Below are 57309 nucleotides of genomic sequence, written 5' to 3'. Positions count from 1 at the left end.
CGATCGCTTCCAGGTGGAAGCTGCCCGTGTCGATGCGCACCGCGGCCAGTACGCGCTCGACCCAGCGCCGGGCCGTGTCGCTCAGCGCGAAATGGAACGAGCCGAGCGGCTGGCCCGCCGCATAGCCGAGGCAGGTGCCCACATAGCGGCTCGCGGTGACCGCGCGTGGCGTGCCGTCCGCGACGACGCCGTCGAAATGCAGAATCGGGCCGTCGACGAATTCCTCCAGCTGAAAATCCTCGATACCCGGTGCGTCCGAATCGAGCGCGGCGACGCCCGTGCGACGCGCCGCCAACGCATCGAACAGCGCGGCGGGCGTATCGAACACGACGACGTCGGCACTCGACGCGCCGCTGTGCGGCTTCAGCACCGTCTTGCCGTGCCACGGCGTGTGCCCCTGCGCGTCGATCCATGCGCGCAACGGCAGGAAGCGCGGCACGCGCACACCGGCGTCGTGCACCGCCGCCTTCATTTTCACCTTGTCGCGCACCAGCATCACGTCTTCGACCGATTTGCCGGCGATGCCGAATCGTGCCCGCAGCTTTGCCGCGTCGATCAATTCGTACTCCGACAAGGAAATCACGGCGTCGAATCGTTGCGGACGGGCTTCGAGCCACGCACTCGCCTCATCGAACGCGGAGGCGAGGCCGGCCCGCTCGACACGCGAGCAGCGCAGCTCCGCCGGAATCGTGTCGAGAATGTCGCGCTTGCCGAAATACGTGACGTCATGCCGATCGTGATCGATACCGCGCGCATAGTCGATGCGCAGATAGGGCACGCGGTGCAATACGAGAATGTTCATCGCGGTCTCCGGACCAATGGATTGACGGTGGCGTCACGCCGCCGCGCGCACTTCGCAGGCCGCATCGAGCGCAGCCGGCCAGCGCGCGCGCAGCGTCGCGACGACGTCGCGAATATCGGCGTCACCCGGTTCGAGCGTGATGCAGGCGAGCGCGACGAAATCGGCGTTGTCGCGCGCGATCGCGTGAACGAAGCGCCGGTCCGCATGCAGCCATTCGAAGCCCTGTGATTGCAGCGCGCCGTCGCGCAAGCCGAGCGTGCGCACGGTGTCGGCGATTGCGTCGCCGAGCGGGTCCGCGTCGGCTCGCACGTCCTGCGGCGAAAACTGCCGGTCGTATGCGACCCCCAGCATCACCGCGGCCGCGAAGCGCGCGGGCGCCGGGAGCGTCACGGGCGGCGCGACGCCCCAGACCGTGTCGATCCACGCGTGGAACAGGTCGACGCCATAAGCCCAGCGCGCGAGCCACCAGATCTTCATGCCCGCCGGGCGCCGGTTCGGTTCGACGACGGCGGCCTGCAACCCGTCGTCGCTGAGCTTGATCTCGTTGTGAAACGGGCCGTCGCGTTGCCCGACCAGCAGATTGGCGAGGCGGCCCGCGCGCGTGAGCGTGTCCGCTTCGTGATCGGCGAGCCGCGACGGCAGGATCTGCGCGACCTCGACCGGATAGCGGCCTGTCGCGCTGACCTTCTCGGTCGTAAACGCCAGCGCACCCAGGCCGTCGAACGAGAATTCGCGCGCGAACGGAATGAACGCTTCGCAGATCACGCCGCGCGACACGTACGGCGCGACCTCGCTGAACGCGGCTTCCAGGCTGTCGCCGTCACGCACGACCACCACGCCGCGGTTATTGCCCTCGCACGACGGCTTGACGACGAAGCCGCCCGGATGCGCGGCGGCGAAGCGTCGCAGATCGTCGACCGACGCTGCCTCCGCATAGTCCGGCACCATCACGCGCTGCGCTTCGAGCAGGGCGCGCACGCGGTGTTCCGCGACCCGATACGCGTGCTTGCTGAACGCACCGGCCGCCAGCGACGCGGAATCGACCGCCAGGCCGAGCCGTTCCAGCAGCGCGGCGCCCTGCTGGACTGCGTTGTCCGAAAACACGATACCCGCCCGCAGGTCGCCCGCGATACCCGCGAGCTGCGCAACGGCGGCGTCGACGAAGCCGTCCGCGAGCGGGTCGAGATCGATCACGTCGTCGCAGATACGCCAGTCACGTTCGCTCGGGCCCGAACGGATCAGCACCGTCCGGGCGCCGTAGCGCTCGCGCGCGTAGCGCGCCAGGTGCGCGACGTCTTCCACCCGGCTCAGGTTGTAGTCGACGATCAACAGCGTCGATGCGGAACGAGCAGTCATGATCAGGCTCCCAGCGCGGGTTCGGCGACCCGGTAGTGCACAGTGATGGCATCCGCGGAAGCCGCGAGCAGCGTGTCGAGTTCGGCGTCGCGTTCCGCGCGGCTCATCGACCACAACAGCTGACCGAGAAAGACTTCGCGTGATGCCGGATCGACTTCGTCACCGGACTTCAGCAGCACCTGCGTCACCACGGGTGCGCGCGGCAGCGGATTGAGTTCGATCGACTCGATCCGGCCCGGTGACGCAAAGTAGACGCGGAAGACCGTCGCGTTCGGCCCCGGTGCCCGGCCGTCGGCGCCATAGGCGAGGTGCGCGAGCGACGCGCGCGCGGCATCGGCATCCAGCAGCAGCACCGCAAGCCACATGTCGAGCAGGTTCGCCGCGCCCGTAAGCGCCTTCACGCTCGGCGAAATCAGGCTGCCGCCCACGCGCGGATTGATCTCGATCAGATCCCAGCGTGCACCGTCGAAACGGGCCTCGACATGGAAGCAGCCCCAGTCGAGCGCAAGGTGCGCGAACACCTTGCCGAGCCACGCGATGCCGGCCGCGCATTCGTGCGCGGCGATCGAGACGGGCGGGCTGGTGCAGCTGTCTTCCAGCACGGTGCCGTTCGCTTCGGTCAGCTCGCATTTCTCGTGGATCGCGACCACATGCAGACGTCCGTCGACCACCAGCACCTCGAAGCTGCACTCGGTCCCGCTCACGTACTCTTCCGCGATGAACCGGACACCGTCGCCGAGCACCGACGCATAGACCGTGTCCGCCCGCGCTTCGGCCGCGATCGCCTCGAGCGTCGCCCAGCTCGTGTCGTGCGTGAGCCGGAAGGCGCCGTACGACGCGATGCCCTGCACCGGCTTCACGAAATAGTCGCCGCCCGTCGCCTGCAGCGCGCGCAGCACGTCCGGCGTGAGCGTGTGCGCGATTCGGCTGGAGAGGCCCACCGCATGCAGCGCGTTGCGGACCTGGAGCTTGTCGCGCAGCGATTCGACCTGCGCCGGTGCGAGATCCGCGACACCCAGGCGCGCATTCGCATGAGCCATCAGCCCGCGGTAGCCTTCCCACACCGAAATGCAGGCGCGTACCCGCACGCCGCGCGCCTGTAACGCGTCGAGCGTGCGGTCGACATCCTCCTCCGACAGCTCGTGCGCGTCGCCCGCATGGACGCCGGCCGCCAGCGCGCGCAGCGCGTCGAGGCGCCCCGCGTGCTCCGGCAGCGGCCGGGAAGACAGGACGTATGCGTGCAATTGCCGCTGGCCGATCGCCGCGACCAGATCCTCGACGAACGAATAACCGCAGTGACTCAGAATCAGAACGCCATCAGCCAGCATGTCGGCTCTCCCGTCAGGCTGCCGCCTTCAGCGTCGACGCGATCTTGTCGTCGTACAGTTCCTTGAAATACAGCGCGAGAACCGTCTGGTGTTCGCCCAGATAGCGCTTCAGCGCCGCGATGTCATCGTCGTCGCGCAGCAGGTAGCGGATCGCCGCCCACACTTCGCCCGGATGGTCGTCGTTGATGTCGGTGTGCGAATGCGCGATCTGCCCGCCGATGTTCTGCTCGCCGACCGAATCCTTCAGCGCCTCGATCTTGCGCGGCTCGAGTTTCACGTTCACGTACTCGACCAGATACGAGTACGCGACGACGCCGAGCGGGCCTTCGTGATCGAGCAGATACGAGAAATAGCCGGTCAGCAGCTTCGTCGACAGGTACGGCTCCGTCGCAAGAAACGCGTCGCGCGTGACGCCGGCGCGCTCGAGATCCTGGATGAACAGGTCGTCGTGCAGCATTTCCTCGCGCTCGTAGTTCGCCCAGATCTGCGCCGCTTCCGGGCTGCGCTTCGCGATCTCGGCGAGCGCCTTCGATTCGGACACGCGCAGCAGCCGGATACGCCACGCCGTTTCGATCAGGTGGCGACGGTAGTACTCGCTGTCGACGGTCTTGCCTTCGAGGTGCGCGGCGTACGGCACGGTGTCGTACCACGTGTCGATCTGACGATCGATCAGTGCATCGATCTCGCCGCGCAACTGTGCGGATGCGGCTGCATTCAGGAACGGCGTACGGTGCTCGAGACCGGCGTTTTTCACACGATTACTCATAAGAAATCCTATATAAATGACGTGGAGACAGGCATGGAACGCAACGTTGATGGATTCAGCCGTCTGACGTGACGACCTGCACGGTCGCCGCGCCGGTCAGCCGGCATTGACACGCGAGCCTGAAGCGCTCGTCCGGATATCCGAGCCTGCGGAGAAAGGCCGTTTCCTCCACCTGCCGGCTGCCGAGATTGGGCAGGCCGTCCAGCACTTCGATGACACAGGCACCGCACGCACCCGCCCGGCAGCCGAACGGAATCGATTCCTGTCCGTGCAGCTCGAAGTCGAGCTCCGTCAACGCAGCGCGATCCGGAAGCCACACTTCGATACCCTGCGGCAGCAACGTCAGTCTGTGCATCGCTTCATCCTCCGTGTCCATCCGGGCCGCCGTCACCTGCGAACGCAGCAGCGAGCCCGGTGCACGTAATGTATGAAAAGCGCGGCCGTCACCGTTAGCGTTTTTGTCCCAACAAACCGACGATTCGTTTCTGTGCATCCGCCCGCACCGAATGCCGTGCGGGATGGGACGCACTGTCAATCCATTGAGACGCGCCGGCTAACCGCCGCGCATCGCGTTCAGTACATTTCCCATCATCGTCGGCTTCGCAGCGCGGCCCTGGCGCCGGTATCCGCCATCAGCGGAGTCGTATGGTCCGCAATCCCTCCCATCCCGAGACTGGAGCGACAAGCATGTCAACGCAAGCGATTCAAGCAGCAGCACATCACCTGATCCACGCGGCACACGGCCCCGAAACGGCCGACGTTCCGCGCTGCAATACGCTGGACGCACAGAAGCGCCTGAACGCGTTCTACCTGCGCGAACTCGCGCCGCCGAGTGCATACGACACGATTCCGCAACCGGCGGAATACGACGAGATCCTGGCGCTGGAAAGCGAGTGGAATCTCCACGAGGAATCGCGCCTCGACCTGTCCGGGCTGCCCGAGAACGCCGAACAACTCGAGGAGTGGTACTACACGCTGCGTCGCACGAATCGCGAAGCCGTCGCGCCGTTCTTCCGCTTTCTCGCAGAGGAAGCGTCGCTCGAGCAGCTCGCGTTCTACGTCTGCCTCGAAGCCCAGGTCGACGGACGCTTCGACGACACGATCGCGCTGTCGCAGATCGGCATGCTGGGCGACATGAAGCTCGCGGTCGCAGAGAACTTCTGGGACGAAATGGGGCTCGGCGAGCTGGAAGGCATGCACACGCTGCTGTTCGGAAAGGCCGAGCCGCATTTCCGGCAGTACCTGCAGCGCTTCGACCCGTCGATCCTGTCGTCGGCCCTCGCGCTGAAGAACGGCAACCTGCTGTCGATGTACGCGCTGCGTCGCTGGTACGTGGTCCGCCTGCTCGGCACGCTGACGCTGCTCGAGGACACGGTGCCGTACCGCTTCTCGAAGATGGTGAAGGGCATGCGCCGCCACCAGGTGCCCGAGGAAGTCATCGCCTACCACGTGCTGCACACGAAGATCGACGTGGTGCACGGCAATAGCCTGGTGAAGCGCGTGCTGCTGCCGCTCGCGACACAAAACCCGGCCGCGATCCGGGACATCTGCATCGGTTGCCTGATCCGCTTCAACGTCGAGAAGGATTACTACGCAGGCGCGGGCCAGGTGATGGAGAACATGCGCCAGTCGCTGCAGTAACGCGGCGGCGCGGGCTACCCCACGCGCCGAGCCGTTTCCCGGGGCGGTCCGCGCAACCCGCGTGCGCCGCCCGCCTGCTTTCTTCATGCCGGTTCGCACCCCGTCACCATCATGAGCCTCGAACAACTGTCTCCGCTACCGCGCGCCCCGCAAGCCCACGCGGCGCCCGCCCATGCCACGCTGACGCGCCCTGTCACGCTGCTGTTCGCGACGACGGCGGGATTCGCCGTCGCCAACGTCTACTATGCGCAGCCGTTGCTCGACACGCTCGCGCACCAGTTCGACATCTCGCGCGCCGCCATCGGCAGCATCATGACGATCACGAGCATCTGCTACGGGCTCGGCCTCCTGCTCCTCGTTCCGCTCGGCGATCTGTGGGATCGGCGCCGGATGATCCTGATCCAGTCGGTCGTCTGCGCGCTCGCGCTGCTGTCGATCGCCACCGCCACGCGCGCCTCCGTGCTGTTCGCCGGCATGGCGCTGATCGGCTTCCTGAGCGTCGTCACCCAGGTGCTCGTGTCGTTCGCGGCGGGGCTCGCCGAACCGGCGGAACGCGGGCAGGTGGTCGGCACCGTGACGAGCGGCATCGTGCTCGGCATCCTGCTCGCGCGCACGTTCTCGGGCGCGATCGCCGACCTTGCGGGATGGCGCGCGGTGTATTTCACGTCGGCCAGCGTCATGCTGCTGCTCGCCGTCGTGCTGTCGCGTGTCCTCCCGCACCATCGCCTTCCGGGTGTCGCCGAACCGTATCCGCGCCTGATCGCGTCGGTATTCGCCCTCTTCGCGCAGGAGCGCGTGCTGCGCGTGCGCGCATTCATCGCCTTCCTGCATTTCGCGGCCGCGATGACGCTGTGGACGCCGATGGTGCTGCCGCTCAGCGCGCCGCCGCTGTCGCTGTCGCATACGGAAATCGGGCTGTTCGGGCTCGCGGGCGCGGCGGGCGCGCTCGGCGCCGCACGCGCCGGCCGTCTCGCCGATCGCGGCCTGGCGCAATGGACGTCCGGCATCGGGCTCGCGCTGATGCTCGTGTCATGGCTGCCCACCGCGCTCATGACGCATTCGCTCGGGGCGCTCGTCGTGGGCGTCGTCGCATTCGACCTCGGCCTGCAGGCGGTGCACGTGACCAACCAGAGCCTGATCTACGGCGTGCGCCCCGACGCACGCAGCCGCCTGACGGCCGGCTACATGTTGCTCTACGCCGCCGGCTGCGCGTCCGGCTCGATCGCGTCGACCTACGTGTATGCGCGCTTCGGCTGGGACGGCGTCTGTACGCTCGGCGCCGCGTTCAGCGCGCTCGCGCTGCTGTTCTGGTATGCGACGCTGCGCCCGCGTGCGTGACGTCCGTCTCTTTCCTCCACCCACCTCCACTGACAGCATGGACGCCAAACTCTCACACGACCTCGTCGGCATCGAAGCGGTTCTGCAGCGTACCCTCGATCACGCGCTCGACGTGCTGGACCGCATCGACGAGCGCCCGGCCGCGCTCGCGCCGCCCGCTGCCGTGCCGCACCCGCTACCGGCCCAGGGCCCCGGCTTCGACGCGGCACTGGACGATTTCCTGGCGCGCTGGGCACCCGGCTTCTCCGGGAGCGCCGGCGCGCGCTACCTCGGCTTCGTGACAGGGGGCGCCACGCCCGCCGCGCTCGCCGGCGACTGGCTGACCAGCGTGTATGACCAGAACCCGACGGCGGGCATCGACAGCTCGGCCCCCGATCTCGAGCGCGAAACCGTCGCACGGCTGCGCGAGCTGTTCGGATTGTCGGATGCGCAGCAGGGTGTGCTCGTCAGCGGCGCGACGATGTCGAACCTGGTCGGGCTCGCCATCGGCCGCGAATGGCTGGGCGAACGATGCCCGGAGCATGTCGACATCGCGGAGGATGGCGTGGGCATGCTGCCGCCGATCCGCGTGCTGTCCGGCACCCCGCACTCGAGCATCTACAAGGCGCTCTCCGTGCTCGGCATCGGGCGTCGCGCGGTACAGAAGATCCCGACGCTGAAGGACCGCGAGGCGATCGACGTCGACGCGCTCGAGGCCGCGCTGCAGCGTTTCGCGGGCGAGCCGGTGATCGTCGTCGCGAACGCCGGCACCGTCAATACCGTCGACTACGACGCGTTGCAGGCGATCGCCGCGCTCCGGTCGCGCTATCCGTTTTGGCTGCACGTCGACGCGGCGTTCGGCGCGTTCGCCGCGCTGTCGCCCGACCACGCCGCGCTCGTGCGTGGCCTCGACGACGCCGATTCGATCTGCATCGACCTGCACAAGTGGCTGAACGTGCCGTACGACGCCGCGGTGCAGTTCAGCCGCCGGCGCGACCTGCAGGTGCGGGTCTTCCAGAACAGCTCCGCGTACCTGGGCGTGCCGACCGACAATCCGGACTTCGTCCACCTCACGCCGGAGAATTCGCGCCGGCTGCGCGCACTGTCGACCTGGTTCGCGCTTGCCGCGTACGGCCGCGACGGCCATGCGGAAATCGTCCGGCGCAACATCGCGCTCGCGCATCGGCTCGGCAGGCAGATCGCCGAGCAGCCGGGCCTGGCGTTGCTGGCGCCGACCCGCGTCAACGTCGTCTGCTTCACGCTCGCCGAGCAGCCCGACGAGGCACGCGTCAACGCATACATGCGCGCGGTGCGCGATCTCGGCGACGTCTTCATCACGACGACGGTCCATGCGGGCACGTGGGGCTTGCGCGCCGCGTTCTGCAACTGGCGGACCGACACGCGCGATGTCGACCGCGTGTTCGAGTCGCTCGTCAGCGCACTCGGAGCCGTGCGATGAGCGCCCCGATCGACGCCACGTGCGCGGAACGGTGGACGCTGCTGGCAATCGGCGCAGGCAGCCTCGCGCTCGTCGCCGGCGCACTGTGGATCCAGCTGGCGTGGCAGGAGGATCCGTGCCCGCTGTGCATCATCCAGCGCTATCTGTTCCTGCTGATCGCACTGTTCGCGCTCGTAGGGGCAGCAGGCGGGCGCCGCGTTGCGTTGCTGCGCGGACTCTCGCTGGCCTCCGCACTGGCCGGCGCGGCGGTCGCCATACGGCACATCTACGTGCAGGCTCACCCGGGATTCAGTTGCGGCTTCGATGCATTGCAGCCGGTGGTCGACGGCCTGCCGCCGGCACACTGGCTGCCGTTGGTCTTCAAGGTCGGCGGGTTGTGCGAAACGTTGTATCCGCCGATTCTCGGGCTGTCGTTGCCGATGTGGGCGCTGGCGGGGTTCGCCGCGATTGCGGCAGCGCTCGGCTGGCGGATCCGCGCGCAAGCGGTCGTCCGCACCGCCTGATACCTTCTTCTGACGTGCGGACGCGCGGTTTGATCGGGCGACACCGGTGTCCGCACACCGCCGTCAAACACACCATGACATTCAAAGTCGCACTGACGCAAAGCGGCCGGCAATTCCAGGTCGAGTCGGATGAAACCGTGCTGGCGGCCGCGCTGCGCCAGAACGTCCATCTGCCGTACGGCTGCAAGAACGGCGCGTGCGGCTCCTGCAAGGGCCAGATCGTGTCGGGCCAGATCGAACAGGGCCCGCACGCCGCGTCGGCGCTGTCCAACGACGAGCGCACGCGCGGCCTCGCGCTGCTGTGCTGCTCGAAGGCGCAGTGCGACCTCGAAATCGACGTGCGTGAAATCGCCGGCGTCGACGGCGTGCAGGTCAAGAAGCTACCGTGCCGCATCGCCGCGCTCGAGCGCAAGGCCGACGACGTGATGGTCGTGAAGCTCCAGTTGCCTGCCAACGAACGCCTGCAGTATCTCGCGGGCCAGTACGTCGAGTTCATCCTGAAGGACGGCTCGCGCCGCAGCTACTCGATGGCGAACGCGCCGCACGAGGAAGGCCCGATCGAGCTGCACATCCGCCACATGCCGGGCGGCAAGTTCACCGACCACGTGTTCGGCGCGATGAAGGAGCGCGACATCCTGCGCTTCGAAGGCCCGCTCGGCACGTTCTTCCTGCGTGAAGATTCCGACAAGCCGATCGTGCTGCTCGCATCGGGCACCGGCTTCGCGCCGATCAAGGCGATCATCGAGCACGTGAAGCACACGGGCATCACGCGCCCGACGACGCTCTACTGGGGCGCGCGCCGCAAGAAGGACATCTACCTCGGCGAACTCGCCGAGCAGTGGGCACGCGAGATCCCGAACTTCAAGTACGTGCCGGTGCTCTCCGAGCCGGACGCCGGCGATCAATGGACGGGCCGCACCGGCTTCGTCCATCGCGCGGTGATCGAGGATCTGCCCGACCTGTCGGGCCACCAGGTGTATGCATGCGGCGCGCCGGTGATGGTCGAATCCGCGCAGCGCGACTTCATTCGGCACCATCGACTGGCGGACGGCGAGTTTCTGGCGGATGCGTTCACGACGTCGATGCCGATGTAAGAGCTTGGCTTCTATGGACGTTTTTGTGCGGTTTGATGGAGAAACAATGGAGTCTGGATAAAAAAGCAGCGATGCCGAAGGGGCTTTCCAGGTGCACACAATCTGTTACGACAATGGCGATCCGGGTTTGAATGGGAGTGCTATCTTTCGCCGGCCTTTCGTTGAAAACACGCGTTGAAACGAATCGGTAGAAACGCAAGAAACCGGACTTCAGATTGAGCACAAGGAAGAGCATTCGCATGTTGAAGAGGATCGCCTCCGCATTCATCGTCACCGCGGCTGCGGTGATTTCACTGCCGGCCGCGGCAGACAACTGGGACAACGCGCTCGGTGGTGCGCTGGGCGGTATCGCCGGCGCAACCGTCGGCGATGCACTGGGCGGCCGCACCGGCGCGGTGGTGGGCGGCGCGATCGGTGGTGGCGCCGGCGGCGCGATCGCGGCGAATCGCGACGAGCGCGACGGCGCGATCATTGGCGGCGCACTCGGCGGCGGCGCGGGCACCGCGGCCGGCCATGCGATGGGCGGCCGCAACGGCGGGCTCCTCGGTGCGGCGCTCGGCGGTGGCGGCGGCGCGGCGCTGGGGGGCAACCTCGGCCGCAACGCGCGGGAGCGCGACGATGCACGGGACCGCGACAACATGCGCAGGATGCGTCGCAACAAACATCGATACGACGACGCGTACTACGACTGAAACGCTGACTGAGCCGTTCGTTGACGCCTGGCGAACGCGCATGCGATGAATTAAGTGCGCATTCCGCCCGTCATGTCACACGGTGCAATTTCGCTGTCGGCGCGCCCGCCGAGGTCGCGCTGACAGCATCACCATTCATGTCGTGTCTTGCACGGGGAGATGATCATTGTGCAAGGGAACCATCCGGTCGACGCGGCCGCACTTCGCGGTAACCGTTGGCGTTGCGGGATCCGTACTATTTCCAAACGGGATATGCACATCCCGAGGCTTTGAGGCCGGTATCGCGCTCAATTGTCTCTACGGCGAGTGCGGTTAGTAATCGCACATTGCGGGCACCATGTTCCCGCACTTATATTAATCGGCCGAGACTCCCAGACGTGGCCGCGATGGCATTGCCAAGTCAATTTGGTCCGCCGCCCCTGATACTCTTTCGATAAACACAGTCCACCACGAGCGGTCGCAAGCGCCCGCATGTCATCAATTGTCTGACGCAATTTGAGGCCGGCACATTGCCGACACCAGTGTCCGAGCCAAATCTGACTCGCTATCGCCATCCATTCGTGTCCCGCCGCGCAACGAAAAGGGTATTTTTCGGCTGAGCCCACATAAGCATCTGCCAAACAAACGCCTCCCTTTTTGCGGGCGGCCGCCTGCAGACGTGCCAATCCATTGGGATCAACCAGCCCGGAGGAGGTTAGCTTTGCGCAACGACCACACCAGGTTCCCCGGAAAATATCGTTTGCCCTGGCTTCCCAACGATGCCCCTTTGCACATTCGAATCGATATAGACGACTTTCGATCGTATAGTGAGCCGAAAGACATTTTCCGTCTCTCTCCTTTGCTTTAGCGTGAAGCCGGGCCAAACCATCCGAACAACCGCTTCGCCGCGTCGCGTCACTATGCGCGCAGTTCGGACACCAACGGCCCTCACTGATCTTCCTTCCCTCCACGCTCCACTCGTGTCCCGCTGCGCAACGAATTTGGTAACGCGCAAATAATCCAACGAATGGACCACTCAGCAGCGTCCCTCCTCGCTCTGCCAATTTCGCCAACCATCTATCACGAATATCTTCCTGCTGACAGGATGTGCATACCGGTGCACCGCCGTTTCGATAGAGCAAGGTCAATGCCACACGCTCAAAAACATGCCCACGAGCGCAAGCGAACCGATGACGTGAATTGACACCCCTCCACTCGCTCGCCAAACATTGCCAACCATATTGGGCAGCGCACTGTCTCAACCTCTCAAGCATGCTCCCTCACTTCGCCGTCACATTCCCGCCAAAATCGAAATCGACAATTCTCCATCGTTTCGCAATACTGATGATTTTCCAGACTCGAATTCAGACATCAAAAAAAAGCGCCCGAAGGCGCTTTTTCGGAACCGACTAGCCAGCCGTCACGCTTAGAAGCGGTGACGCAGGCCGACCGTTGCGGCGGTTTGGCTGACCTTCGAGCTCGGGAACGCGTTGATGTCGCCGTTGTAGATCGATGCGCCCAAACCGGCGCCCTTCGTACCACGCTGGTACACCGCCTGAGCGTAGACGTCCGTACGCTTCGACAGGAAGTAATCAGCTTGCACGCCGAACTGATTCCAGTGCGTGCTGTTGCCGTTCTGCTTCGCGTTCGTGTACGTATAGGCAGCGCCCAAGCCGAGAGCCGGCGTCAGGTTGTACTTCGCGTTGACTTCGTAGTTGTCCGCGCGCAGCGTACCCAGGCCGTTCGTCTGATTGTCGAGACGCGATTGCGTCCATGCCGCGCCGACTTGAGCCGGACCGAATGCATAGGCTGCGGCAATACCATACGTACGCGTGCGGCCCTGAATGCCGAATGCGTTGCCGTTCGTATCGACAGTCGGGTTCACCGCGCCCGACGTGGACAGGCCCGCGTTGTTCGCTTGCGAGTACGCTGCGCCCAGCTTCAGGCCTTCAAACTGGTACGACAGGCCGGCGCTGTATGCACGGTTGTTGGCAAAGTTCGTGCTGTTCGAGAACGAGTACGTGCCACCGAATTGCAGGCCGGCGTAGTTTGCGCTCGTGAACTTGATCGTGTTGTTCAGCGCGACGTCGCCGTTCGTGCTCAGGCGGTCATTGTTCAGCGGGTGCGCGAAGTACGTGCCGCCCCACGAGCCCGTTGCCGTCAGCGGTGCCAGGTAGTCTTGCGTTGCGTCGTACTGCTTACCCAGCGTGACCGTGCCGTACTGGCTCGACAGGCCGACGAAAGCCTGGCGGTTGAACATGCCGCCGTTGCCGTTCGCGAACTTGCCGTTACCGATGTTGAAGCCGCTTTCCAACGTGAAGATTGCCTTCAGGCCGCCGCCGAGATCTTCCGCGCCGCGCAGGCCGAAACGGCTCTGGTCAATGCCCGAACCCATCGAAAAGCGCGACTTGCCTTCGCCCGATGCAGTCTGGACGTTGCTTTGGTAGGTGATGCCTGCGTCCAGCACGCCGTACAGCGTCACGCTGCTTTGCGCGTGAGCGACGGTAGCGAACGATGCCGCAGCGGCAGAAACGATCAGGGTCTTGTTCATTCGTGGTGCTCCCTTCTAAAAAGAGGCAGGTCTCGCGACCTTGTTCATAAACGGTCTGCAACCGCCCGGAGGACCTTGTTTCGTTGGTCACTCCCGGATAGATGCCCGTTTGGGAATCGCGAGTGTAAGAGCGGTGAAAGTAACGAGACCCACGACTAAATAGAAATTGTGTATTTCTCTTTTCGCAACGAAAAACTCATACAAATACACAAACCGCTGTTATTAAATGATTTTTTTGCTTGACGCCGTGAATACTCACACGGCACCTTTGCCGCGATTTTCTTATGCACATGCCTTGACAGTAGCCAAAAAACTACGCCACACAATCTCAACAATTCCCTGAGCACGCCAAATCGCTTGTCCGCGCCCAGCTTGATCGACTTCATCCTGACGTACTCCCTCGGCAACGGTTGATCCATAGTCTCGATAGTGCTGACCTCCTCGGCGGGACCGGGAACGGGAGAACTCTGCTTGTTAGCTGCGTCGCGATCACAAGGCAGTGTCGCTGCCAGGGAACACCGCGACGGACTATGTTGGCCACCCAGGCAACCCACAAAAATGTAGATAAACTACATTGCGCCTATCCAGATCCACTCCCTAATACCTCCAAGGCAGATATACAGAATCACCGTAAATTCCCGGTATCCCGCCCTTGACCAGCCGCGCCGTCAGCGGTTAATGTTGAAAAACTACATGATTTAGCCGGCTATTCTGATACGGGCACTGGCTTGCTTTTTCGTGGTTTCGCTTCCGCTGTGACAACCTGGGGTCTGCAGAAGCGTCCGCTTACTGAGGCTCGATACGCTCATTCCGGGAGGCCCCGGAGTACCGGACCTCCCGGCAACGTCCGCAGGAGCGCGCGTGCATCGCGTGCTCCGTGCAAAAGAAAGGTGACTGTTCGTGCGCGCCCAGCATCAAGCCTTTTTCCATTCGCTTTTCCTTGCCCGCCTCGCCGACCAAATTCTGTTGTTTCTCGTGCCGCTGGTCATCTTTCAGATGACAGGACGCGTGTCCTGGTCGGGCATCGCGTTTTCGCTCGAAACACTGCCGAGATACCTGTGCTTCCCGTTTCTAGGCGCGCTTTGCGACCGGTATTCGCCTACGAAACTGATACGCGTCAGTCAGGTTCTCCGCGCGGCGGTATGCATCGCGGGCGTCGCCGCCTACGACCTCGTCGGCGGCATCGGATGGCTGATCGCGCTGTCCGCGTTGTGCGGCATGCTGACGAGTCAGGGCATCGTTGCGCGCGAAGTGATGCTGCCGCAGATATTCAGCAACCATCGCTTCGAAAAGGTATTGTCGTATTCGCAATTGGCCGACCAGCTTGGTCTGGTGCTCGGCCCCATGCTCGCGGCGATCCTGCTGTCGTGGTGGCGCTGGGAATTCGTCGTGGTGGCCGCGGCCGTGCTGTTTGTCACGGCCGACGTCGCGCTTGCCTATTGGCAAAAGGCCAGCGCGTTCGAATTCGTGATGCCGGAAGGCACGCACGGCACCTGGTTCACACCGATCAAGACGGCCTTGTCTCACGTCATCCATCTCCCGGGCCTCAAGTCCGTCATCATGTTGGCTGCCGCGGAGAACCTCGTGATCGGCGTCACGCTCGCGACATCCGCCGCGATGGTCACCGGCTTTCATCACGAAAGCGGACGCTATTACGCAGGACTGCAAACGGCTGGCGCGTGCGTGACGATCGCGATTCTGCTGATGACGGCGAGGTTGCATGTCCCGAGGCGCGTCCTCGGCCTCGTCGGCTTCGGGTCGATCTGTGTCGGCGGCGTTATCGCGGCAGCCAGCCCGGGAATTGCGGGGTACGTTTTCGGCTTCCTGCTGATCGTCGGATTCGACAAGATGTTCAACGTGTACATCCGGAGCACGCGGCAGAAGATCATCCCCACGCGCGACTACGGCAAGACGACGGGAGTCGTCATCCTCCTCAACAACATGACACAGCCGCTCGCGGGCGTCGCGGTAGGCGCGTTCTCGACGCGTTTCGGACCAGACACGGTGATCATGGTGCTGTCCGTGTGCATGGGTTGCCTCGGGTTGCTGGTCTCGCTCGCACCCCGCATTCGAAAAGGCCACAGCCCCTCGTCGGCCTCGGTGTCCTCGCATGAGGGCTGATGCCATGATTGAACGATTCCCGCAATACTTCGAGCGCAGCGCGCGCATCCGGCCCAGTTCGTCCATGCAAGTGCAACTGCCGATCTTGAACACCATCTCAAGCATCCGCTCACCGCACCGACACGATGCGGACTCACGACATCCTTCGGCCCATAGAATGATGCGTTCGATTGCTTCTCTCATAATTGTTAGAGTTACTGATCAAGTTATGTTTGAAAATCGATTCGATGAATTCTCAAGGTGTCATCAATCCGCCTGCAATAGCAGGAAACGGCCCCGTCGTCGAATCAGAACACCCGCGTCGCTGACGGAACGCGCGCATGCTGCTTGACGTATGCGAGCGCATCGTTGATCGTCAGAACGTGCTGCTCCCCGTCCCTCATTCGTAACGACACCTCTCCGGCCAGCGCCTCCTTGCGTCCTGCAATTGCGACGATCGGCGCGGCCAGTTCCCTTGCATCGAAGATCTTGCGCGGCAGGCGCTCGGCGCGGAAATCCCTCAGCACCCGACAGCCGGCGTCTTCGAAAGCGAACGCCGCGTTGTCGGCAAATGCGCGTTCATCTTTCCCAATGTTCGCAACGACGATCTGGTCTGGTGCCAGCCAGGTCGGCAACCATCCCTCGTAGTGTTCGAGAAGAATACCGATGAACCGTTCGAGGCTGCCCAGGATCGCGTGGTGCAACATGACGGGCGTTGCCTTCGCACCGTCCTCTGCGACATATGACGCACCGAGCCGTTCCGGCAATACGAAATCGAGCTGGATCGTCCCGCACTGCCACTTTCGTCCTTGGCGGTCGAGCAGATGAAATTCGAGCTTGGGACCATAAAATGCCCCCTCTCCCGCCTGGATCGCGAAATCGAGACCTGCCGCGCGTGCAGCGGATGCCAGCATCGCTTCCGAGCGATCCCAGACCGCATCGTCACCCGCGCGGACCGCCGGCCTCGTCGACAAAGCCACATCAAATTCGCCAAATCCGAAGTCTGCATAGATCGTCTTCAGCAACACACAGAATCGTGCGACTTCAACCTCGACCTGATCCTGCATGCAAAGCACGTGAGCGTCGTCCTGCGTGAACGCACGGGCACGCATGAGGCCATGCAACGCCCCGGACGGTTCGGCCCGGTGGACCGCCCCAAATTCGGAATATCGGATTGGGAGATCGCGGTAAGACCGACTGCCTTTTTTGAAAACCTGCGCATGGCACGGACAACTCATCGGTTTGAGACAGTACGGATTGTTGTCACTCTCGAGTGAAAACATGTTTCGCCCGAATTTCTCCCAATGACCGCTCTGTTCCCAAAGATCGCGCGAGACGATCTGAGGCGTCCGCACTTCAGAAAAGCCCGCCTGACGCATCCGGACGCGGATATATTCCTCGACAACCCGATAAAGAACCATGCCGCGCGGATGCCAGAAGACGGCACCCGGACTTTCATCCTGCTGATGAAACAGATCGAGTTTGTTGCCGAGCACTCGGTGATCGAATTCGTCCATCGTATTCTCCATTGACTTGATACCGGTCGACGGAGCACAAAAAAGCCCCGTCCGTTTCCGGCGGGGCTTAGGGATGGTTGAGGCACTGACTTACGACGTGCAACCTCCCCCCGGCCCGCCGTTGGCGGTCGTGGTAGTGGTCGCGGTAGTCGTAACGAAAAGTGCGTTCATGGGGCTAATCTAGTCAACCTGCCAACGTCTGTCAACAAACATTCGAGTCCAAATTCAGCGCCAAATTTTATGATTCGTTAAAAATCCTCAAACGGAAAATAAATGAAATTCACAGAAAGCATAATGAAATGCATTTTAAAGTAAACAAATGACGGTTTTATTCACGGACTGGAAGTTGCGGGCTATCAGAAAAGGCGATCGCCAGCAGGCCGTTCCCGAGATCAAGGAAAAGCAAGCCGATGCGAGGCGAGGACGGTTATAACGAATCGTTGCACAGTCTGGTGGTCAATGTGCAAGCCGGGGCAAATGGCCGAGCCGAACGCGACGTTGCCGCGGAGTTGTTGCAGGACGTCGCGCGACCAGATCGACGCATCACAAAACAAGTGTGGGCTCTCAGAAAAGTTGTCTTTGGCACCCTATACGAATCAAGGACTTGGACATCTTTTCTGAGACGACTGCATGGCGCTCGTCTCAGAAAAAAGTGTCCTTGGGCACGGGAATTCTCAGAAAAGTCGTCTTCGGGATGTTGCCCGCTTCCGACCACGTGTCTCGGCGGCGCTTGGCAACAAGCATCGGCGCAGAAGTGCGCATCAGAATCCAACCAGACTGATCAGCATGTGCCATAAATGTGCATATAGTGTGCGTTGAGCAATCTGCTATGGATCCAAACGTCGACTAAGACCCAACGCCATCCGGTGGTTTCGACCAGTTCATGGAGTTGTTGAGGGACCGTGATAGCGGCGCGCCGATCGTCTCAGCTCGCCGGTTCGCGGCCGCCTTGTATATCGATATGCAAACGCTCTCACGGCTGGCCCATGTCCATCGCAATACCGTGAGCCGACTGGCGGGCTCTGAACGCGTGCAGAAGTTCCTTCGGGACGCACTTCGGATCATCCGAGCGGCTACCGATATCTCCGGCGACGTTCAGAGGGCGCTCTTCTGGTATCGCAATGAACCGTTGCCGACCTTTGATTGCAAGACTGCTGAGCAGCTCGTTTCAGAAGGGCGTACTGAAGACCTGCTGCGTTACGTTACATCGCTCGAGACCGGCGCGGCCGGATAGGGTCGGGTACATCCGTTGCGGATCTGCAAAATAGCGGCTACTTTCACGTCATGGCCAACCTATGTTCGGTAAAAGAAAACAGGGAGCGGGGCTTACCGGCTTGGACGTGGTTCCGCGGCATGTTCTCGCCCCACCTCCTCAAATGCCCGCTTGATGAGCGGGCATTTTCTTTTTCGCTCCCATTCGTCCGTATGTCCGCGCGAAAGTGTGTATTTCGCACCGGCTCGCACACAACGAACGGTAGTTTGCGGACCTCAACATCGGGTGACGGCGTCGCGAACGGCGTCTGTATCGGGCAGATGCGCATGCTGCGCTGCCAGGCTCGCCGCCTTGGCTTCGAGCGCTTCACGCAATGAGTACAGTTCTATAATCACTTGATGTGTGAGCCGCGTGACGGTCAGGCCTCACCGCGGCTCGTACGTCAACAGGATTTCCGCCTCGACGCCTGACGCATGGCGACAGATATCTCGGATTCGACTGAGCATGCGCCCCTATCGCCCGGGCGACCTGAGAGCGGCGATCCGTTCTGGATGTCGGCGGCGTCGAAGCTATCGGATGGCGCCTGTTGGCCCGGCGGCTGATCAACCGCAGCCTCTCGCAAGACGCATGAGCGCGCGCTTGCCGACATCCTGGTGGCGAGACAGCAGAAGTTCGCTTTCCGACGCGACCATTTTCCGGTGTATGACCTGCTTAATCGCTTGCGCCCCAGATCCTTGGAGATGGGGCGCAAGCGATCAGGCGGAGGTCGAGCGTACTTTCCCCAGGATCGTGCATGTGGAGGCGGTTCGTCCACGCGGCGTGGCGCAGGACTTGTGAATCCTTCCCCCAAGACGCCTAGAATTCAGTCATGGCTGCATTCCACAAGGAGGCTGTCATGACTCAGTCGATGATTGGTTGGGTGGTTGGTTTTGCGGTGGTCGCGGTGGTTGCAGTCGCGTTGGCGCGCCGTTACCGGAGCGAGCATTCAAGTATGGAAGTCGTTCAGTGGTTGGATTCCCATCACTTGGGGTGGATGCACCGCAAACATTGACTTCTCCGCGCTGCCGGCGATAGCCCCGCCTCACTGAAGTTTGCCGGGGACCAAACGCGCCGATGCAGGCGAGCGGATGAAGTCGGCTATGTCGTTGTCTCGCCAGGGGGCTTGGCAAGGAAGGCATCATGGATGATGAAGTGTGTACAACCCACACGCACGTGGCACGCCTTCGCGTGATGAAGACGATGTGTGGGCGCTATCGCGGAATCGTCCACTTGCACCACATCGGAGAGGATCCAGGCTCCTCTGAGCAACACGATACCGAAGAGGATTTTGCGACAGACGTGGAAGCGCGCGACGCCGCTCGAGCGCTCGCGCGCACTTTGCTAGAAGAACAAATCCAGGGGCACGAAAAGACGCAAGGAACCGATTGAACCTGCGTCGGCGGCTTGGTCGTTACGCAGCGTCGCTTGGCAACACGACGCCCATTAGCGCGTAGCGCGGCAGTTGCATAATGCGGCCGCTCACCCGCTGATCTGCTTTGAGAGCGCTGGACAGAAAGGAATGTTGGTTTTTCGTCGCGAGTTTTCCGTTGACCGGCAGCATGGCGTCGGCTTGCCCAATTTCAGTTCGGGACGCGCATCTCCGATTGTCGCGTGCTCCCATGCATTGCTGCACATCAGAGATCCGCATCAACGTACTGCGTCGAGCATCCAATGTTCACCTTGGTTCTGGTCGATGATGTCTTCTGCATAACGTTGCGAAGCCCGACGTGCGTCACCGGCACTGACAAACGGCGAACCGTCGACAAGCTTGAAGGTCTGGCTCCGGGTCAGCGTGGTGTCAGTGCCGCGAAGGCAAACCTTGACCGGCGCGTCGAAACGAGCTTCGTAGTTGTGCGTGCGGACAGCGCCTGCTTGAAAGTGAGGGTACCGTCAGGGCACCATCTCCCCGCGTATCGGCGATTGTTCACACGCGGCTGAGCCGGTCGGTCCCGCGCCCAATCGGGGCGGCATGCCATGCGGCGGTTCGCGCAGAACTTTCGCTGTACAAGTTCGCCAATGGGCGTAGGATGGATTTGTTGACTGACTCGCTACCGATTCCCGCGCCACTCAAGGCGCCCCCCTCCGAACGTGATCGGGCCTCTCATCGAAACCGCGCAATGCGGACGAGCGCGCCGCATATCGGCTGCGTATGCGAATCGCCTGATCGATGCATGTCTACAGGACACGAGCGTGTTGGATAACGCGTCCTGATCTCTTCCTCGGTCCATCCTGTTTCTGCGTCCGCGGCGCCGCCAAAGACTCAAACACGCCTCGCGCATGGCGCACCGGCAACGTCGGGAGGCTGGATATGAACAGAAAAGACTTGTTGAAATGGATTCGACGCGATGGTTCTGGTGTCATCGAACAGTTCCTGCCGTATGACGCTCGTGCCGAGATGGACGGCGTCATTCTCGATCGTCGTCATGAAATCGATGAGGATGCCTTCCTGATGTTTTTCTCGATTCGCGCGCTGTTGCGCAAAGGCGGAATGGCGAGCTGCGAATCGGACCAGGAAGCAGGCCAGATCATGGCACTCCTCAAGCTTTGACTGTTCTGGTCGCGACGATACACTTCGCGGTGGCCACGGGCCCCGCAGCAACTGAAGGAGGAAGGAAAATGCAAGTCGACCCAACCCGATTCCATGTCGACCCGACACCGCGCAGGGCCGACGGGGAATACATGGCACACGTGCGGATCAGCATCGATCGTGCAGACGGCAGTGAGTGCGACGTTCAACTGAGCGGAGATCTGGCTGGCTTCGACGTTCGCGAGGATGCGATTGCCTTTGCGAAAAACTGGGCGCTCGAATGGCTCGACGCGCATTTGGCCGACGATCTCCCCGCGTCGATGAATTGAAATTCGGGTGGCACGCCAGCCGCCCGAGCGATCAGGGCGTCGCCGGGATCGAGGCCGACGGCAATACATGCTGCTGCCAAAGCAGGCTGACGCGGTGTCGAAGGTCGGTCGAGAGGATGGCCATCCTTGGAGGGCCACAGACCAAGGCAGCAAGCACGCCCTCTAACGGGCTCATCATCGCCAGATCGGGCCGCATGCGTTCCGCATCCTCGAAGTCCGCGACTCTCGTGTGCCGAACTTCCTCCCGAGTGCGGCGCGTCGCGTCGGGATATCAATCCAGTCGATCGAAGGCACCCGCTTCAAGATCTTTCCTGAAATGCTGTAGCCAGTCGCTTTCGTCGCCGATCACGTATTCCTTCGTAATCTGCGTCGAGAGCCTGGTGATGGTGACATAGCCTTGTAGACCGAGGTTCTCATCACCCTTCGGGTCGGTCGTATCCGTTTCCTGAAGATCGAAATCGCCCTCTGCCAAGCCACGGCGCTCCAAGGTCGCCAGAAAGTCCCTGTGTTCATCCGATTCGATCAGCCGCATATCCGGCCCCCTCGTGTTCAGCGGAGATGTCGCGCGGCTCGATGTCACGGGGCCGACGGCACGCGTTCGAGCGTTGAAATCATGCACACCGAACTCACGCGGAATACCTCACGATCCCCCTCATACGGCGCTACCGGGAAGCAAGCGTCATCGCCTGCGGTTTTATCGTCTGGGTCCTTTCATGCTTTCCGACTCCATGGCCGCATTCCGCTCCTCGCTCGCCTCGACAGGGTCCATCGCTTCGTCAACCGACGCCGTTGCGCGCTCGGCGGCCGCTTTAGTTTCGTCTTCCAGGGAGTCGACATCGCTGTTGCCGTCACCCGGGGGTAGCAGCATGTCCTTGAGCATCGCGCTCAGCTCCGGCGTGTCCCATGGCAGGCCACGCCTGGTTCGGACCTTTATGTAGTGTTTCACTTCCGCGTCCTGCTCCGCGGTTAACGGCAGCCCCTGGAAGGTACTTTGGGGGTCAGAGTTTGTCATCGCTGTCTCCTCCTGCTATAGCGTCCTCAGTGTAGTCCCGTTGCGACCATGAGAGTCGTGACCGAAGCGCTCATTCGTCGAATCAAATGCCGTGCGTCGCTGCGGCAGGCAACAGCTGGCCATCAGCAGTCGTTGGCTGCCTACGTCACCATGACATTCGATCGGCCGATTCCGCAGCACGTTTCCGACATTCCGTATCCGGTGTGCAGACCTCGATGCCGCGCGCGAGCGCCGCCCGTGCCTCGCGTTGCGCAACGCGCAACAGTCCTTCCGGCAACGGCGAGCCGCCGACGATCACTTTCCACGACGACAGGTCCGTCGCAGCCGACGCCCGGCTGTCGAGAATCATCGCGAGCAGCGTCGGCACGCAGTGCGAATACGTCACCGCTTCGCGCGCGATCAGCGCGAGCAAGCCTTCCGGCGAATAGCGCCCCGGATAGACCTGCTTGAGGCCGAGCGCAGTCGCGATATACGGCATGCCCCACGCGTGCACGTGGAACATCGGCGTGATCGGCATGTAGACGTCGTCGCGATGCACGCGCCCGCGATCGCGAGCGCTCGACAACGCGGCCATGCCGGCCAGCGTGTGCAGCACCAGCTGGCGATGCGTGAACGCGACCGCCTTCGGTAGCCCGGTGGTGCCCGTCGTATAGAACGTCGTCACGCGGGTCTGCTCGTCGAAATCGGGAAAACGAGAAATCGGGCGAGCCGGCCGCGACGAGCCGCTCGTATTCGTCGGCGAAGCCATCGGGCAGGTCGACGTCGCCGCCGTCGGCGATCAGCACGAAGTGCGTCACCGCGGTCAACCGGTCGCGCATGCCCGCCAGCAGCGGCAGGAAATCGCGGTGCACGAACAGAACACGCGCGCCCGAATGGTTGAGCGTGTACAGCAACTGATCGGAAGACAGCCGCACGTTGGCCGTCATCAGCACCGCGCCCATCATCGGAATCGCGTGATAGCACTCGAGGTAGCGATGGCTGTCCCAGTCCATCATGGCCACGACGTCGCCGGTATCCACACCGAGCGCCGTGAGTCCGCTCGCGAGCTGACCGATGCGATGGCGAAACGTCCAGTAGTCGTGCCGGACCCGGTCGCCGTACACGATCTCCTGCTCGGGCCGCGTCGCGAGCGGCGCATGTAGCAGTTGCTTGATCAGCAGCGGATACGCATGCGCGGCCGGAGCCGCCTCATCGTCCGGAAGCGGGTATGACGAATTCATGAATGCCTCCATAAGCGACCTGGCCGGTCGTCGCGATTGCGGTCACGATACCGGACGGGTCGGGTTTCGCGCCCCCCCTGTTCAGGGGGAGGGACGCCGGCGGAACGGCCGGGCGTTCGGCCTTTCGTACGAACATCGCGGGGGCCGCGGCGCGCGACCCACCTGTTCGGGGGGGCGTTCGCCGCAACGCGGCGTTGTAGGATTCATCGCAGCGCGGATCCTCGTCGTCGGGTCCCCGTCCACACGACGAGGCATGAACGGAAGGCCGGCGCGGCTGGTTCCGCCATGCGCATCGAGACCGGCCGCCGGCGAACCCATGCCGTCACCCCCGAACCCATCCCCGAACAAGGAGCAGCCATGACTTCCGACACGACGCAGACGGACCGAACGCCCGCCCCCGATCCCGCCGAGAACAACGCGTTCTTTCCGTCGCCGTATTCGCTGTCGCAATACACGTCGTCGAAGACCGATTTCGACGGCGCGGACTACCCGAATCCGTACACCGGCGGCAAGTGGAAGGTCCTGATGATCGCGACCGACGAGCGCTACGTCCTGATGACGAACGGCAAGATGTTCTCGACCGGCAATCATCCGGTCGAGATGCTGCTGCCGATGCATCACATGGACAAGGCCGGCTTCGAGATCGATGTCGCGACGCTCTCCGGCAATCCGGCGAAGCTCGAGCTGTGGGCGATGCCGAAGGACGACGAAGCGGTGCAAGGCACGTACCGGAAATATCTACAGAAGCTCAAGACGCCGCTGAAGCTGTCCGACGTGCTCGAGAACCACCTCGGCGCCGATTCGCCGTACATCGCTGTGTTCATTCCCGGCGGCCATGGCGCGCTCGCCGGCATTCCGCACAGCAAAGACGTCAAACGAACGCTCAAGTGGGCGCTCGACAACGATCGGTACATCGTCACGCTATGCCACGGCCCCGCGTGCCTGTTGTCGGCGGCGATCGACGAGGCCCCGGAAGACTACCCGCTCAAGGACTACGAGATCTGCGTGTTTCCCGACGCGCTCGACACCGGTCCGAACCTCGACATCGGCTACATGCCGGGCCCGCTGCCATGGCTCGTCGCCGACCGCCTGGAGAAACTCGGCGCCAAGGTGCTGAACAAGGACATGACCGGGCGCTGCCATCAGGACCGCAAACTGATCACGGGCGACAGTCCGCTCGCGTCCAACGGTGTCGGCAAGCTCGCCGCCGCCGCGTTGCTGAAGGAAGTGGGGAACTGACGTCGTGCGCGCCGCGCACCGGGGCGACGTTCTGCCAGGGCGCGCGGCTTGCCGCATGACGGCACGCGCCGCTTACTCGCGCGTCCACCCGTTCTGATAAAGCTCGCCGGCCAGCACGCCGAGACGCGACGCGAGGATGTAGTTCTCGCCATCCTCGATCAGCGCCGAACGCACGTCGCGGAACAGCTTCTCGATCGGAAACTCGCGCGTGGTGCCGTTGCCGCCGAACAGCTGAAACGCCTCGTGCGTGATCTTCATCGCTTCCTCGGTCACGCTGACCTTGGCCTGCGCGGTCGCGTACGGATGACTCTGCGGCGACATCCGCGAGAACGCGAGGCTGCGCCGCGCGATCGCGCGCGCCATCTCCAGCCGGCGCAGCATCTCGCCGATGCGCAGGTGCGTCATCTGGTGATCCATCAACAGCGCGCCGCCCTGCTTGCGCTCGTGGCAATACGCGAGCGCGAGTTCGAACGCCGCGCGCGCGACACCGACGAACACCTGGCACATGTGCGTGCCCGCATACGACCACGTCGACGCGAGATTGCCGAGATAGTCGTCCTTCAGCGCGATCGCGAAACGCTTCGGCACCTTCACGTTGTCGAAATAGATCTCGCCCTGCGGTAGCGAGCGCTGGCCGATCTTGTCGAGCGGCTTGCCGCGCGAGACGCCCGGCAGATCGAGCGGCAGGATCATCGCGATGCCGTTGGTGAACTGGCTGCGTTCGCCTTCGCCGTAGAACCCGTCGCCGTAGTCGGCGGCCATGTACGCGAGCGCGACCTGCGCGACCGACCCGTTCGAGATCCAGGCGGAGCTTTGCCCGTTGATCACGATCTCGTCGGCGCCGACCTTCGCGGTCACGTTGCCGACCGGCTGCCGGCCGTTCGCGCCGAGTTCCTGCCGATACAGGATCGCCGCATCGGAGCCGCGATCGGGCTGCGTGTTCATCCAGCAGCCGACCTTGCCCGCGCACATCTCGACCAGCTCCGGATTGCCGACCGAATGCGCCATCATCAGCGGCATCGTCGCCGCGCCGATCGACACGGCCAGCCCCGCGTCGCCCCAGCCCAGCTCCTCGCCGATCAGCGACTCGATGCGCACCGCGGTTTCCGGCGGAAACTGCGCGATCAACTGCGGATCGAGACCGAGCTTCGCGCTCTCGACGATCGCGGCCCAGTACGGCGAACCGGGCGCGATCACCTCCTCCGGCGTCATCCGGTCGAGCTCGCGCCCGATCGGTCGCAGCACGTCGCGCGCAAAGCGGTGAACCGTGTGCTGGATCGCGCCTTCCTCTTCGCTCAGCGGCGTCTCGAAGCCGGTCAAGCCGACCAGCGGCAACGCCGCGGACTTGTTCAGACGAATCATTTCCGTTCTCCTCCTGGACTCCAGTCATGTCGACCAGGGCAGCAGACACGCCCGGCTGCCCATATCTAGTAATACATACCAAACATAGGTCATCATGACAAATACAGGAAGCAAAAAAAAGACAGGGTATTCCCCTGTCCGTTCATACGCCGTTTGCCGTGCGCAGCGCGGCGCTATTCGCTATTTTCCGGCCGGTGCCGCCAGCGTGCCGTATGCGATCGCGCGTGACGTCGCGGCGAAATACGCGTCGAGCGCCTGTGTCTGGCGCCCGGTGCCGTACTGCATCGCGAGACCGTCGGCGAGCGCGATCAGCATCGTCGCAGCATGCCGGCTGTCGGCCGCGCTGAATGCGGGATTGACCGCACGCAGCAGTTGCGCGAGGTCTCGCGTAAGCGTCGCGTACCACTCGTCGTAAAGCTTGAAGCACTCGGGATCGGTGGCCGCGAACGACAGGAGATGCCGGAACAGTGCGTTGTACTTCGCATCCTTCGCATCGGAGATCGAACGCTGGAGCATCTCGTCCAACACGTCGCGCGGCGACGCATCGCTGCCGAGCGCGCGCTTCATGTCCTCGAGATACGTGTCGATGACCGGCTCGATGACGGCCCGCAGCACGGCGATCCGCGTCGGGAAGTAGTACTGCAGATTGCTGACGCTGATGCCTGCTGCGGCGGCGACCGCGCGCTGCGAGAATTCCAGCGGGCCGCCTTCGAGCAGCAGCTTGCGCGCGACGCGAATGATCGTGTTGCGCGTGCGCAGGCCTTGCGCCCGCAGACCGTCGGGGTTGCTCGCTGCTGCAGCGGCAGTCGAAGTGCGCCGCTTTCTCGTGCTGCGCTGCTCGTTGGACACTGTCATCGTGTTCGTCGTGAAGATGGCGTTTCGGCTTCGTCGAATGGACGCTCCGTACCTTACGGAGCGCAAACGACTATACCCGATGCGAGCCTCATTTTCCATCGAGCCGCCAGGCGGTCCGGCTGGATCCGCGCTCCCGCGCCGCGCGCATGCATCGCTACATCGGCTTCACCTTGCGGTTCACGCGTGCGTCGAGCAGGTTCGCGACGCCGAGCGCCGCGGTCATCGCACACCATCGCAGCGGCTCGGGCGGCACGGTAGGCGTCCTGTGCGTCAGCGCATCGAGCAACGTCGATTGTCCGTCGTGAATGCGCTCGGCCAGCACGCGCCCGATCAGCGACTGCGTGCCGACACCATGTCCCGAACAACCGGCCGTGTAGAACACGTTGCGGTGCGCGCCGGCCGCGCCGACCACCGGCAACGCGTCGCCGGCGAACGAGATGTAGCCGCTCCAGCATGCGCGCACCGGCACGTTGCCCAGTTGCGGAAAGCGTGCGTGCAGCGTCTTCGCGAGTGCGCGATACGCATCGTCGTCCCGCACGTTCGGCGTCTGCGAGCCGTACACGTAGTGCAGCCGCTTGGTCGTCAGCAACAGCGTGTTGCGCGCGGTGAGGCGATGGCTTTCCATCGTCAGGTGCGACGTCACGATGCCTTCGCGGTTCGGCCAGCCCAGCGCGTCGAGCTGTGCATCGGACAGCGACTCGGTTTCGAGCGCCGATACGCGCAGCGGCATCACCTTGTCGCCGAGCAGGCCGAGTTGCGGCGTGTATGCGTTGGTCGCGAGCACCGCCACCGGCGCGCTCGCGCTGCCGCACGCGGTACGCACGCGCACGGTCGGGCCTTCGTCGAAGCCGAGCACCGCGGTGTTCTCGTAGAGCTTCACGCCGGCCGCCAACGCCGCGCGCCGCAACCCCGCCACGTACTTGCCGGGATCGAGCGTGCCGCCACCCGGCACGTATGCGCCGAACAGGAAGGCCGGCGGAATGCCGCGCGCGCGCATCGCCGCGCCGTCGAGAAACTGCGCGGGCGAGCCGAGTTCGATGCCGGTTTTCATGCTTTCGCGCAGGCGCTTCTCCTGCGACGGATGCACGCCCGCGCGGAGGATGCCCGACGCGCGGTAGTCGCAATCGATCGCGTATTCGGCGAGCTTGCGCTCGACATAGGCGACGCCTTCGTCGTAGAAAGCGACGATCCGCCTGGCCTGCTCGTGGCCGACGCGCTTGACGAACAGGTCGTATTCGAGCCCCTGGCCACCGGCGAGATAGCCGGCGTTGCGTCCGCTCGCGCCGAAGCCCGCGAACTCGCGTTCGAGCACGACGACGCTCGCGCCGCGCGCCGCCAGCTCCAGCGCGGTCGACAGCCCGGCGAAGCCGGCGCCGACCACGACCACGTCCGCGTGCACGTCGCCTTCGAGCGGCGGCTGCGCGCGATCCGGCGCGTCGATCCAGCCGCCGATCGCGCGATACTTCTGCAGCGCGGCCTCCGCGCGGATTTCCTCACCCCATCGCGCGAGCGGGCCCGCCGGGTCCGTCCCGGCCGTCTGCATCGCCGCCGCCGCGCCGACGCCGCCCGCCGTACGCGCTGCCGCCGGCCGTTCCACCGGCCCCACCGGTCCCGTCTGCCCGGCCGTCCCCGCACCGTATGCGCCGCTCATGTCCGTCTCCATCAGTCCTTGCGGAGTATGTGAATCGCCAGCGCGGCCTCCTCGATGCCCTGCAGGCCGCCACCGTTCTCCTGGATCGCATGGCGCGCGCCTTGCACCTGACGCGCCCCGGCCTCCCCGCGCAACTGGGTGACCAGTTCGTAAAGCTGGCCGATGCCGGTCGCGCCGAGCGGATGACCCTTCGATTCGAGCCCGCCCGACGTGTTGATCGGAATCCGCCCGCCGAGCGTGAACTCGCCGCGCTCGGCGGCCGGGCCGCCTTCGCCGAACGGCACGAAGCCGAGGTTCTCGGCCTGGATGATCTCGCCCATCGCCGACGCGTCGTGCACTTCGGCGACGTCCATGTCCTCCGGGCCGACGCCCGCCTGCTCGTATGCCTGCAGCGCGGCGAGCCGGCCGATGTGCTTGTGCGGCTCGTCGAGGCGGCGACGCGTGAAGCTGCGCATCACGCTCGCTGCGATCCGGATGCAGCGGCTGCGATCGGCGCCGATGCGCTTGAGCCCTTCCTCGGTACAAAGAATCGCCGCGGCCGCGCCGTCCGACAGCGGTGCGCACATCGGCAGCGTGATCGGATACGTGATCGGCGGCGCCGCGAGCACCTCGTCGATCGTGAACGACTGACGGAACTGCGAGTACGGGTTGTGCACCGAATGCGCGTGGTTCTTCGCGGACACGGCCGCGATCTGCCGCTGCGTCGTGCCGTACGTGTGCATGTGATGCCGGCACAGCGCCGCGTAGATCTTCATGAAGCGGCTGTACGGCCGCTCGGATTCGGAGCCGGGCGGCGGCTCGATCCCTTCGCCGAGCCGCGCGAGCGTCGCGAAGTTCTCGTCGACGCGCGCGACGTCCCAGCCGGCCTCGAACAGCGCGAACGATTTCGCCTTGTCCGCGACGTTCATCTTTTCCGCGCCGAGCGCGAGCGCCACGTCGCAAGCGCCGGCCTGCAGCTCGCGCACCGCGAGGTGCACGGCCGTGCTGCCGGACGCGCACGCGTTCTCGACGTTGAACATCGGAATGCCGTCGAGGCCGATCTTGCCGAACACGACCTGGCCGGGAATCGACAGCTGCCCCTGCAACGCGCCGTTGGTGATGCCGGAGTAGAACGCCGCGCGGATCGCATCCGCATGGCAGCCGGCGTCGCGCAACGCGCGCTGCAGTGCCTCGCGCGCGAGGTCGTCGACGCTGCGGTCGGGGTGCTTGCCGAACACGGTCATCGCAATGCCGGCGATGTAGATGTTGCTCATCGTCTGGAATCCCTGTCGATGCGGATCAAATCCTGCGTTGCTGGCCCTGCCAGTACTGTTCGCGCAGGTCCTTCTTCAGCACCTTGCCGGCCGTGCTGCGCGGCAGCGCGGCGATGAAGTCCACGCTCTTCGGCGCCTTCACCGAGCCGAGTTGCGCCTTGCACAGCGCGATGAGTTCGTCGGCACTCACGTGCTGGCCCGCATTGAGCTCGACCACGGCCTTCACGGCTTCGCCCCACTTTTCGTCGGGCACGCCGATCACCGCGCAGTCCTGCACCGCCGGGTGCGACCAGATCACCTGCTCGACTTCGCTCGGATACACGTTGAAGCCGCCGCTGATGATCATGTCCTTCTTGCGGTCGGTGATGTGCAGGTAGCCCTCCCGGTCGAGATGGCCGATGTCGCCGGTGTGCAGCCAGCCGTCGACGATCGTCTCGGCCGTCTTGTCCGGCGCGCGGTAGTAACCCTTCATCACGAGGTCGCCGCGCACGCAGATCTCGCCGGTCTCGCCCTGCTTCAGCACGTCCCCGCGTTCGCCGACGATCTCGACGCGCACGAGCGGATTCGGGCGGCCGACCGACGCCAGCCGTTCGTCCGGCGCCAGCTTTCCGTCGATGAAATGTTCGGCCGGCGTCAGGTACGAGATCGACGCGGGCGCCTCGGTCTGGCCGTAGCCGCCCGTCATCACCGGGCCGAATACGTCGATCGCGCGCTTGAGCTTCTCGACCGACATCGGCGCGGCGCCGTACAGGAAGTAGCGCAGCGACGAGAAGTCGACCTTGTCGATGCCGGGGATGTCGAGGAGCCGGTAGATCACGGTCGGCGGCAGGAAAAACTCGGTCACGCGGTGCTTGACGATCGCGCCGAGCAGCAGCGCGGGATCGGGCTTCGGCAGCACGACGACCGTGCCGCCGCGCGCGGTGCACGGCAGCGACATCATGCCGGCGGTGTGCGTCATCGGCGCCGCGGCGAGGTTCACCGACCGCTCCGCGCCGTACGACATCGCGATCATGAAGTTCGCGAAATACGTCTGGAACGAGCGGTGCGTGTTCATCACGCCCTTCGGCAAGCCGGTCGTGCCGCCGGTGGCCGACAGCGTGACGACGTCGTCCATCGCGTAGTCGACGGCCGGCGGCGTGGCCGGCTGCCCTTCGCTCCACGTCGCGAGCGACGGCGCCCACGGCAGGTCGGCGTCGATGCACACCCACAGCCGCACTTTCGGCAGGCTCGGCCGCAGCGCGTCGATCGCATCCGCGAACGCATGGTGGAAGAACAGCACCTCGCAGTCGAACGCGTCGAGCACGTACTGGTTCTCGGCCGGCGCATTGCGGCCGTTGACCGGGATGTACGCGAGCCCCGCGCGCCACATTCCGAGCGCGCAGCTCCAGCCGGTCACGTCGTTGTCCGCCCACACCGCCGCCTTCGCTTCCTTCGCGAAGCCTGCGGCGAGCAGCCCGTTCGCGATGCGGCACGACAGCTCGCCGATCTCCTGGAACGTATAGCTGCGCTCGTCCTGGATGTACGCGATGCCGTCGGGATTGATGCGCCACCCGCGGTCGTAGAAATCGATAATGGCCATTTCACATGTCCCGTTGAATCTGTACCGGCAACGCGGCGGCCGTCACAGTTGCGTGACCGTGGCGCGCGCGAGCCCGCGCTGTTCGAGGAAGCCGAGCATGTAGCGATGGCCGAACGCCTTCGAGCCCGACGCGAAGCCGGCGCGCGCGAACTCGCCGTCGAGCAGCTTGAGCGCGCCCGCCGCATGGATCGCGCCGGTCGAGATGTACGGCGTGATGCCGTGCACGGTCGCGCGCACCGACGCGAGCTGGCCGCGGCCGATCGCGACGTCGACGCTGCGCTGGATCGTCGTGCGCTCGCGCGGCGGCATCGTCGGCGTGGTCGAATCGACGACCTGCTTCAGCACCGCGTCCTGATGCTCGCGCGGCAGGTGCTTGTATTCGGCTTCCCACTTCTGCCCGAACTGGTGCACCAGCTTCATCACGTTGTTGTCGTAGAAGCCCACGCACGAGATGCAGCTGCGCACGCGCGGATCGCGCTCGAAGTAGACGGGCAGCGACGTGCCGCCCCACGGCAGGCAGAACACCGGCTGCATGAACTCGGGCGTCGCGACGGTGAACGACGCATCGGCCGTATGCGGGACGAGCTTCTTCTCCCACAGGTAACAGGACTCGTGGCGCACGCCGTCGAAGATCGTCGCGGTCGAACCGATGCTCACGCCAGCCGCGTTGCGCGGGCCGCGCGTCAGCGTGGCAGTCTCCAGCGCATCGATGCCCGGCGTTTCGAGCGCGAGTTCGGCGGCGATCTCGGCAAACGTGTACATGTACGCGTTCGACGACGACACCAGCAGGCCGGCCTGGCGATACAGCTCGCCGAACTGGTCGCGCACCTCGCGGATATACGACTGCTCGCCGGTCGTGTCGAGATGGTGGCAGCCGGCCTTCAGCGCGGCCTCGACGCCGACGAGCCCGAAGCTCGAGAACGGCCCGACTGTATTGCACACCACCTTCGCGCCGCGAAACGCCTTCACGAGCGCATCGACGTTGTGCTCCGCCTCGATGATTTCGTATTCCGCCGATTCGAGGCGCACGACACGCTGCGCCATCATTTCCTTCGCGCGGCCCGCGTTGCGCGCGACCGCGGTGAACGGGATGTTCTGATCGATCAGCCAGTCCATGATCAACATGCCGGTGTAACCGCTTGCGCCATATACGACGACGGGGTGCTTAGCCATGGTTGTCTCCTGAAACGTGAGTTGTTGAAAACCGGTTCGGCCGAACGGCCGCTACTGCCGCTTCACATTCGGGTACTTCTTTGTAGAACACATTACCGATCTTAGGTCACTATGACAAAGTAAACAGCGAAGAAAAAGACAGGGTATTCCCGGCCCCGGCGCGCCGTCCGCATCATCGGGCCGTACTCCCCGCACCACCCGCGCCGTCCGGCGACAGGCTGGCCAGGTAGTGTGCAATGGCCCGCGTGTCGTCACCGGACAGCGTCGCGGCCATGCCGTTCATTGCGCCGGTCGGATCGCGGCGCTGGCCCGAGCGGAATGCCGCCAGCTGCGTCTCGAGGTATTGCTGCCCCTGGCCCGCGAGGCGCGGCATGTGATCCTTGCCCGTCAATGCCGCGCCGTGGCACGCCTGGCAGCTTCGTGCGGTGACCAGCGCCCTCCCGCGCTGCGTGAGCGCCTCGTCCGCCGGTACCGCTTCGTTGCGCTCGGGCGCCTGCCGCGCGAAATAGGTCGCGAGCGCGTCGATCTTCGGGCCGTCGAGTTCACGCGCAAGCGGCCCCATGTACGCATTGCGACGCTCGTCGCTCGCGAACGCACGCAGCTGCGCGGCGATGTAGGTCGCGGGCTGCCCCGACAGCGACGGATACCACGCGTTGCGCGACTGTCCGTGCGTGCCGTGGCAGAACGCACACGTCTCCTGCGGCTGCGGCCACGCGCCGCCGTTCGCGTTGTCCGCGCCGCCGATCGCGGCCATCGCCTTCTCGTAACGCATTCCGTCGACCAGGTCGGGGCCGTACAGCGTGCCGGCCGTCGCGACGCCCGCGATCACGAGTGCGGTGCCGATCATCCAGGTTCGTTTCATTCACGCCTCCTTGCCGCGGCCGGCCAGCTTGCCGAGCGCCTGCAGCGCCGCGCGGTGCCCGGAGCGCACCGCACCGTCCATCGCGCCGGCCCACAGGTCGGCCGTTTCGGTTCCCGACCAGATCAGTCGGCCGGCCTCCGGGCGCAGGAACTTGCCCCATTTCGTCCAGAAGCCGGGCGGCAGCGGATGGATGCACTGCAGCGTCCATGGATCGACGCGGCCCCAGTCGTAGTCGTGGAACTGAGTCGGATGCAGCGCCTTGTCGCCGAGCGCGCGCGCGAACACGGCCGACAGCGTTCGCTCGGCGGCCTTCGGCTCGGACGGCAGCGCGCCCGGCGCGACGAATGCGGCGAGCACGCCGACCGAGCCGTCCGGCGGCGAGTTGTCGTACGCCATGAAGACCGGGCCGCCGACCTCGAAGATCTGGCCGTTGTAGCCGTCGTCCCGCCAGAACGGGCAGTCGTACACGTGCACCGTCTTGCGCATCGGCGCGTTCGCGGGCCAGTTGCGCTGCAGCTGTGCGCGACCGGCGGGCAGCGGCGGATCGAACGCGATCTGCTCGCAGAGCGCCGGATTCAGCGCGACGATCACGCGCCGCGCGCGGAACACGCCGCGATCGGTCTGCACGTCGACGACGTCGCGATCCCAGCCCGAGATCCTGCGCACCGGGCACGACAGCCGCACCTTCGTGCCGAGCTCGCCCGCCATCCGCAGGCTCAACACCTGCGAACCGCCGACGAAGCGTGTTTCCTGCGCGCCGCCCTTGATCGATTCGAGCTTCGCGTAGTCGCACTCCGCGCTGTTGATGATCGACAGGTAATGCAGCAGCCCGAGCTGCGCGGGCGCGCCGCCGAGCGACAGCTTCGCCGCGAGGCCGAGGAAGTAGCCGTCTTCGTAGGTCACGCCGTGTCGCAGCAGCCAGTCGCCGTAGGTCAGCTTGTCGAGCTCGGCCGCGTGCTGCGCCGTCCACGGTTCGCGGGACGGCACGCCGCGCGCGAGCGCGCCGAGTTTCGCGCCGATCGCATCGTCACCGCCCGAGCCGCCGTGGAAATCCTGCGCGACGCGCGTGTCGCCGGCGAGCACGACCGTCTTGCCTTCATAGAACGTCGGAAACGTGTCGACGCCGAGTTCGCGTGCGAGATCGGCGATCGCCGTCTGGCCGGGGCCGATCCACTGGCCGCCGGCTTCCGACACGACACCGTGCCCGAGGTCGTGGTTGAAAGTTCGGCCGCCGACGCGGTCGCGCGCCTCGACGACGACGAACGATTCGCAACCGGCGCGCTTCAGGTCGCGTGCGGCGGTCAACCCGGCGAGCCCGGCCCCGATGATGACGACATCGAACACGCCGCGCTCCGCCGAAGCCGGCGCCGTGCTTTCCGCGAACGACATGTCTCCGGCCGCGAGCGATGCGGCGCCCACGGCCGCGACGCGCAGTATTTGCCGCCGGGCCTGCGTGTCCGGCTTGTGCTTGCGATTCATCTTGAGTACTCCATCCTTCCTGGCTTTTTTGTGGATTCAACTCACGGCGCGGCCAGCACGCCGTCCTGCGAAAACAGAAGCGGCTTGCCGCGCGCATCGATCAACGCCGCGGTGAGCGTCGCGCGATCGGCGCGCTGCGCGACGTCGAACGGGCCGCCCGCGACCCGCTGCGCCAGCGTCATCCCGTCGAGCCCGACGCCGACCAGCCCGCGGCTGGTCGCAACGAGAGCGGTGATCGAGCTGCGCGTGCCCGTGTTCAATGCGGCCCACGTCGTTCCGCCGTCGCGGCTTTCGAACAGGCTGCCGAGCAGCCCGCCGACCACGATCCGGCCGTCCGGCATCGCGACGCCCGACCACAACGTGCCTTTGCCGCCCGTTGGCAGATAGGTCCAGTTCGCGCCGCCGTCGGCCGATTTGAGCACCATCCCTTGTTCCGACACGACGTAAAGCGCGTGCGCGGGGTCGGAGAACACGTGATGGAGATTGCGGTCGGCCTTGCCGCCGCCGGGCGGCTTCGGCAGCGTCGTGCGCGTCCATGTGCGGCCGCCGTCATGGGTCTGCAGCATCAGCGACCACAGTCCGACCGCAATACCGTCCTGCGCGCTCGTGAACAGCACGGAGAACAGCGGCTGGTCGACCGACGTATCGACACGTTGCGTAACCCACGTGTCGCCGCCGTCGTCGGTCGCGAGAATCGCGCCCCACTGGCCGACTGCCCAGCCGTGCTTCGCGTCCGCGAACGACACGGCCGACAGCGTCGCCGACACCGGCACGCGCTGCGCCTGCCGCCAGGTCTTTCCGTCGTCGTCGGACAACAGCACGATGCCGTGCTCGCCGACCGCGACGATCCGCGAACCGGCGTGCGTCGCGTCCATCAGCATCATGCGGGTCGGCGCGGCCCACGCGTGCGCGGGCTTCGCGGCCCAGGCCGCGACGGTTCCTTCCTGCGGTTGCGCGAGAACCGCGGCGGCAACGCAAAATCCGATAGAGGCAACGAGCGTCTTGATCATGGCAAGGATCTCCGTGAGGGTGGCCGCAGCCGTCAATGGCTGAACAGGCCGGGCGCGCGGGCGGGCTTGCGGCGCGGGAACCCGCGCTCCAGCAGCGACGCCAGCGCGGGCAGCGCCGTCATCGCCATCGCCAGGTTCACGATGAACATGAACGCGAGCAGCTTGCCCATGTCGGCCTGGAACTTGAGCGCCGAGAAGCTCCACGTCGCGACGCCGATCGCCAGCGTGATCGCGGTGAAGATCGTCGCCACACCCACTTCGAGCATCGCGTGCTGCACGGCCTTCACGATGTCCTGCCCGCCCGCGAGATGCACCTGCAGCCGGTTGTAGATGTAGAACGCGTAGTCCACGCCGATCCCCACCGCCAACACCATCACCGGCAGCGTCGCCACCGTCAGCCCGATCTGCAGCTCCTTCATGAACCAGTAGCCGATGAAGGTCGCGACCGACAGCGGCACGCAGCAAGCCAACATCGCGCGCCAGTCGCGATACGCGAGGAATACGAGGATCAGGATCGCCGCGTACACGTAGAGCATCATCGGCAACTCGCTTTTCGCGACCTCGTCGTTGGTCGCCGCGAGTACGCCAGCGTTACCCGCTGCAAGCCGCACGGTGATGCCCGGGAACGGATGCGACGCGCGGTACTGCTTCACGTCGTCGAGGATCCGGTTGATCGTCGTCGCCTTGTGGTCGGTCAGGAACAGGTGCACGGCCGTCATCCCGCAATCGCGGTTCATGAAGCCCTTCACGCGCGACACGTCGACCGACACCGCGCCGTAGTTCTCCGCATCGATCGGCACGACGTTCATCTTCGGGTAGTCCTCGTTGTAGCCCTGGTTGTAGGTCCGCAGCATCGCCGAGTACGACTGCGCCGACACCACGCCCGGCTCGATGCGCATCGCGGCCGAGAAGTCGTCCTCGTACAGGCCGACTGCCGGGTTGTCGCACGCCTTGCCGGTCGATTCGATCGCGACCGTCAGCCAGTCGAGGCCCATGTCATAGTTGCCGGCGATCGACGTCGCGTCGCGGTTGAAGCGCGCATCGGCCCGCAGCTCCGGCGCGCCGGGCTGCAGCGTGCCGATCACGCGGTCGCGGCTTTGCCACGCGGCGAGCGCGAAAATCGCGACGGTCAGCGCGACGGTCAGGCCCGCGTACTTCGGTTCGGCCACCCGCGCGAGCACACGCAGCGGCTTCGCGCGCTGCTGCGCACGCTTCAGCGAGTTGTCTGCATAGGCCTTCGTGAAGTTGAAGCAGGAGGCGGCGACCGGCAGCAGGATCAGGTTCGTGACGATCTTGTAAGCGACCCCGAGCGACGCGGTGATCGCGAGTTCGCGCACCATCGGGATCGGGATCAGCAGCAGCGTGATAAACGACACGAACGCGGTGATCAGCGCGAGCACGCCCGGGATCAGCAAGCCGCTGAAGCTGTGGCGCGCCGCATCGAACGAGCTCTGCCCGTGCGCGATTTCCCGGACGATGAAGTTCACCTGCTGCACGCCGTGCGACACGCCGATCGCGAACACGAGGAACGGCACCAGCACCGCAAGCGGATCGAGGCCGAAGCCGAGCAGTTTCAGCGTGCCGAACTGCCACACGAGCGACGTCAGCGAACACGCGATCAGCAGCACCGTGAAGCGCACCGAATGGCAGTACCAGTACACCGCCAGCGCGGTTAGCAGCAGCGCGACCGCGCAGAAGCCGAGCACGGCCGTCGCGCCGTCGGCGACGTCGCCGATCTGCTTCGCGAAGCCGATGATCTGGATCTCGTAGCCGGCATCCTCGAACGGCTTGCGAATCTTTTCTTCGAGAAGGTGGTTGAACGCGACGTAGTCGAGCACCTTGCCCGCGCTGTCGCGCTCGTTCAGCTCGGCCGTGATCATCGCGCTGTCCTCGCCGTGCGACACGAGCGTGCCGACGTAACCGCCGAGCGTCGTCGCGCGGCGTACGCGAGCGACGATGTCCGGCGTCAGCTGGCCGGGCGTGATGGTGCCGGGAATGATCGGCTCCGCGCGAAAACCTTCGTCGGTCACTTCGTTGACGAACGCGTTCGGCGTCCACAGCGAGCGCACGCCGATGCGGTCGACGTTCGGCAGATACGTGACGGCCTGCGTGACGTCGTACAGCCGGGTCAGCCCTTCCTTCGACCAGATCGACCCGTGCTTCGCGCGCACCACCACCGTGATCCGGTTCGCGCCGAGCAGGTCGTTCCGATACTGCTGGAACGTGCGGATGTACTCGTGCCCGATCGGCATCTGCTTTTCGAAGCCGGCGTCCATGCGCAGCTGCACGGCGAACACGGCCATCGCGACGGTGAACAACGCGATCGCCGCGAGCACGATCGCGCGATGACCGAAGAAGAGCCTTTCGAGGCGGCTGACCAGACGATTGAGCACGACATGACCCCTTGATGATTGGCGGAGGCGCACGGCGCCGACCGCCCGTAAGCACGTCACCGTCAGAAATTGCGAGTGACGAACAGCCCGACGAAATTGCGGTCCGCGTACGGCTGGCCGACCGTGTTGTGCCCGCCGAAGAACGCGGTGAAATTGATGCCGGCCTGCCAGTTCGGCGGGTTCTGGTTGAACAGCACGTAGACGTTCAGCGACTTCGCGCCCTGCATGTAGTTCGCGGTGAAGGTCGGCGTGTAGCCGTACAGTCCATCCGAGAACGTCACGCCCGGCGTGACCTGCCAGCCCGGGATCAGCGTGCCGTCATAGGTCCAGTTGAAGTCGATCGTCGCGCCGACCGAGCTCGCGGTGCCCTGCCCCTTCCCGATCGGGTAGCCGAGCGCCGAGCCGTTGTTCAGCCACGGCAGGTAGCCGGTCTGCGGCGCCTGCGTGACGGTCTGCCCGTTGATCGTGCGCGTGACGCCGCTCGGACTCAGCCCCGGGTAGTAGATCCACGTGAGCTCCCACGTGAGCGCGGCTGAATCGGCGCCGAGCCATTTGAGGAACGGATACTCGCTGCGCGTGAGCGCCAGCAGCCCGTTGATGTCGTACTGGAACTTCTTCTTGTCGACCCATTGCGGGCAGTCGATGCCGGCGACGCCGTTCGTGTTCAGGTCGAGCGGGCCCCCCGCGCCATAGCAGGCCGACAGCGCGACCGCATCGCGCGGCCGGTACGACAGCTCGGTACCGATCGCCCAGGGCCCGAGCCCGAAGTTCGCGCTGACGCCGAACAGCTGGCGGCGGCCGAGATACGACCACTGCTCGGTGCCGTTCGCGAGCGACGCGAGTACCGGCGACTTGTCGGTGTAGTTCAGGTAATAGAACGCGAAGTTCGCGTCGAACGAGCGCGGCGAGTAGTTGAACTTCACGCCGAACTGCGGCCGGTATTTCGCCGGCAGGTTCGTGACGGACGGCAGCCCGATGTCGTTGAACGGCGGCCCCGCATAGTCGCCGTTCACGAGCCCGTTCTTGATCGCGTTCAACGTGCCCTGGTTGCCCGCGGCGGCCCCGCCGCCGATCGCATTCGCGATCGAGCCGGCGCTCGGCCCGGTCACGTTCAGGTTGGTCGTGTTGAGCGTGAACGGCTCCGCGCCGCGGCCGAAGCCGTTCGTCACCGACCAGTACGAGCCGACCGGCGGATAACGGTTGCCGTTCCACTGGAACTGATAGTAGGCCTCGGTGCTGAATCCGTGCGACAGGTCTGCAGCAACGCTCACCATCGGTGCGGGCAGCAGCGCCTGCTTGAGTTGCGAGCCGGGAATCAGCAGTTTCTGCACGTCGAGCGAGTTGGTCGCGTTGATCCCGCTCTGCGCGAACATGCTCTCACCCCAGTTGATCACCTGGTTGCCGAGCCGCACGTGTGCGTTGCGTCCGCCGATCCTGAAGTCCTTTTGCGCCCACAGGTCGAGCAGTTGTGCGTTGTAGACCACCTGCGCGGAAGCGGTGCTCGACAGCGGCGTTCTCGCCGTATTGCCGGCGAGGAAATCGTACATGCCGGTGCCGCGCACCATGAACTTCAGCCCTTCGCTGGGCATCTTCAGCAGCAGCTCGCTGGTCGCGCTGACGTAGGTGCTGAACGGCTGGCCCTTGCGGTAGTTCAGGTCGCCGTTGTCCGCATAGCCCCATTGATTCGTGTTCGCCGCCGCGCCGCAGCCGTATGCGTTCGGATCGCCGGTGAGCGAGCAGCTCGGGCTCTTGGTACGGATGCCGGCGCCGGCCGTCAGGTTGGTCACCCACGAGCCTTGCAGATCGTTGATGCCCGTCGTGAAGTCGTAAGCGTGTGCGTTCGACGCCGCGGCACCCGCGAGCACGACCGATACCGTAGTATTCCTGATCAACCTTGCCGATTCCATGATCCGTCTCCCACCCCTTTGCGATGCCGGCGCGCGGTCGTTGCGCGCGCCGGTCCCTTGTGCTTCAGCCGATGACGGTCAGCGTTCGCTGACCGAGCGCAGCGATTCCGCCGTGTAGAAATCCTGCTTGAAGCGCGGATCGTCGGCCTGTTCGAGCCAGCGAACGTCCTTGCCCTGCCCGATCGACGTCGCATCGAGCACGTAGCGGCCGTTGTTCATGTCGTACTGCGCGAGCGGTTCGTTGTCGCACGTGCCGCCGAGCTCCCACACCGGGATCGGATAGCTTTCGCGCACCTTCCACAGCTTGCCCTGCGCGTCGTAGTCCTCGCCGACCAGCGCGAGCCAGCTGTCCTCGTCGAGATAGAACACCTTCTTCGATGCGACGTGCCGTGCGCTCGGCTTCAGCGTCGCCTCGACGACCCACACGCGGTGCGTCTCGTAGTGCCGGCTCGTCGCCGCGACACCGTCCGGCGTCGCGACGTCGTGCAGCTTGCTCTTGAACTTGTACATGCCGAATGCGTTGTACGGGACGATCATTTCCTTCTTGCCGACCAGCTTCCAGTTGAAGCGGTCGAGCGAGCCGTTGATCATGTTCGCTTCGTCGATCAGGTACTGGTTCTCGAAGCCGATCAGCGGCGCGTCGTGCGTATAGGCCGGCATGCGCCGCACGCGGCGCTGGCCGGGGAAGTAGTAGTACGTCTCCGACGGCTTGTCGAAATACTGGCGCTGCACGAACGCCTGGCCGGCCAGCGCAGCCGGCGAGTTCATCTGGAAGTACACGGCCGTGCTGAGCTGATCGACGTCCTGCGGAGAATGCTTGCCGAGCTTGCCGGACGGGAAGAAGAACGTCTGCGGGCCGACCGCGTCGATCCATTCGCTGCTGCCCGGACGTGGCGACACGGTCGTCGCCATCTGCCCCCAGTCGACACCTTCGCCGCGATAGCGCATCTCGTAGTTGAGGATCGCCTCGACGCCGCTCTTCGGCTGCGGGAACGGCACGCCCGGCAACATGGCCGCCCCGAGCGTGTCGCCCGCCGGCCCGAGCTTCGCGGCGCTCAGGTTGGCCTTCGAGTTCTGCTCGACGACATCCGGCAGCTGGCATTCGCGGTGGGACGGATAGACGTCCATCCGGTAGCCCTTCTTCTGCTTGATCAACGCGACCTGTCCGGGCGACAGCTTGTCCGCGTACTTGTCGACGTTCGCCGCATCGATCGAGTACAGCGGCTTCTCGTTGCGATGCTTCCAGAAATCGGCGCGCACCTTGCCCCATTCCCAGCCCGCGTCGGGCGACTGCTTGCCGGTGTAGGCCGGCACCGAGCCGTCCTTGCTCGCCGCGCGATCGGCGCCGGCCGGCGTCAGGTCGTCCGCCGCGACGGCCGTGCCGAGCGCGAGACATGCAGCGGCCGCGAGTGCGGACGCGGCCCAGAATTGATGCTTGCTCATCATGGTTCTCCTTCCCACTGCGCGTTCGCTCGCCCGTCCCGGGTGCGACGCATTCAATCCGCTCGCGATCACCGACCGGCGATCGCATCGCTCCCTGATGACGGTCGTCCGCGATGACGGACGGCCGCCTGCCTGTTTCGATACGCTTTCGCCATTCCATCAGGACTGCGATTCATTACGAACGCCCGTCTGGAAGGAATGACGCACTGCCGTCTGTCTCAGTCCCTGCCCGACCCGGCCACCGCGACCGCACGCACTTCGACGCACAGCCCCGGCAGCGCCAGTTGCGACACGCCGACCGCCGTCCACGACGGGTAGCGGTCCGGGAAATATGCGTCCTTGATCGCCGCGAAATCCTGCGTTTCCTGCTGAAGGTTCGTATGGAAGGTCGTCAGTTCGACGACGTCGGCGAGACTCGCGCCCGCCGCTTCCAGGATCATCTTCAAGCTCTCGAACGCGATCCGCGCCTGCGCCGCCACGCCGTCGGCCGGCTGCATCTGCGCGTCGAGTCCGACCTGGCCCGACACCCAGATCGTGTCGCCGACGCGCGTGGCCGGCGAGAAGTGGTATGCGTCGTACCACGGCTGGAACGGCGGCGGAACGATCGATTGCCGCTTCGGGGTAGCTGACATGATTGAAGACTCCTTGCTCAGACGAGTTGACGGAAACACGGTGCGCGGAACGGATCGCCGGCCTTCAGCCCGGCGAGCTCGTCGACGAACAGCACGCCGGCCGGCGTGAAACCCGAACGGCTTTGCTCGGGCAGCGGGCTGAACGTCGCGTCGTCGCCGAAGAAGCGCAGCACGAGCGTGTGGCGGTCGGGGAACGCGGCATCCACCGCGCCACCGCCGTGCAGCACACCCGGATGGAGCAGCACCACGTCGCCAGGCTTCGTTTCCCACGAAATGATGTCGTACGCGTCGGGCGCCGCGCGGCGCTCCGCTTCGATGTTCGGCAGCCGCGGCCACACGTCGCCGCCGTGCAGCGGATCGGTCGGGTCCTCCGCGTTCTGGAACGTGGTGCCGTCGTGGCGCACGCCGCGATGCGAGCCGCGCACGATCTCCAGCGCGTTGCGCTTCGGCACGTGCTCGAAGCTGATCCACGCATTGCCGAAGTGCATGCCCTCCCACGGCAGGTACGACGTGTCCTGGTGCCACGGCGAGCGCGCGCTCTTGCCACCGGCCTTCATGAACAGTTCCTCGGCGAAGTACCACACGTGCTTCGAGCCCCACAGGTCGGCGAACAGCTTGCCGAACGGCAGCGTGCCGACCAGTTCGTCGAGCCGCGCCTTCGCGTACGGGTTCGCGTTGTCGTTGTGCGACCGGTATTCGGTGCCGTCGAGCAGCGCCGTCGCCATCGGGCCCGGGTTCTCCATCCCCCAGTCGAACGCGGCGCGGCACTGCTCAAGCTGCGCCGCGTCGAGTACGCCTTCGACGAGAACCGCGCCGTCCTCGAAGAAAGCCTTGCGTGTAAGTGCATCCATCGTAGATCTCCTGATTCGTCCAACCACTGCCGGCCGTGATCGGTCATTGCCGGCACCTTCAGTAGAACATGGTGACAATGTTAGGTCATCATGACAAAAATACGAGAAAGAAAAAGAGGGGGTATTCCCTGTTTCGTCTGCTTGTTCGAACGTGCGTCGTGGCGGTTTGCCGTCCCGCCATGACAACCTGCTTTCAGCTTTCATACAGTCGGGCGGCGACGCCGGCCGCGGCGTCGCCGACACGTCATCCGCGCATGCGGTCGAACACCGTATGCGTGACGAAGCCGACCAGCACGGCATCGGCCAGCGTGTCCACGGTGCCGCGCGCGTCGGCCGCACAACACGCGTGCACGCCGTCGCACAGCGCGGTCAGGCCGAGCGCCAGCAGCCACGCGGGCAATGGCAGCGACACGCCGGCACGCGCCGCGAATGCATCGATGCATGCGGTCGCGAGCGCTTGCCGCTCATGCAGCAACGCACCGAACTGCGCACGGAACTGCGGATCGCGCGCCGCCTGCAGTTGCGCTTCCAGCCATATCAGCCGCGACGCATCCCGCGCGGCACGCCGCCGCCAGCAGGCGAGCAACGTCCGCTGCGCGTCCTCCGCCGAACCCGCCGGCATGCCGGCGATCCGTTGCAGCGCCGTCGCGGCATCGTCGTGATCGCGCCGCAGCAGCTCGAACAGCATCTCCGTCTTGCTGCGAAAGTTCGAATAGAACGCGCCGCGTGTATGCCCGGCCGCCGCGGCGATATCCTCGACGCTCGCGGCCGCATAGCCCTTCTCCGCGAAGATCGCGCGCGCGGCGCCGAGCAGGCGTTCGCGTGTCGCATCGCGTCGCTGCGCGCGGGTCGGCCTGACCGGAGCCATCCGCGCGCTCCGCGGTCTCCGCGGCCGGGTTCGCACTTCGTCCGGATCATCTACTCTTCCTCCGTACGACTATTCATTTCGGATACGACAATACGTTCGCGTTCACCTTGCCGCGTCCGGCGTCGCGCTCCAATGCGCCATACGCGTAATAGAGCGTGACGGTCAGGTACGACCAGGCCAGCAGCGCAAGCACGTAGAAATTGAACACCACGTTGGTTTCCTCGCCCGGGATCTTGTAGAAATCGTAGATGCACGCGATCGCCTGCGAAGCGACGAGCGCGATCGTCGTCGTCAGCGCATGGAACACGTGGCCGGCACGCGCGAGCCGCAGCACGAAGCCGGCGAGATAGATCGACATCAGCGTCCACATCGCCACATAGAAGTACGGCAGCGCGTTCTGCAACACGCCGGCCACGAGCGCGATCGTCCCGAGCGTCGCGAGCACGAACAGCGTCACGTCCTGCCGCATCGACGGCCGGTAGCCGTGCGTGACGGCCATCAGACCGGCGACCGCGATCACCGGCATCCCGAATCCGCGCGAGAACGCGTCGAGGAAGTGCGAAATGGCGTACGACACCGGTAATTCGGTCGCGAAGAAGATCACCGCATTGGATGCGGAGATCGTCACGATCCACCACTCGAAGCCGAGCAGGAAATTGCGCTTGCGGACGAACTTGAGGCCGTACAGGCCGGTCGTCGCCGCCAGCGTCGCGCTGGAAAGACAAAGTACAAGTGATCTGTGATCCATGGTTCGAACTCCGGAGGTCGATTGCTACCGTTGATTCACTGTGTGACCGGGCTGACGCTCGCGAGATAGGTGGCCACCGCCGCCCGATCGTCCGCCGACATCGCCTGCGCGACGCGCTGCATCGTGCCGGTCGCCTCGCTGCGCGTGCCGTTCGCGAACGCGTCGAGTTGCACGCGCAGGTAGTCGTACCCCTGCCCGGCGAGCCGCGGAAACTGCGCCTGGCCCGTCAGTCGCGCGCCGTGGCAAGCGACGCACGCGCCGCCCGTCACGAGCTGCTCGCCCTTCGCGCGCAGTCGCGCATCCGGTTTGAAATAGCGGTTCGCGAACGGCGCCTGCTTCGCGTAGTAGCCGGCCACACGCGCGATCTCGGCTTCGCTCATCGTCATCGCGAGCGGCCCCATCGTCGGGTTCGCGCGTTGTCCGCTCGCGAACGCGTGAAGCTGCGCGGCCACGTACTGCGCGGGCTGGCCGGCGAGGCTCGGATACGCGTCGTTCAGCGACGAGCCCTTCACGCCGTGGCAGCCCATGCACACGTCGGTCGTGCGCGGCCACGGGCCGCCGTCGGCCTCGTCGGCCTGTGCCGTCTCGTCGATATGGCGCTGCAGGCGATAGAAGCCGAGCAGCGTCGGGCCGTAGACGGCCAGAAGCGCGCCGGCGACCACGAGCACGGCGAGCAGCACGATACGTTTCTTCATTTCCGGTCTCCTACGCGCGGCGCAGTTTGTTGAGCGCCTGAAGCGCGGCCTGGTGACCCGAGCGGACGGCGCCGTCCATGTAGCCGGCCCAGATGTTCGCGGTCTCGGTGCCCGACCAGATCAGGTTGCCGCACGGCGTGCGCAGCGCGTCGCCGTGTGCGGTCCAGAATCCGGGCGGAATCGCGGAAACGCACGTGATCGTCCACGGGTCGGCGAGCCCCCAGTCACGATCGTGGTACGACACCGGCTGCAGCGCGTCGGCACCCCACGCCTGCGCGTAGAGCTCGGCGAGCATCTGCTTCGCCGCCTGCGGGTCCGACGGCAGCATCGCGTTCTTGACGAACGCGTTGATCACGCCGATCTCGCCGCCGGGCGGCGAATTGTCGTAGGCCCAGAAGATCGGCCCATTGGTCTGGAAGATGTGGCCGTTCAGCCCCTTGTCGCGCCAGAACGGCCGGCGATAGACCATCGCCGTCTTGCGCGCCGGGGAATGCGCGGGCCACGCACGTTGCAGTGCCGCGCGCGGCGCCGGCAGAGGCGGATCGAACTGCATCCGGTGACACAGTGCCGGGTGGAGCGCCATCACGACCTGTCTCGCGCGCACCGTGCCGCGGTCCGTCTGCAGCGTGACGACATCGCGATCCCAGCCGACGATCCGGCGCACCGGTGCCGACAGGCGCACCTTGTCGCCGAGTTGCTGCGCCATCCGAAGGCTGAGGGCCTGCGAGCCGCCGACGAAGCGGGTTTCCTGCGCGCTGTGCTTGATCGAGTCGAGCTGCGCGTAATCGCAATCGGCGGAATTGATCATCGACAGGAAATGCAGCAGCCCCATCTTCGCCGGCGCGACGCCGCCCGACAGCGCGATCGACGCGTTCCAGCCCATCCGGTCTTCGGGTTGGATGCCCTGCTGCGCGAGCCAGTCGCCGACCGACAGCCGGTCGAGCTCGGCCGCCTTCTGCGAGGTCCATGGCGTGGCCGACGGCACGTCGCGCGACAGCCGGCCGAGCTTCGCCGCGACGGCTTCGTCGGTGCCGAGCGTGCCCTGCAGGTCGATCTCGGCGCGCCCGTCGCCGCCGAGAATGACCGTCTTGCCTGCGTAATAGCTCGGGAACGTGCCGACTTCCAGCTCGCGGGCGAGATCCGCGACAGCCGTCTGGCCCGGGCCGATCCACTGGCCGCCAACTTCCGTCACATAGCGGCCGCCCACGTCGTAGTTGAGCGTGCGGCCGCCCACGCGATCGCGCGCCTCGAGCACCGCGAAGGATTCGCAGCCCGCGTAGCGCAGGTCGCGCGCGGCCGTCAGGCCGGCCAGCCCGGCGCCGACGATCGCGACGTCGAGCACGTCGCCCGGTACGGGCGCCGCATCGGCGCTCGCACGCGACGCGCTCATTGCAAGGCCGCCGATCGCGACGGAGGCGCCCGTGGCCTTGAGCCACTGCCTGCGCGACAGGTTGGCCGCGCCGTTGGGGGATGACTTCCTGGACATGATGTCTTTCCGGGTTACAGCCTGAAATGACGCGGGCGGCGGCCGCCTGGGCGGCACGCGCATATCGCACGCGCGGAATCTGACGACTGAACAACCTCAAGCAACTTCCCCTGCCGCCGGCTCGGGCATCGAGCCCGATGCGCGAGCCGGTTCGCGAACACCCGCGCCCGCATGCGGCCGAGCCATCGGTCGCATGGCACTCGACGTTCGCCATTCGCAGTCCTGCCTGTCTCCATGCCGATCGTCCTTTTTCTGATAAGGAATCGTCGATCTTTGTAATTAGTACATGTTGCAAAAGTTAGGTCATGATACATAAAACAGAAACAGAAAAAAAAGACAGGGTATTCCCCTGTCCCGATGACGATCGCAAGGCTCCAGAAAGGTTGCTGCGCGGTATCGCGTTCATGGCGATCGCGTGCGCGGTCCCGCATGCCGCGCATCGGGCAACGCCGCGCGGCGGCAACCTTGTCCACGGCGGTCTTCATGTTGTCGTAGATGCCGCGCCGCGGCACGCCGCCGAACGCGGCGAACGCGCGGGCGTGCGCATCGAACAGCATCTCGTGACTCTGTGTGGGATAGGCGACGAGCCAGAACGCGCGGCTGGAGTTAAGTTTGACGTGGGCGACCTCCAGGCGTCGCCGCAGCCCGCCAATAAAAGCGTATTCGCAGCTCCAGTCAAACTGGAAGGCTTCGCCGGGTTCGAAGGCGAGCGGCACGAAGGCCTGCCTGCGAGGCGCCTCAGCCTGCTCCTCGTGCCAACGCCTCACGAACGCGCTCACCCGGCCGTAGCTGCCGGCGTAACCCTCGGCGCGGATCGCCTCGAACATGAACCGGGCGGTGCGCCGGTCACGCTTCGGGCGATGACTGTCGGCACGCAGCCAACCTGTCAGCTGTGCGGCCCAGTCGTCGATGACGCTCGGGCTGACGCGCTTCGGATACTTCGGCTCGACGGCATCAGTCTGCCGCAGCCAGCGGCGCACCGTGTTTCGGGACAGGCCCGTATGCCGCGCAATCTCGCGCAACGGGACCTTCTCGCGGAAATACATCCGCCTGATCTTGGCCAATATACCCACCGTGATCACCTTTGTATCCCCTGCTCAAAGATTGAGCAGGGCATTCAATCACGTGGGTCAAAATTCGATGAAAATTTCCAGCTCTAGTGGGTCAGTTCTGCGCGGACATCAACAGGCAACCCACTCGCGAGGTGCGCTCACGAATCGGTTGGGTCTACGACTAAAGTGCATCCAGTACCTTCGGGAGCGGGTCTGATAGTAACCGTCCTCTTATGGGGCGAGCAATCGGGCAACAGCAGCATGCTAACGAGAAGAAATCGTCAGCTGTTGACTCGATCTCTTGGCTATCTCAACCCCATCGAGTACCGTGAAAGCTTCGGGTTAACGACCTAAATCAGTCCAAGAAAACGACCGCATCCCCGGTGGGTTGAGACTCGGTGGAAATCAACAGCCCGCCCCGCTGAACAGGCCGCCGCGCGTACTGCGCGTCGCCTGTTCGTGGGATGGAACTGAGAAAAAGCGCTAGCTGGCGGCCGTCACGCGCAAGTTGATGACGGTAGTGTTGCTTGGGGGGGATCGTGGCGATCATGGCCTTGACGCGAGATAGCGCTTGCGTGGCCGTGGTATAGGGCGCATTCTCGTGAGGTTCGATGTGCGTGACCGATGGTTTTGCTCCGACTCCTTACGCTTCCCCCTGTCCGCACAGCCAAGCAGAAAGCTCACCACGACGATCCTGCGCGCGAACGTCGAAGCTGCGAACTTCGCGCGTCAACCGAGCCTCCCTCTGAGGTTCGGTCCGGCAGTTCCGTGCGCGAGAGATGCCGTCGGCGGCAAGCCCGCGGGTCGTCGTCCGGTCCTCGTATAGGGCGGGCGACGACGAAATTCAGTCACCGCGACGGTCCTGAAATTTGAAATTCTCTTTTTGGGAACCGGCATGCCTAAGCAAACCGAACTGAAGCCAGCCACGCCCGCCAGGCACAGCGATTACGCTGACGTGAAAAAGGCGCGCGCGTCGGCACTGAAGCGCGCGGACAGCGAGCGTGCCGAGAAGCGGCGCGAAAATGACGCTCGCATCAATGTCAACGCGAGCAAGTGGCGTTATATCTGTCAGGAGGGTTAGATGGGGAATAGCGCCGTGACACTCAACTTTCCCAATCCCAGTCGCACCTACGACGCTTCCAGACACTGTGTATGCTTTTGGGGCTACGACAATTCTCGCGAGATTACCTTTCTGGTCGACGATGCGATGCTGGCGAAACTGAACTCCCACATGGGTTCTGGCGAGCTCGCCTTGCTTGCGGCCTTCGACCGTAATCGCGACCGGATTCTGGGACTTGCCAGAGACCTTTACAAGGGTGGTTCCCAGAACTGGTACACGATCTCGTGAGAGTGGCCCCCGTTTGCGCCCGCACTCCACGTGCGCCTTCATTCTGACCTGCGCTAGCCGCGTGTGCGGGTATTCCGGGGTGAGAGGGGGCATGGATCGGTCAAAGCATGCGCTGCTTGATTATCACGAACGCAGCAAGCACCGTCTCAACTTCTACGCTCCTGGCCCTGGGGGGCTCGACTGGACAACCCAGCCGGATCCGTTTCGGGTATTTCACGGCGCACCGCGCGTTGCTCTGCCGTTAGCCGCGGACACCCTGGCCACGCGCTACAACGCGTTACGCTGCGGCACCTTGCCGCCCGCGCAGGGATTCGATCTGTCCCATCTGGCAATCCTGTTCGAACTCTCACTCGGCCTGTCGGCGTGGAAATCCTATGGCGCCCAGCGGTGGGCACTGCGCTGCAACCCTTCGAGTGGAAATCTGCATCCGACCGAGGGCTATCTTCTATGTCCGGCTCTGCCCGGCTTGTCCGCAGGCGTCTACCACTACCTGAGCCGGGATCATGCGCTTGAACATCGCGCTGCGGTGGACGAGCCACAATGGACCGAGGCGTTTTCGGAAAGTGGTGTCCTGGTCGGCATAAGCTCGATCCATTGGCGCGAGGTGTGGAAATACGGCATGCGCGCCTGGCGCTACTGCCAGCAGGATTGCGGTCATGTCATCGCTGCGATGAGTTACGCAGCCGCGGCGCTCGGCTGGCAGACGCGGTTGATGGAGTCGGCTGCGGATGATGCAGTGGCCGGCTTACTTGGAGTGGATCGCCGCGAAGATTTCAAGGATGCCGAAACGGAGGCGCCGGATCTTTTGCTCTGGATCGGCAACCCTGACACGCGGCCCGATCTCGAGCGCATGCTGATCGCTCTGGACAGGGCACAGTGGCACGGACGCGCCAATCAACTGAGTTCGGGACATGTGACGTGGCTGGACATCGATTCGATTCATCGCGCCACACACAAGACCCATACTCGCGAATCACCCTCGCCGAACCCGGAGCAGTGTGCAGCGCCGGCGACGCCAGCCCTCGATCTCAGCTTCGCCCGAATCGCCAGACAGCGTCGCAGCGCCGTGAATTTCGATGGCACGACGCGCATCAGCGACGCGGCTCTTTTCAGCATGCTGGCGTGCCTGCTGACACATCCCGACACGCCGCCGTGGAATGCGCTGATGTCTCCGGCCGCAGTGCATGCGGCGCTATTGGTGCACCGCGTCGACGGCCTGGAGCCGGGCCTCTATATGCTCGTGAGAACGCCGGGCGCACTGCCGGATCTTAAGCGGTCTCTGCGTCCGGAATGGCTGTGGCAAAAGATCGGGCCGGACCATCTGCCGCTCTATTTTCTGCTGCCTTACGATTTGCGCGTGGCGGCAAAGTTGATTTGCTGCCACCAGGATATCGGTGCTGATTCCTGCTTTGCGCTTGGGATGATCGCGAGATTCGAAATCGCGTTGAAGCAACCATGGCGTTATCGCCATCTGTTCTGGGAATGCGGCATGCTTGGCCAGGCGCTCTATCTCGAAGCAGAAGCCGCCGGAGTACGCGCGACGGGGATCGGCTGTTTTTTCGATGATGAAATGCACGCATTGCTCGGCGCGAAGGATCATGCCTGGCAATCCCTGTATCATTTCACCGTCGGTGGCGCGGTGGACGATCCACGCCTGTCGGCATTTCCGCCGTACGAGAATCAGCCTTGACGCGAAAGCCCAGGCATCGATCCTGGCGGGGGAATATCCGAAAGGATCGCTCGCTGCCCGAACATCGCGTGTAGTAATAATCGACGGGGCATATTGGTCCGATGTCGCCGGATCGTCCTTGCCAGCTTCCCGTCGACCTGTCCGGAGTCGACCGCATCCGTTCGATTTCACCCGGAGTGCTAGGATGATCGAATACACGCAGAAAGTCATTCTGGACGATATCACATCGAGAGCAGTACGGTCTCGCGCTCGAAGACGCCAGGATTCTCACGCAAGGTCTGCTTCGCGAGTTCGAGTCTCAAGCCGATGACGCTTCGTGTCGTTGGGGCGTCTTGGGTAGAGGCTGCAGCCACTGGAGGAGTGACATATGTCGGGTCAGCCATCCATGATCGAAAATCATCTGCTGGCAGCATTACCGGTAGAAGATCTGGCGCATATTTCGCCGCAGCTCGTGCTGATCGACATGCCGTTGGGAAAGGTGCTGTACGAGTCGGGTGGTGCGCTCAGTCACGTCTATTTTCCGACGACGTCCATCGTGTCGCTGTTGTACGTGATGGAAGACGGTTCCTCAGCCGAAATTGCCATCGTCGGCAACGATGGGTTGATCGGCATCGCGCTATTCATGGGGGGCGAAACAACCCCGAGCCGCGCGATCGTCCAAAGCGCGGGACACGCTTACCGACTCGATGCGCGCATCCTGAAAGACGAGTTCCGTCGAGGCGGTTCGATGCAGCGGCTGTTGCTACGCTATACCCAGGCGCTCATCACACAGATGGCGCAAACAGCCGTATGCAATCGACATCACTCGATCGATCAGCAGCTCTGTCGGTGGCTCCTGCTCAGCCTCGATCGCCTGCCATCGAGCGAACTGAAAATGACGCAGGAACTGATCGCCAACATGCTCGGTGTCCGCCGGTCGGGCGTGACGGAAGCTGCGCTGAAACTTCAGGATGCCGGGTTGATCCGGTACAACTATGGGCACATCGAGGTATTGGATCGCTCCGGGCTTGAGAAGCGCGTGTGCGAATGCTACGGCGTGGTCAGGCGAGAATTCGACCGCCTGCTCCCTGATTTGCAGCGCCTTGAGAAACGGCGCTGATGCCAGACCCGCATCCATGCCATCCCGCCCGTACGGCAGCGTACCGACTTCAGACGCTCGCACGAGCAGGCTGACACATGACGCACAGACTGCAGATCGGCCGCAGACTTCATCGAGATGTAAACGCCGTGATCGAAGTGGGCCGTCGCGATCCGTATCGCTTGCGCAGTTTTATCTCGACTCGGGCGGCGCGAGCCAATCAATGACGAAACTGGGGTTGTGGAGGGAGCATGTTGATGAACGATTACCCGAAATGGGAAAAAAATGTGAAGGACGAGCAACAAGAACAGGCGGAGGCACGCGCGACCGACGATGGAATGCCCGTGGTTCACCCGGAGCGGCAGAGAAGCCATGCCCATTCGTGGAAAGCCGTTACACCCAAGCAACGTATTTCCGATGCAAGGAAACGTCTGGGCATGGGTTTTCTGCCGAACCTATAGCGCATGTGTAGCAAAACTCCTCGCTCTCAAACAGAACGTGGAGCCGCCCCAGCAAGGCGGAACTCGAAGCCGGCCAAGCGCCGGCTTTTTACTTTGGCGCGTCGCTTGTGACGACAAACGGCGCATGCATCACTTTCCCGCATCGGTGAAGCGACGCAACCCGGGCAGATGAATTCGCTGAGTCGCGTTCGGCAGCTACGCCAAGACAAGTTCGTGGCAGGAGGACCGCAACGCTGGGTGGCCAATTCCTTCCGTACACTCGGCCACCACCGCTTCGCGGCTCATATGGCGCGATTTCGCCACTGCATCGATCTTTTCGACGAGCTGCTTGGGGAGGCATAGCAAGACCAGCACCGAACACGACGTCGGCCGGGCGATATCAATGAACCTCCAGATTCCCTCGCCGTCGTCGATGCACGACGCATGCAATGCCGCCATGTCCGTTGTCGGGGACGGAATTAGGCGCGCACATTGGTCATACAGTTCATTGACCCGGTCGTTTGCGGTGTTTGCCAACTCGCTGTATGTGTGGCCCTCCACGTGCGAGCCGGGAAAATCCGGCAGCCATCCGCGATAGCCTGGGCCTTCCTGTCGGGTGATAAAGATGGGGTATTCCACGATCAACTCCGGATTCCTATGTGACGTCGATCATTGTCGTTCCCAGGGGTGGGTGTGTCGGTACGCTAGAGAACGATCTCCAGGGATCCGATCTCATGCAGGTAGGTTCGGATCCGGGTATGGGGTGGGCACGCCGGACGACTGGCTCGAACCCCACGTCTATGCTCGCTATCCGAGTCTCGGCGTCGGGCTGCTGGCCGTGATCGACGTCGGGCTGTCCGGGCTGCCCGGCGTGTCGGCGTGGGCGATCCAGATGATGTGGATTCCGTTCTGGGCCGGCGGCGTGGTCAATGGTGGCGGCCACTTCGGCGGTTATCGGAATATCGCCACGTCCGATGCGAGCACCAACCTCTTCCCGCTGGGCATCCTGATCGGCGGAGAAGAGTTGCATAACAATCACCACGCGTACGTGACGTCCGCCAGGCTGTCGAACCGATGGTTCGAGTTCGACATCGGCTGGCTGTACATTCGCCTGCTGGCAGCATTGAGATTGGCGACCATTCGGCGGGTAGCAACGAAGCCGCGCCTGCTCTCGAACAAGGCCGTGGTCGACGACGCGACGCTGCAAGCGATCATCCGCAACCGACATGAAGTCATGGCCGCCTATGCGCGCATGTTCGAGCGCGCCTGCCGGTGGGAGCTGCGCCGCATCAAGGACATGAGCCGCGACGACAAGCGCGCGTTCGTGCTTGGTATGAAACGGTGGCTGCGCCAGGCCTGGGGCTATCGGGACAAGCCCGACCAGCAGGCGCTGACGAGCCGCAATGCCAGCCGGCGAATACGCGTGTACGTGGAGAGGTATGAGGCTTTGCTCGAGCTATGGGCGTGGTCACATGCATCGCGCGAACAATTGCTGGTCCAGTTGCAAAATTGGTGCCGCTACGCGGAGCAAAGCGATGTCACCGCGATCGCCGATTTTTCGATACGCCTGCGGCGGTATACCTGATCCCGGAACGTCCGCGACGCGTCATGCGGGATCGGCGCGCAACAACGCGAGGGGCGAGCGCCATCCTCTGGCGGTATCGGGAGCAACGCTGCACCACTACTTCACCTGACGGTCGGAATCGGAATAGCGCCACTTGCTCGCATTGGAATCGATGCCGGCATAGTCGCGGGTACGCTTTTCGGCCCGTTCGATATCGGCTCGGGCCAGATCGTCGCGGTCCTTTTGTCGGGTCACCTGGTCGTGTCGATCGGGTAATGTGCTTGGATAATATTTCATAGATCCTCCGAAGTGAGGTGTGCTCGCGTAGCGAGGGGCCGCATCGAGTCGGATCGCTCGAACAGGATCGCGGTCAGATATCGCGGTCAGATGCACGGGTGTTGAGTACAGGATGGGCGAGTGGGAAGGGGAAGTCGGTACGTTGCCGTGCAGTGGCTGCTAGAGCCGTTTCGGTCAATCAAGTGGTGATGCGCCTAAAGGCTGCTTCCAAATGTCGAGCGGCCACCCAAAAGCCTGCTGCGCTACGACGCATGGACGACGCTCGGACCGGATCCCGAAGCAGTAGCCCACAACGCAACCTGCGGGTCATGAGCTCCGGATCAGCCGATGGCCAACCCATCGGGCTGTAGAACGGCGCGAGATTGTGGCGCAGATCACGCAGATCCAGGAAGTGATCGATACTTCTCGACAGGTGTTCACGAGGGGCGTGACTATAGCGGTTGATTTACCGCTCGGCATGAGGCTGCCATAACCATGCCCACCCGGGTTGATCGATCGAAGATGTGCGTACCTCCAGTCACGCCGCCATCGACGATTTTTCGGACTGAATGCCTTCGCAAACAGACCTCGTTTCGAATAGGCCGCTGAGCTCGCCGTCCGCAAGGAATGCGCAGGTTGGTGCAGTCAGAGAGCAGCAAGTAACCGGAGTTGATGTTCGCTTTCGGCCCCGCAAACCAGTGCATAGGCCCGCATCTCCGTGCGCTCAAGGAGCGAAATGGATTCCGAGCCGGAAAAGTCGCTCCATGCGTCGTCCGCGATCGAGGTCGGCGCGCCGCGGGCTCTCGCGAACGCTCGCAGGAGAGGGCTTGCCTCGCGGCGCAGCACGTGGCGGTCAGCGTTCAGAACATACGGTGGACAGTCAGTCCGTAAGACAAGGTAGTACGGAATCGCATTGCGATCACTTTGCATGGTGGCGATACCGGTGAGGAAGAATGCGTGCGTTCAGCTTCTCGCGTCGTCGTGGCCGACCGCTGCGTTTGACCGAACTACATGTCGATGACCGAAGCTCCACTCACCTTTCCGTCGATGATGTCCTTTCCCTGCTGCCGGGCGGCACGCCTTGCTATACCAAAGTCGGAGTATGCATGCGATTGGTCCAGCCTGAAAATACGGCTCGCGGCGGAGGTTGCTATCGCGCCCGGGCGGCATATCCGTACCGCGATGTCATACCCTTCGGCGTAACGGGAATGTCCGTCAAAGCGACTGAATGTACGGGCGAAGACGAGGGGATGAAGTTCGTACCCCTTGTAGAGAAGAAGCAGGTGTGTCGACATGTTGGCCACTCCACAGGGGGCGACTCGCTATACGCTCGAACGCGCTTTTCATTTCCGCTGCCGCAGCCGGCTTAGCAGCTCAAGCGCCACCGTGTCAGCGTCGTTGTTGATCATTTCCGCTTGCAACAACAGGCCGCCAACACGGACGGCTGTATCCCAACCATCTTCTGTCATTGCCCGATGGTTGCGTGCAAGCTGCTCGGCAAGAGCCAGGAGCGCCGCCATCCTTGCTGACTCGCCGGAAGTCCGGCGCTCCTCCCTCCCGGCAATGAGCCGGAACAGGCCCAGGACCGACTCGGCGGTAACGGAGGGGATAGTCATTCGGACTTTATACGCCCTTTCGGTCCGCCCCGCCCATATCTTCACGCTGGCCCCCGAGCCTGCCTAGTACCGCCTCGCATACCCCTCGCGATACAGCGAGGCGCCGATCGACGTCAGAACTGCGATCTCATCCTCATTCAATCGACTCCATGCCTCCGCCAACCAGCCAGCGAATCCGGCACAAGCATGGTTCAGATCGGCGGCCGCCTTTCCCTCTGCGTTCATCCGCTCGAAGATCATCATCACGTCATGTGGCGTCATAGTCGGCTCCTCGTGAGCTTCCAGCATAGGCGATCGGTGGCGTCCGCCCCTACTCCTTCGCACGCTCGATGTTCGCTCTCTGGCGTGCCCGCAGCCACAAGCCGAAGCCGGCCAGTAGCGGGTCGACCTGGTGTCCTGTTCCGTTGACGTCAACATACTACGCACATATGGATCGGTTAAGGCCTACGCGAGCCATGTCATTGCCCGCATCGCCGATGCATCCCGTGAACCGCGTCGGTCAGTTACAGCCATGGGCCGTCGCTGGTCAGCTTCGCTCCAATATCGTCTGAGTGTATGGTCATATCAATTCGTATTCCTACGTGATCGGTCGGTCATGAACGGACGGAATGTCCTTTGACTGAGGCGGATTCAACCGGTCAATGCAACACACTAGACGCTGCGTAAGCAGTGGAGGGTGTTGCAAATGAAACAGCGGCGCAGGATTTACTACACCGAGACTCAAAAGGCACTGATGTGGGAGCGGTGGCGCAAGGGTGACACGCTTCATCAGATTGCCCAACTGTTCGATCGCCACCATTCCTCTGTTCAGGGGATTCTCGCCAGGACTGGCGGAATACAGCCAGCGCCTCGACACCGCTCCAAGCTTGCCTTGACGCTTGCCGAACGCGAGGAAATATCGCGCGCAGTCGTCGCAGGCCAGTCGATTCGATCGATAGCGGCGCGGTTAGGACGTGCGCCATCTACTATCAGCCGCGAGGTGCGGCGAAATGGCGGAAGGCAGTACTATCGAGCGAGCCAGGCCGACGAGCTCGCCTGGGACCGCGCACGGCGCCCAAAGACATGTAAGCTGGTCAGGAATCGGATACTCGCCCAGGTTGTGGCAAGCAAGCTCCGATTACAGTGGTCGCCGGAGCAGATTGCGGGTTGGCTCAAGCACGTGTATGCGGTCAACAAGGACTATCAGGGGGCCTGTCAGGAATTTTGTGTTTAAGGCATAACATGCTCCCAAGGAGAATTTATGCCTCGCAAACCGAAAGCCCAGCCGGCGGCTCTGCCGGCGATTCCGGCCGAGTTGCTTGAGCAGTTCGGCAA

At 64.1% G+C, this 57309-nt stretch carries 52 protein-coding genes and 7 pseudogenes (1 of these 59 only partly in view); 20 read left to right on the top strand and 39 right to left on the bottom strand.

Annotated elements, in window-relative coordinates; all coding sequences use genetic code 11:
- The 5 genes in view from CFB50_RS18555 to CFB50_RS18535 are tightly spaced (at most 55 nt apart) and all read right to left on the bottom strand, a layout consistent with a single transcriptional unit that may run on beyond the window.
- Positions 1–802, bottom strand: the 5' portion of a protein-coding gene (locus CFB50_RS18555) for an ATP-grasp domain-containing protein (protein WP_069250441.1). It extends 443 nt beyond the left edge of the window; the window shows 802 of its 1245 coding nt (coding positions 1–802); the start codon lies at positions 800–802; its stop codon lies off the left edge, out of view.
- 33 nt (positions 803–835) lie between these two features.
- Complete coding sequence (locus tag CFB50_RS18550) at positions 836–2158, bottom strand: ATP-grasp domain-containing protein (protein WP_069250440.1); 1323 nt, start codon at positions 2156–2158, stop codon at positions 836–838.
- 2 nt (positions 2159–2160) lie between these two features.
- Positions 2161–3486: an ATP-grasp domain-containing protein gene (locus CFB50_RS18545; protein WP_089446810.1), complete on the bottom strand. Its 1326-nt coding sequence runs from the start codon at positions 3484–3486 to the stop codon at positions 2161–2163.
- Positions 3487–3499: 13 nt separating this feature from the next.
- Complete coding sequence (locus CFB50_RS18540; protein ID WP_069250438.1) at positions 3500–4252, bottom strand: hypothetical protein; 753 nt, start codon at positions 4250–4252, stop codon at positions 3500–3502.
- A 55-nt stretch (positions 4253–4307) separates the two neighbouring features.
- Positions 4308–4745, bottom strand: a complete 438-nt coding sequence (locus tag CFB50_RS18535) for a 2Fe-2S iron-sulfur cluster-binding protein (protein ID WP_231937874.1) — start codon at positions 4743–4745, stop codon at positions 4308–4310.
- A 194-nt stretch (positions 4746–4939) separates the two neighbouring features.
- Here CFB50_RS18535 and CFB50_RS18530 point away from each other — a divergent pair, with 194 nt between their 5' ends.
- From CFB50_RS18530 to CFB50_RS18505, 6 genes are all read left to right on the top strand, one after another.
- Positions 4940–5893 carry an iron-containing redox enzyme family protein gene (locus CFB50_RS18530; RefSeq protein ID WP_089446809.1) on the top strand — a complete coding sequence of 318 codons (954 nt, stop codon included), beginning with the start codon at positions 4940–4942 and terminating at the stop codon, positions 5891–5893.
- 111 nt (positions 5894–6004) lie between these two features.
- Positions 6005–7231, top strand: a complete 1227-nt coding sequence (locus CFB50_RS18525) for an MFS transporter (protein WP_089446808.1) — start codon at positions 6005–6007, stop codon at positions 7229–7231.
- A gap of 37 nt (positions 7232–7268) precedes the next feature.
- Positions 7269–8669 (top strand): pyridoxal phosphate-dependent decarboxylase family protein, encoded by a 1401-nt coding sequence (locus CFB50_RS18520; protein ID WP_089446807.1) that lies wholly within the window; start codon positions 7269–7271, stop codon positions 8667–8669.
- A complete protein-coding gene (locus tag CFB50_RS18515) occupies positions 8666–9172 on the top strand; it encodes a disulfide bond formation protein B (RefSeq protein WP_089446806.1) in 507 nt (168 codons plus the stop codon). The genes CFB50_RS18520 and CFB50_RS18515 overlap by 4 nt, the downstream gene beginning before the upstream one ends.
- 74 nt (positions 9173–9246) lie before the next feature.
- Positions 9247–10266 (top strand): CDP-6-deoxy-delta-3,4-glucoseen reductase, encoded by a 1020-nt coding sequence (locus CFB50_RS18510; protein WP_089446805.1) that lies wholly within the window; start codon positions 9247–9249, stop codon positions 10264–10266.
- 239 nt (positions 10267–10505) lie between these two features.
- A complete protein-coding gene (locus CFB50_RS18505) occupies positions 10506–10958 on the top strand; it encodes a glycine zipper domain-containing protein (RefSeq protein WP_089446804.1) in 453 nt (150 codons plus the stop codon).
- A gap of 1405 nt (positions 10959–12363) precedes the next feature.
- On the opposite strand, the gene CFB50_RS18495 is transcribed toward CFB50_RS18505, so the two are convergent.
- On the bottom strand, positions 12364–13488 hold the full coding sequence (locus CFB50_RS18495; protein ID WP_089446802.1) for a porin: 1125 nt from the start codon (positions 13486–13488) through the stop codon (positions 12364–12366).
- A gap of 900 nt (positions 13489–14388) precedes the next feature.
- Between CFB50_RS18495 and CFB50_RS18490 the strand changes: the two genes are divergently transcribed.
- Positions 14389–15609 carry an MFS transporter gene (locus CFB50_RS18490; protein ID WP_089446801.1) on the top strand — a complete coding sequence of 407 codons (1221 nt, stop codon included), beginning with the start codon at positions 14389–14391 and terminating at the stop codon, positions 15607–15609.
- 287 nt (positions 15610–15896) lie between these two features.
- On the opposite strand, the gene thrS is transcribed toward CFB50_RS18490, so the two are convergent.
- On the bottom strand, positions 15897–17105 hold the full coding sequence (gene thrS / locus CFB50_RS18485; protein WP_089446800.1) for a threonine--tRNA ligase: 1209 nt from the start codon (positions 17103–17105) through the stop codon (positions 15897–15899).
- An 883-nt stretch (positions 17106–17988) separates the two neighbouring features.
- Here thrS and CFB50_RS18480 point away from each other — a divergent pair.
- The 3 genes from CFB50_RS18480 to CFB50_RS18475 all read left to right on the top strand — a co-directional run bounded on the left by CFB50_RS18480 (position 17989) and on the right by CFB50_RS18475 (position 19746).
- Positions 17989–18339, top strand: a complete 351-nt coding sequence (locus tag CFB50_RS18480; protein ID WP_069250429.1) for a DUF2384 domain-containing protein — start codon at positions 17989–17991, stop codon at positions 18337–18339.
- A gap of 874 nt (positions 18340–19213) precedes the next feature.
- Positions 19214–19369: a hypothetical protein gene (locus CFB50_RS39545; protein ID WP_171026816.1), complete on the top strand. Its 156-nt coding sequence runs from the start codon at positions 19214–19216 to the stop codon at positions 19367–19369.
- A 128-nt stretch (positions 19370–19497) separates the two neighbouring features.
- Positions 19498–19746, top strand: a complete 249-nt coding sequence (locus CFB50_RS18475; protein WP_231937873.1) for a hypothetical protein — start codon at positions 19498–19500, stop codon at positions 19744–19746.
- Positions 19747–19768: 22 nt separating this feature from the next.
- Here CFB50_RS18475 and CFB50_RS39540 read toward each other — a convergent pair whose 3' ends face one another.
- Together CFB50_RS39540 and CFB50_RS40035 are read right to left on the bottom strand one after the other, a co-directional pair.
- Positions 19769–19918, bottom strand: coding sequence for a hypothetical protein (locus CFB50_RS39540; RefSeq protein WP_156814593.1), 150 nt, complete (start codon positions 19916–19918; stop codon positions 19769–19771).
- An 86-nt stretch (positions 19919–20004) separates the two neighbouring features.
- Positions 20005–20244, bottom strand: a pseudogene (locus tag CFB50_RS40035) (hypothetical protein); the annotation flags it as partial.
- A gap of 421 nt (positions 20245–20665) precedes the next feature.
- On the opposite strand from CFB50_RS40035, the gene CFB50_RS18465 reads away from it, so the two are divergent.
- Together CFB50_RS18465 and CFB50_RS18460 are read left to right on the top strand one after the other, a co-directional pair.
- A complete protein-coding gene (locus CFB50_RS18465; RefSeq protein WP_046548875.1) occupies positions 20666–20905 on the top strand; it encodes a hypothetical protein in 240 nt (79 codons plus the stop codon).
- A gap of 68 nt (positions 20906–20973) precedes the next feature.
- Positions 20974–21213 carry a hypothetical protein gene (locus CFB50_RS18460; RefSeq protein ID WP_089446799.1) on the top strand — a complete coding sequence of 80 codons (240 nt, stop codon included), beginning with the start codon at positions 20974–20976 and terminating at the stop codon, positions 21211–21213.
- Between the two features lie 271 nt (positions 21214–21484).
- Here CFB50_RS18460 and CFB50_RS18450 read toward each other — a convergent pair whose 3' ends face one another.
- The 3 genes and pseudogenes from CFB50_RS18450 to CFB50_RS18440 all read right to left on the bottom strand — a co-directional run.
- Complete coding sequence (locus CFB50_RS18450; RefSeq protein ID WP_089446798.1) at positions 21485–21745, bottom strand: transcriptional regulator; 261 nt, start codon at positions 21743–21745, stop codon at positions 21485–21487.
- Positions 21746–21907: 162 nt separating this feature from the next.
- Positions 21908–22225 carry a hypothetical protein gene (locus CFB50_RS18445; RefSeq protein ID WP_089446797.1) on the bottom strand — a complete coding sequence of 106 codons (318 nt, stop codon included), beginning with the start codon at positions 22223–22225 and terminating at the stop codon, positions 21908–21910.
- A 176-nt stretch (positions 22226–22401) separates the two neighbouring features.
- Positions 22402–23445 (bottom strand): annotated as a pseudogene (locus tag CFB50_RS18440) (AMP-binding protein); the annotation flags it as partial.
- A gap of 357 nt (positions 23446–23802) precedes the next feature.
- Between CFB50_RS18440 and hchA the strand changes: the two are divergent.
- Entirely contained in the window at positions 23803–24684 is an 882-nt protein-coding gene (gene hchA, locus CFB50_RS18435; RefSeq protein WP_069250425.1) for a glyoxalase III HchA, read from the top strand.
- A gap of 72 nt (positions 24685–24756) precedes the next feature.
- Here hchA and CFB50_RS18430 read toward each other — a convergent pair whose 3' ends face one another.
- From CFB50_RS18430 to istA, 19 genes and pseudogenes are all read right to left on the bottom strand, one after another.
- The gene (locus tag CFB50_RS18430; RefSeq protein WP_089446796.1) at positions 24757–26046 is read right to left on the bottom strand and encodes an acyl-CoA dehydrogenase family protein; all 1290 of its coding nucleotides are present in this window, start codon (positions 26044–26046) and stop codon (positions 24757–24759) included.
- Between the two features lie 180 nt (positions 26047–26226).
- Complete coding sequence (locus CFB50_RS18425; protein ID WP_174948432.1) at positions 26227–26901, bottom strand: TetR/AcrR family transcriptional regulator; 675 nt, start codon at positions 26899–26901, stop codon at positions 26227–26229.
- Between the two features lie 154 nt (positions 26902–27055).
- Positions 27056–28552 carry an NAD(P)/FAD-dependent oxidoreductase gene (locus CFB50_RS18420; RefSeq protein ID WP_089448358.1) on the bottom strand — a complete coding sequence of 499 codons (1497 nt, stop codon included), beginning with the start codon at positions 28550–28552 and terminating at the stop codon, positions 27056–27058.
- An 11-nt stretch (positions 28553–28563) separates the two neighbouring features.
- Positions 28564–29805 (bottom strand): thiolase family protein, encoded by a 1242-nt coding sequence (locus tag CFB50_RS18415; protein WP_069250422.1) that lies wholly within the window; start codon positions 29803–29805, stop codon positions 28564–28566.
- 25 nt (positions 29806–29830) lie between these two features.
- Positions 29831–31384 carry an AMP-binding protein gene (locus tag CFB50_RS18410; RefSeq protein ID WP_069250421.1) on the bottom strand — a complete coding sequence of 518 codons (1554 nt, stop codon included), beginning with the start codon at positions 31382–31384 and terminating at the stop codon, positions 29831–29833.
- Between the two features lie 42 nt (positions 31385–31426).
- A complete protein-coding gene (locus tag CFB50_RS18405) occupies positions 31427–32557 on the bottom strand; it encodes a saccharopine dehydrogenase family protein (RefSeq protein ID WP_069250420.1) in 1131 nt (376 codons plus the stop codon).
- 172 nt (positions 32558–32729) lie between these two features.
- Positions 32730–33419, bottom strand: a complete 690-nt coding sequence (locus CFB50_RS18400; protein ID WP_089446794.1) for a c-type cytochrome — start codon at positions 33417–33419, stop codon at positions 32730–32732.
- Positions 33420–34898 (bottom strand): flavin monoamine oxidase family protein, encoded by a 1479-nt coding sequence (locus CFB50_RS18395; protein WP_089446793.1) that lies wholly within the window; start codon positions 34896–34898, stop codon positions 33420–33422.
- Positions 34899–34939: 41 nt separating this feature from the next.
- Positions 34940–35908 (bottom strand): WD40/YVTN/BNR-like repeat-containing protein, encoded by a 969-nt coding sequence (locus tag CFB50_RS18390; RefSeq protein WP_089446792.1) that lies wholly within the window; start codon positions 35906–35908, stop codon positions 34940–34942.
- Between the two features lie 32 nt (positions 35909–35940).
- A complete protein-coding gene (locus tag CFB50_RS18385) occupies positions 35941–38301 on the bottom strand; it encodes an efflux RND transporter permease subunit (RefSeq protein ID WP_089446791.1) in 2361 nt (786 codons plus the stop codon).
- A 62-nt stretch (positions 38302–38363) separates the two neighbouring features.
- A complete protein-coding gene (locus CFB50_RS18380) occupies positions 38364–40208 on the bottom strand; it encodes a DUF1302 domain-containing protein (RefSeq protein WP_089446790.1) in 1845 nt (614 codons plus the stop codon).
- A 78-nt stretch (positions 40209–40286) separates the two neighbouring features.
- Complete coding sequence (locus CFB50_RS18375; RefSeq protein WP_089446789.1) at positions 40287–41654, bottom strand: DUF1329 domain-containing protein; 1368 nt, start codon at positions 41652–41654, stop codon at positions 40287–40289.
- 215 nt (positions 41655–41869) lie between these two features.
- Entirely contained in the window at positions 41870–42283 is a 414-nt protein-coding gene (locus CFB50_RS18370; protein WP_069250413.1) for a RidA family protein, read from the bottom strand.
- A gap of 17 nt (positions 42284–42300) precedes the next feature.
- On the bottom strand, positions 42301–43134 hold the full coding sequence (locus tag CFB50_RS18365; protein ID WP_069250412.1) for a phytanoyl-CoA dioxygenase family protein: 834 nt from the start codon (positions 43132–43134) through the stop codon (positions 42301–42303).
- Positions 43135–43378: 244 nt separating this feature from the next.
- Entirely contained in the window at positions 43379–44002 is a 624-nt protein-coding gene (locus CFB50_RS18360) for a TetR/AcrR family transcriptional regulator (RefSeq protein WP_089446788.1), read from the bottom strand.
- Between the two features lie 73 nt (positions 44003–44075).
- Complete coding sequence (locus CFB50_RS18355; RefSeq protein WP_069250410.1) at positions 44076–44750, bottom strand: hypothetical protein; 675 nt, start codon at positions 44748–44750, stop codon at positions 44076–44078.
- Positions 44751–44785: 35 nt separating this feature from the next.
- Positions 44786–45445: a c-type cytochrome gene (locus CFB50_RS18350; protein WP_069250409.1), complete on the bottom strand. Its 660-nt coding sequence runs from the start codon at positions 45443–45445 to the stop codon at positions 44786–44788.
- A 10-nt stretch (positions 45446–45455) separates the two neighbouring features.
- Positions 45456–46931 carry a flavin monoamine oxidase family protein gene (locus tag CFB50_RS18345; RefSeq protein ID WP_069250408.1) on the bottom strand — a complete coding sequence of 492 codons (1476 nt, stop codon included), beginning with the start codon at positions 46929–46931 and terminating at the stop codon, positions 45456–45458.
- Between the two features lie 449 nt (positions 46932–47380).
- Positions 47381–48004: pseudogene (istA, locus tag CFB50_RS18340) on the bottom strand (IS21 family transposase); the annotation flags it as partial.
- 874 nt (positions 48005–48878) lie between these two features.
- Here istA and CFB50_RS18335 point away from each other — a divergent pair.
- The 5 genes from CFB50_RS18335 to CFB50_RS18315 all read left to right on the top strand — a co-directional run bounded on the left by CFB50_RS18335 (position 48879) and on the right by CFB50_RS18315 (position 52560).
- Positions 48879–49064: a hypothetical protein gene (locus CFB50_RS18335; protein WP_034175064.1), complete on the top strand. Its 186-nt coding sequence runs from the start codon at positions 48879–48881 to the stop codon at positions 49062–49064.
- Positions 49065–49331 (top strand): DUF1488 domain-containing protein, encoded by a 267-nt coding sequence (locus CFB50_RS18330; protein WP_009907020.1) that lies wholly within the window; start codon positions 49065–49067, stop codon positions 49329–49331.
- A gap of 91 nt (positions 49332–49422) precedes the next feature.
- The gene (locus CFB50_RS18325) at positions 49423–51021 is read left to right on the top strand and encodes a SagB/ThcOx family dehydrogenase (RefSeq protein ID WP_089448357.1); all 1599 of its coding nucleotides are present in this window, start codon (positions 49423–49425) and stop codon (positions 51019–51021) included.
- A 367-nt stretch (positions 51022–51388) separates the two neighbouring features.
- Complete coding sequence (locus CFB50_RS18320) at positions 51389–52120, top strand: Crp/Fnr family transcriptional regulator (RefSeq protein ID WP_089446787.1); 732 nt, start codon at positions 51389–51391, stop codon at positions 52118–52120.
- A gap of 230 nt (positions 52121–52350) precedes the next feature.
- Complete coding sequence (locus CFB50_RS18315; protein WP_226217510.1) at positions 52351–52560, top strand: hypothetical protein; 210 nt, start codon at positions 52351–52353, stop codon at positions 52558–52560.
- A gap of 195 nt (positions 52561–52755) precedes the next feature.
- Here the strand turns inward: CFB50_RS18315 and CFB50_RS18310 are convergent, their stop codons facing one another.
- Entirely contained in the window at positions 52756–53178 is a 423-nt protein-coding gene (locus CFB50_RS18310; RefSeq protein WP_089448356.1) for a type II toxin-antitoxin system HicB family antitoxin, read from the bottom strand.
- 118 nt (positions 53179–53296) lie between these two features.
- Here CFB50_RS18310 and CFB50_RS18305 point away from each other — a divergent pair.
- Positions 53297–54124 (top strand): annotated as a pseudogene (locus tag CFB50_RS18305) (DesA/ISL3 alpha bundle tail domain-containing protein); the annotation flags it as partial.
- Positions 54125–54220: 96 nt separating this feature from the next.
- Here CFB50_RS18305 and CFB50_RS18300 read toward each other — a convergent pair.
- The 7 genes and pseudogenes from CFB50_RS18300 to CFB50_RS40025 all read right to left on the bottom strand — a co-directional run.
- Complete coding sequence (locus CFB50_RS18300) at positions 54221–54400, bottom strand: hypothetical protein (RefSeq protein ID WP_029227485.1); 180 nt, start codon at positions 54398–54400, stop codon at positions 54221–54223.
- A 222-nt stretch (positions 54401–54622) separates the two neighbouring features.
- A pseudogene (locus CFB50_RS40030) lies at positions 54623–54845 on the bottom strand (IS5/IS1182 family transposase); the annotation flags it as partial.
- Positions 54846–55024: 179 nt separating this feature from the next.
- Positions 55025–55309: a hypothetical protein gene (locus CFB50_RS40430; protein WP_012339009.1), complete on the bottom strand. Its 285-nt coding sequence runs from the start codon at positions 55307–55309 to the stop codon at positions 55025–55027.
- Positions 55310–55386: 77 nt separating this feature from the next.
- Positions 55387–55674, bottom strand: a complete 288-nt coding sequence (locus CFB50_RS18285; protein ID WP_009907030.1) for a hypothetical protein — start codon at positions 55672–55674, stop codon at positions 55387–55389.
- 48 nt (positions 55675–55722) lie between these two features.
- Positions 55723–55995: a hypothetical protein gene (locus CFB50_RS18280; RefSeq protein ID WP_089446786.1), complete on the bottom strand. Its 273-nt coding sequence runs from the start codon at positions 55993–55995 to the stop codon at positions 55723–55725.
- Positions 55996–56058: 63 nt separating this feature from the next.
- A complete protein-coding gene (locus CFB50_RS18275; protein ID WP_089448355.1) occupies positions 56059–56256 on the bottom strand; it encodes a hypothetical protein in 198 nt (65 codons plus the stop codon).
- A 52-nt stretch (positions 56257–56308) separates the two neighbouring features.
- Positions 56309–56371: pseudogene (locus CFB50_RS40025) on the bottom strand (SOS response-associated peptidase family protein); the annotation flags it as partial.
- Positions 56372–56680: 309 nt separating this feature from the next.
- Here CFB50_RS40025 and CFB50_RS18270 point away from each other — a divergent pair.
- Positions 56681–57178: pseudogene (locus tag CFB50_RS18270) on the top strand (transposase); the annotation flags it as partial.
- Positions 57179–57309: the final 131 nt, after the last annotated feature.

It is taken from the genome of Burkholderia sp. AU33423 (assembly GCF_002223135.1).
Classification (GTDB): Bacteria; Pseudomonadota; Gammaproteobacteria; order Burkholderiales; family Burkholderiaceae; genus Burkholderia; species Burkholderia lata_D.
Note: the sequence above shows the minus strand (reverse complement) of the source record. Positions and strands in the feature narration are given on the sequence as shown.

Bases quoted from the DNA above. Each gene is read 5' to 3' on its own strand.
- CFB50_RS18480 (WP_069250429.1), top strand. From the start codon at position 17,989: ATGGAGTTGTTGAGGGACCGTGATAGCGGCGCGCCGATCGTCTCAGCT.
- CFB50_RS18355 (WP_069250410.1), bottom strand. From the start codon at position 44,750: ATGGATCACAGATCACTTGTACTTTGTCTTTCCAGCGCGACGCTGGCG.
- CFB50_RS18450 (WP_089446798.1), bottom strand. From the start codon at position 21,745: ATGCGGCTGATCGAATCGGATGAACACAGGGACTTTCTGGCGACCTTG.
- CFB50_RS18510 (WP_089446805.1), top strand. From the start codon at position 9,247: ATGACATTCAAAGTCGCACTGACGCAAAGCGGCCGGCAATTCCAGGTC.
- CFB50_RS18315 (WP_226217510.1), top strand. From the start codon at position 52,351: ATGTTGATGAACGATTACCCGAAATGGGAAAAAAATGTGAAGGACGAG.
- CFB50_RS18280 (WP_089446786.1), bottom strand. From the start codon at position 55,995: ATGACTATCCCCTCCGTTACCGCCGAGTCGGTCCTGGGCCTGTTCCGG.
- CFB50_RS18445 (WP_089446797.1), bottom strand. From the start codon at position 22,225: ATGACAAACTCTGACCCCCAAAGTACCTTCCAGGGGCTGCCGTTAACC.
- CFB50_RS18345 (WP_069250408.1), bottom strand. From the start codon at position 46,931: ATGTCCAGGAAGTCATCCCCCAACGGCGCGGCCAACCTGTCGCGCAGG.
- CFB50_RS18550 (WP_069250440.1), bottom strand. From the start codon at position 2,158: ATGACTGCTCGTTCCGCATCGACGCTGTTGATCGTCGACTACAACCTG.
- CFB50_RS18410 (WP_069250421.1), bottom strand. From the start codon at position 31,384: ATGGCCATTATCGATTTCTACGACCGCGGGTGGCGCATCAATCCCGAC.
- CFB50_RS18520 (WP_089446807.1), top strand. From the start codon at position 7,269: ATGGACGCCAAACTCTCACACGACCTCGTCGGCATCGAAGCGGTTCTG.
- CFB50_RS18375 (WP_089446789.1), bottom strand. From the start codon at position 41,654: ATGATGAGCAAGCATCAATTCTGGGCCGCGTCCGCACTCGCGGCCGCT.
- CFB50_RS18475 (WP_231937873.1), top strand. From the start codon at position 19,498: ATGGATGATGAAGTGTGTACAACCCACACGCACGTGGCACGCCTTCGC.
- CFB50_RS39545 (WP_171026816.1), top strand. From the start codon at position 19,214: ATGACTCAGTCGATGATTGGTTGGGTGGTTGGTTTTGCGGTGGTCGCG.
- CFB50_RS18430 (WP_089446796.1), bottom strand. From the start codon at position 26,046: ATGATTCGTCTGAACAAGTCCGCGGCGTTGCCGCTGGTCGGCTTGACC.
- CFB50_RS18395 (WP_089446793.1), bottom strand. From the start codon at position 34,898: ATGAATCGCAAGCACAAGCCGGACACGCAGGCCCGGCGGCAAATACTG.
- CFB50_RS18365 (WP_069250412.1), bottom strand. From the start codon at position 43,134: ATGGATGCACTTACACGCAAGGCTTTCTTCGAGGACGGCGCGGTTCTC.
- CFB50_RS18285 (WP_009907030.1), bottom strand. From the start codon at position 55,674: ATGTCGACACACCTGCTTCTTCTCTACAAGGGGTACGAACTTCATCCC.
- CFB50_RS18275 (WP_089448355.1), bottom strand. From the start codon at position 56,256: ATGACGCCACATGACGTGATGATGATCTTCGAGCGGATGAACGCAGAG.
- CFB50_RS40430 (WP_012339009.1), bottom strand. From the start codon at position 55,309: ATGCAAAGTGATCGCAATGCGATTCCGTACTACCTTGTCTTACGGACT.
- CFB50_RS18505 (WP_089446804.1), top strand. From the start codon at position 10,506: ATGTTGAAGAGGATCGCCTCCGCATTCATCGTCACCGCGGCTGCGGTG.
- CFB50_RS18460 (WP_089446799.1), top strand. From the start codon at position 20,974: ATGCAAGTCGACCCAACCCGATTCCATGTCGACCCGACACCGCGCAGG.
- thrS (WP_089446800.1), bottom strand. From the start codon at position 17,105: ATGGACGAATTCGATCACCGAGTGCTCGGCAACAAACTCGATCTGTTT.
- CFB50_RS18535 (WP_231937874.1), bottom strand. From the start codon at position 4,745: ATGCACAGAAACGAATCGTCGGTTTGTTGGGACAAAAACGCTAACGGT.
- CFB50_RS18420 (WP_089448358.1), bottom strand. From the start codon at position 28,552: ATGAGCGGCGCATACGGTGCGGGGACGGCCGGGCAGACGGGACCGGTG.
- CFB50_RS18545 (WP_089446810.1), bottom strand. From the start codon at position 3,486: ATGCTGGCTGATGGCGTTCTGATTCTGAGTCACTGCGGTTATTCGTTC.
- CFB50_RS18390 (WP_089446792.1), bottom strand. From the start codon at position 35,908: ATGATCAAGACGCTCGTTGCCTCTATCGGATTTTGCGTTGCCGCCGCG.
- CFB50_RS18320 (WP_089446787.1), top strand. From the start codon at position 51,389: ATGTCGGGTCAGCCATCCATGATCGAAAATCATCTGCTGGCAGCATTA.
- CFB50_RS18525 (WP_089446808.1), top strand. From the start codon at position 6,005: ATGAGCCTCGAACAACTGTCTCCGCTACCGCGCGCCCCGCAAGCCCAC.
- CFB50_RS18465 (WP_046548875.1), top strand. From the start codon at position 20,666: ATGAACAGAAAAGACTTGTTGAAATGGATTCGACGCGATGGTTCTGGT.
- CFB50_RS18400 (WP_089446794.1), bottom strand. From the start codon at position 33,419: ATGAAACGAACCTGGATGATCGGCACCGCACTCGTGATCGCGGGCGTC.
- CFB50_RS18425 (WP_174948432.1), bottom strand. From the start codon at position 26,901: ATGACAGTGTCCAACGAGCAGCGCAGCACGAGAAAGCGGCGCACTTCG.
- CFB50_RS18335 (WP_034175064.1), top strand. From the start codon at position 48,879: ATGCCTAAGCAAACCGAACTGAAGCCAGCCACGCCCGCCAGGCACAGC.
- CFB50_RS18360 (WP_089446788.1), bottom strand. From the start codon at position 44,002: ATGGCTCCGGTCAGGCCGACCCGCGCGCAGCGACGCGATGCGACACGC.
- CFB50_RS18415 (WP_069250422.1), bottom strand. From the start codon at position 29,805: ATGAGCAACATCTACATCGCCGGCATTGCGATGACCGTGTTCGGCAAG.
- CFB50_RS18540 (WP_069250438.1), bottom strand. From the start codon at position 4,252: ATGAGTAATCGTGTGAAAAACGCCGGTCTCGAGCACCGTACGCCGTTC.
- CFB50_RS18405 (WP_069250420.1), bottom strand. From the start codon at position 32,557: ATGGCTAAGCACCCCGTCGTCGTATATGGCGCAAGCGGTTACACCGGC.
- hchA (WP_069250425.1), top strand. From the start codon at position 23,803: ATGACTTCCGACACGACGCAGACGGACCGAACGCCCGCCCCCGATCCC.
- CFB50_RS18350 (WP_069250409.1), bottom strand. From the start codon at position 45,445: ATGAAGAAACGTATCGTGCTGCTCGCCGTGCTCGTGGTCGCCGGCGCG.
- CFB50_RS18325 (WP_089448357.1), top strand. From the start codon at position 49,423: ATGGATCGGTCAAAGCATGCGCTGCTTGATTATCACGAACGCAGCAAG.
- CFB50_RS39540 (WP_156814593.1), bottom strand. From the start codon at position 19,918: ATGCTGCCGGTCAACGGAAAACTCGCGACGAAAAACCAACATTCCTTT.
- CFB50_RS18380 (WP_089446790.1), bottom strand. From the start codon at position 40,208: ATGGAATCGGCAAGGTTGATCAGGAATACTACGGTATCGGTCGTGCTC.
- CFB50_RS18330 (WP_009907020.1), top strand. From the start codon at position 49,065: ATGGGGAATAGCGCCGTGACACTCAACTTTCCCAATCCCAGTCGCACC.
- CFB50_RS18495 (WP_089446802.1), bottom strand. From the start codon at position 13,488: ATGAACAAGACCCTGATCGTTTCTGCCGCTGCGGCATCGTTCGCTACC.
- CFB50_RS18370 (WP_069250413.1), bottom strand. From the start codon at position 42,283: ATGTCAGCTACCCCGAAGCGGCAATCGATCGTTCCGCCGCCGTTCCAG.
- CFB50_RS18515 (WP_089446806.1), top strand. From the start codon at position 8,666: ATGAGCGCCCCGATCGACGCCACGTGCGCGGAACGGTGGACGCTGCTG.
- CFB50_RS18530 (WP_089446809.1), top strand. From the start codon at position 4,940: ATGTCAACGCAAGCGATTCAAGCAGCAGCACATCACCTGATCCACGCG.
- CFB50_RS18300 (WP_029227485.1), bottom strand. From the start codon at position 54,400: ATGAAATATTATCCAAGCACATTACCCGATCGACACGACCAGGTGACC.